Here is a 45,157-nt window from a genome sequence, read left to right as displayed (position 1 = left end):
CCGGCTCGCGCGCCCCGGCGACGACGGTGGGGACCCGGGCGGCGGCCTGGCGCAGTGCCTCGGAGGGCGGCAGGGTCCCCACCGCGATCAGCCCGTCGACCCGCAGGTCCGTGAAGGTGCGGGTCAGGTCCTCGCCGAGGCGCCGGTTGAGGTGGCCGTCGGCCAGCAGCATCCGCAGACCGGCGTCGTGCAGCCGGGAGTTCAGGCCGTCGAGCAGCTCCACGAACCAGGGGTTGCGCATGTCGTTGAGCAGGACGCCGACCGTGCGGGTGCGGCGCTCGCTCAGGCTGCGCGCGGCGGCGTTGGGCCGGTACCCCAGCTCCTCGACGGCGGCCAGCACCGCCCGCCGCTTCTCGGGGCGCACCTGGTCGGAACCGCGCAGCACCAGGGAGACCAGCGACTTCGACACTCCGGCCCGTTCGGCCACATCGCGGATCGTCGGCGGTCTCATGTCTGGACCGTTCCATACGGTGGACGCGCTTGTCAAAGGGATTGACAAGGAGGTGTATGCCCTCCAGTGTGGGCCGCGCACGTTCTGGAACGGTCCAAAGAGGGGCAGTCATGGTGAGTACGCTCGGCGTCGCCGTCGTCGGATTCGGCTGGATGGGGCGGGTGCACACCCAGGCGTATGTCCGCCTGCCGCACCACTTCCCGCAGCTGCGCCTGCGCCCCGAACTGGTCGCCGTCGCCGACGAGGTTCCAGGCCGGGCGGAGGAGGCCGCCGCTCGGTACGGCTTCGCGACCGCCGTCCGGGACTGGCGTGAGATCGCCGCCGATCCACGGGTGCGGGCGGTGAGCATCGCCGCCCCGAACTTCCTGCACCGCGAGATCGGCGTCGCCATGGCCGAGGCGGGCAAGCACATCTGGATCGAGAAGCCGGTCGGCCTGACCGCCGAGGACGCCCGCGCGGTGGCGGGCGCCGTCGCCAAGGCAGGTGTCCAGGGCACGGTCGGCTTCAATTACCGGGGCGCGCCCGCCGTCGCCACCGCCCGTGAACTGATCGCCGACGGTGAGATCGGCACCGTGACCCACGTCCGCATCCGCCTCTTCAGCGACTACGCCGCCCACCCCGAGGGCGCCCTGACCTGGCGCTACGAGCGGGAGCGCGGCGGCAGCGGAGTCCTCGGCGACCTCGCCTCGCACGGCGTGGACCTGGCCCGCTTCCTGCTCGGCGAGATCGAGTCGCTGGCCGCCGACACGGCCGTCTTCATCCCCGAACGCGCCCGTCCCACCGGCGCCACCGCCGGTCACACCCGAGCGACCGGCGGCGAGCCGGGCCCCGTGGAGAACGAGGACTACGTCAGCTGCCTGCTGCGCTTCGCCTCCGGCGCCCGCGGCGTGCTGGAGGCGAGCCGGGTCTCGGTCGGCGAACAGAACAACTACGGCTTCGAGGTCCACGGCACCAAGGGCGCCCTCTTCTGGGACTTCCGCCGCATGGGCGAACTCGGCGTCAGCCGCGGTACGGCCTACCAGGACCAGCCCGTCAGCACCCTCTACGTCGGCCCCGGGCACGGTGAGTACGGCGCCTTCCAGCCCGGCTCGGCCAACGGCATGGGCTACGACGACCTCAAGGTCATCGAGGCGTACCACTTCCTGCGCTCCGTCGCGGAGGGCACCGCCCACGGCCCGACCCTGGAGGACGCCGTGCGCAGCGCCGCAGCCCTGGACGCCATGAGCCGCTCGGCCGAGCGGCGCGGCTGGGTGGACCTGGCGTGAGCCCGGCCGGTCAGGGCCGCACCAGCAGCTGGAAGTCGAAGGAGTAGCGCGAGGCGCGGTAGATGTGGGTGCCGTACTCGACGGCGCGACCGGTGTCGTCGTACGCCGTGCGCTGCATGGTCAGCAGGGCCGCGCCCTCCGGCTCGCCGAGCCGCTCGGCCTCCTCGGCGGTGGCGCAGCGGGCGCCGACGGTCTGCCGGGCGCTGTGCAGGGTGACGCCGACGCTCCGCAGCATCCGGTACAGGCCCGTGGCCTGGAGCCGTTCGGTGTCGAGGTCCAGCAGTCCGGTCGGCACGTAGTTGGACAGGAACGCCATCGGCTCTCCGTGGGCGAGGCGCAGGCGCTCCAGGCGGTGCACCTCGCCGCCCTCGGCGATCCCGAGCGCGGCGGCGACCTCGGCGGAAGCCCGCACCACCTCGTTGCGCAGCACCTGGGTCGCCGGCTTCTGTCCCGCGGACTCCAGGTCGTCGTAGAGACTGCTCAGCTCCAGGGGGCGCTTGACCTGGCTGTGCACCACCTGCGTGCCCACGCCCCGGCGGCGGACCAGCAGGCCCTTGTCGACCAGCGACTGGATGGCCTGGCGCACCGTGGGCCGGGACAGGCCGAGCCGTCCGGCGAGCTCGATCTCGTTGCCCAGCAGGCTGCCCGGGCCCAGCGCCCCGTGCTCGATCGCCGCCTCCAGCTGTTGCGCCAGCTGGTAGTAGAGGGGGACCGGGCTGCTGCGGTCGAGGGCGAAGTCGAGGGCGTCGGGTGCGGAAGTGGTCACAGCGGGAGAATATGCCGCCGACCGGTTGACCGGAACACTTGTCATCATCTTGTCCTGACAATCGGGGAAAGTGCGGCCGGTGCGGGAGGCCACACGCCCGCTCCCGCACCGGCCGCCGCTCTCATCAGGAGTTGCTGGGGAACCCGAGGTTGATGCCGCCGTCGGCCGGGTCCGGCCAGCGCGTGGTGATCACCTTGCCCTGGGTGTAGAAGGCGACGCCGTCGTTGCCGTAGATGTGCAGGTCACCGAAGAGCGAGTCCTTCCAGCCACCGAAGGAGTGGTAGCCGACGGGCACCGGGATCGGCACGTTGACGCCGACCATGCCCGCCTGGACCTCCAGCTGGAAGCGACGGGCCGCGCCGCCGTCCCGGGTGAAGATCGCGGTGCCGTTGCCCCAGCGGGAGCTGTTGATCAGCTTGATGGCGTCGTCGTAGGTGTCGGCGCGCACCACGCACAGGACGGGGCCGAAGATCTCGTCCTTGTACGCGTCAGCCGTCACCGGCACCTTGTCCAGCAGCGACACGCCGATGAAGAAGCCGTCCTCATGACCGTCGACCGAGTAGCCCGTACCGTCGACCACGACCTCGGCGCCCTGCTCCGCCGCGCTCGCCACGTACGACGCCACCTTGTCGCGGTGCTCGCGCGTGATCAGCGGCCCCATCTCCGAGGCCGGGTCGTTGCCGGGGCCGATGCGGAGGTTCTTCGCGCGCTCGGCGATCTTCGCCACCAGCTCGTCACCGGTGTCGCCCACCGCCACGACCACGGACACGGCCATGCAGCGCTCGCCCGCCGAGCCGTAGGCCGCGTTGATCGCCTGGTCGGCGGCGAAGTCCAGGTCCGCGTCCGGCAGGACCAGCATGTGGTTCTTGGCGCCGCCGAGGGCCTGCACGCGCTTGTCGTGCTCGACCGCCTTGAGATGGATGTACTTGGCGATCGGCGTGGAGCCGACGAAGGAGACCGCCGCGACGTCCGGGTGCTCCAGGAGCCGGTCGACGGCCACCTTGTCGCCCTGGACGATGTTGAACACGCCGTCCGGCAGGCCCGCCTCGGCGAGCAGCTCGGCGAGGCGGAAGGAGGCCGAGGGGTCCTTCTCGCTGGGCTTGAGCACGAAGGTGTTGCCGGTCGCGATGGCGATCGGGAACATCCACATCGGGACCATCGCCGGGAAGTTGAACGGCGTGATGCCGGCGACGACGCCGAGCGGCTGGCGGATCGAGGCGACGTCGACCCGGGTGGAGACCTGGGTGGACAGCTCACCCTTGAGCTTCTCGGAGATGCCGCAGGCCAGCTCCACGATCTCCATGCCGCGCGCGACCTCGCCGAGCGCGTCGGAGTGGACCTTGCCGTGCTCCGCGGTGATCAACTCGGCGATCTCGTCGCGGTGCGCGTCCAGCAGCTCGCGGAACTTGAACAGGACCGCCGTGCGCTTGGCGAGCGAGCTCTGTCCCCAGCTCTCGAACGCGGCCTTGGCCGTGGCGACCGCGGCGTCGACCTCGTCGACCGTGGCCAACGCGATCTGCTTCTCCTGGGCGCCGGTGGCCGGGTTGTAGACCGGGCCGAAGCGGCCCGAGGTGCCCTCGACGGGCTTGCCGCCGATCCAGTGGTTGATGGTCTTCATGGTGCGGGAGGGGACCTTTCGTTCAGCGGGGCAAGTCAGAGGTGGCGTCGGCGGTCGGCGGCGTGCCGGTCGTAGCGCTCACGGGCGGACACGGCGGACTCGCGGGTGGCGACCTCGGCGACGGGCACGTCCCACCAGGCCTCGGCGGGCGGAGCGGTGGGCGTCGGGTCGGTCTCGACGTAGACGCAGGTCGGCCGGTCGGAGGCGCGGGCCGCGGCGAGCGCGTCGCGCAGTTCCCGTACGGTCTTGGCGCGCAGCACGTCCATGCCGAGGCTGGCGGCGTTGGCGGCGAGGTCCACCGGGAGCGGGGCCCCGGTGAAGGTGCCGTCGGCGGCCCGGTAGCGGTAGGCGGTGCCGAACCGCTCGCCGCCGGTCTCCTCCGACAGGCCGCCGATGGAGGCGTAGCCGTGGTTCTGGATCAGGACCAGGTTGACCGGCAGGCCCTCCTGGACCGCGGTGACGATCTCCGTCGGCATCATCAGGTAGGTGCCGTCGCCGACCAGCGACCACACCGCCGTGCCGGGAGCGGCCTGCTGGACGCCGATGCCGGCCGGGATCTCGTAGCCCATGCAGGAGTAGCCGTACTCCAGGTGGTACTGGCGCGGCGAGCGGGCCCGCCACAGCTTGTGCAGGTCGCCGGGGAGCGAGCCGGCCGCGTTGATCACCACGTCGTCGTCGCCCACGACCGCGTCCAGGGCGCCGAGGACCTGCGTCTGGGTCGGCACGGAGCTCTCGTCGTCCGCGCGGTAGGCGGACTGGACGACCTGCTCCCAGCGCTCCTTGCCCGCGCGGTACTCGGCCTCGTACGCCTCGCTCACCCGATGGCCGGCCAGGCCCTCGGCGAGTGCCGTGAGGCCCGCCCGGGCGTCCGCGACCAGCGTCAGCGCCGCGAGCTTGTGGGCGTCGAAGGCCGTGACGTTGAGGTTGACGAACCGCACGCCGGGGTTCTGGAACAGCGTGTTCGACGCGGTGGTGAAGTCGCTGTAGCGGGTGCCGACGCCGATGACCAGATCGGCGGTGCGGGCGATGTCGTCGCAGACCGCCGTGCCGGTGTGGCCGATTCCGCCGAGGTCGGCGGGGTGGTCGTGGCGCAGCGAGCCCTTGCCGGCCTGGGTGGAGGCGACCGGGATGCCGGTCGCGTCCACCAGCGCCTTGAGGGCTTCCTCGGCCTCGCTGTGGTGGACGCCGCCGCCCGCCACGATCAGCGGGCGCTCGGCTTCGCGGATCGCGCGCACCGCCTCCGCCAGCTCCAACGGGTCGGGGGCCGGACGGCGTACGTGCCACACGCGCTCGGCGAAGAACTCCTCCGGCCAGTCGTACGCCTCCGCCTGCACGTCCTGCGGCATGGCCAGGGTGACCGCGCCGGTCTCCGCCGGGTCGGCGAGGACCCGCATGGCGTTCAGTGCGGACGGGATGAGCATCTCGGGGCGGGTGATCCGGTCGAAGTAGCGGGAGACCGGGCGCAGCGTGTCGTTGACCGACACATCGGCCTCGACCGGGTGCTCCAGCTGCTGGAGCAGCGGGTCGGCGGCGCGGGTGGCGAAGTAGTCGCCGGGCAGCAGCAGCACCGGCAGGCGGTTGATCGTGGCCAGGGCCGCCCCGGTGACCAGGTTGGTGGCGCCCGGGCCGATGGAGGTGGTGACCGCCTGTGCCGAGAGCCGGTTGAGCTGGCGGGCGTAGCCGACGGCGGCGTGCACCATGGCCTGTTCGTTGCGGCCCTGGTGGAAGGGCATGGCGCTCTCGCCGGCCTCGAGCAGCGCCTGGCCGATGCCGGCGACGTTGCCGTGGCCGAAGATGCCCCAGGTGCCGGCGATCAGGCGGTGGCGTACGCCGTCGCGCTCGGTGTACTGCGCGGACAGGAACCGCACCAGCGCCTGGGCGACGGTCAGACGGCGGGTAGTGCTGCTCATCAGGGCTTCTCCGGTGCCGTGTAGAGGGGGAGACGGGGGTCGACCGGCTGGGCCGGCCAGGTGTCGCGGATCCACGCGTGGTCGGGGTGGTCGCAGATCAGCCAGGCGCGGTCGGGGTCGGGGCCCGCCATGACGTTGAGGTAGTACATGTCGTGGCCGGGCACGGCCATGGACGGTCCGTGCCAGCCGTCCGGGATGAGCACGACGTCACCGTCGCGCACCTCGGCCAGCACGTCCGTGCCGGTGCTGTGGCCGGACGGGGAGACCCGCTGGTAGCCGAGTCCGGGGGTGCCCTCGTGGGCGGCGAACTCGAAGTAGTAGATCTCCTCCAGCTCCGACTCCTCGCCGGGCCGGTGCTCGTCGTGCTTGTGCGGCGGGAAGGACGACCAGTTGCCGCCCGGGGTGATCACCTCCACGGCGATGAGCTTGTCGCACTCGAACACGCCCGCCGCGCCGAAGTTGTTGACCTGGCGGGAGCAGTTGCCGGTGCCGCGCAGCTCGACCGGGACGGACGAGGCGGGCGCGTAACGGGCGGGCAGCCTGCGCTCGCAGCGGGCGCCGGTGAGCGCGAAGCGGCCGCCGTCGCGGGACGCGATCGAGACCTGGGCGTCGCGCGGCACGTACGCGAAGTCGCTGACACCGCTGAACACGCTCTCGCGGCCGTGCAGCCGAAACGTGTCACCGCCGACGGCGACGGTGCATGAGCCCGACAGCGGGAGCACGATCCACTCGCTGTCGCCGGTGTCGAAGGAGTGCCAGCCGCCGGACGGCAGTTCGAGCACCTTCAGGCTGGAGTAGCCCCAGCCGGCCGACTCGGGGGTGACGTCGACCGAGTAGGCGCCGGTTGCGGCCTTGCCCGCGGGGAGGTGGTGCGCGGTGGTCATGATGCCCTTCTTCGTGGCGTTCGGGACGTTCATGGCGTCGGGACGCTCGTGGCGTCGTGGCGTCCGGGCGAGGACTCGGGGCGGTGTCACAGCAGCCCGACCGCGGTGTCCACCGCGGTCTCCACACTGCCCTCCGCGGGGTACAGCAGGGACCGTCCGACGACCATCCCCTGCACGGTGGGCAGACGCAGCGCCTTGCGCCACTTCTCGTAGGCGCCCTCCTGGTCCTTGCCGACCTCGCCGCCGAGGAGCACGGCGGGCAGCGTGGAGGCCTCCAGCGCCTCGGCCATGTCGTCGATGTCGTCGGTGACGGGCAGTTTCAGCCAGGTGTAGGCGGAGGTGCCGCCGAGACCGGAGGCGATGGCGATGGACCGGGTGACGGCCTCGCCGCTGAGGTCGTTGCGCACCCGGCCGTCGATACGGCGGGATATGAACGGTTCGACGAACAGCGGCAGCCGGCGCGCCGCCATGTCGTCCACCGCTCTGGCGGTGGACTCCAGGGTCGCCAGGGAGCCCGCGTCGTCGTAGTCGATGCGCAGCAGCAGCTTGCCCGCGTCGAAGCGGAGGCGCTCGATGTCCTCGGCGCGGTGTCCGGTGAAGCGGTCGTCCATCTCGAAGGACGCGCCGGCGAGACCGCCGCGGTTCATGGAGCCCATGACGACCTTGCCGTCCAGGACGCCGAGGAGCAGCAGGTCCTCCAGGATGTCCGCGGTGGCCAGCACCCCGTCCACGCCGGGCCGGGACAGCGCGATGCACAGGCGCTCCAGCAGGTCGGCGCGATTGGCCATGGCCAGGTGCTGGTCGCCGACGCCGAGGGCGCCGCGGGCCGGGTGGTCGGCGGCCACGATCATGAGGCGGCCGCTGTCGCCGATCAGCGGGCGGCGGACACGGCGGGCGGCGGCCTCGGCGATGGCCTCCGGGCGCTGGGCGCGCACCGTGGCGAGGTCGGGGATGCTGATGCTCAAGACTGGCTCCGTTCAGGGGTGGCGGCCTGGGGCCGCGTGCGAGAGGCCTCGAGGCGGCGGTCAGCCGCGGGCGACGAGGTCGGCGACCTCCGACTCGGTCGGCATCGCGGAGGAGCAGGCGAGGCGGGAGGCGACGAGCGCGCCGGCCGCGTTGGCGTACCGCATGGTCTTCTCCAGCGGCCAGCCGGCGAGCAGCCCGTGGCACAGGGAGCCGCCGAAGGCGTCACCCGCGCCGAGTCCGTTGACGACCTCCACCGGCACGGGCGGCACCTCGGCGGTCGTCCCGTCGCGGTGCACCGCGAGGACGCCCTTGGGGCCCTGCTTGACGACCGCGAGCTGGACACCGGCCTCCAGCAGCGCCTCGGCGCAGGCCCGCGGTTCGCGTACGCCGGTGGCGATCTCGCACTCGTCGAGGTTGCCGACGGCCACCGTGGCGTGGCTCAGCGCCTCGCGGTAGTAGGGGCGTGCGGTCTCGGGGTCCTGCCAGAACATGGGACGCCAGTCCAGGTCGAACACCGTGATGCCGGCCTTGTCGCGGGCCTTGAGGGCGGCGAGCGTGGCCGAGCGGCTGGGCTCCTCGCTCAGGCCGGTGCCGGTGATCCAGAAGATCCGGGTCGAGCGGATGGCGAAGAAGTCCAGCTCGTCGGTGTGGATCTCCAGGTCGGGGGCCTTGGGGCGCCGGTAGAAGTACAGGGGGAAGTCGTCCGGCGGGAAGATCTCGCAGAACGTGATCGGGGTCGGGTAGGCGTCCACCGGCGTGACGAACCGGTCGTCTACGCCGAACTCCTTCAGCTGCTGGTGCAGATAGGTGCCGAAGGGGTCGTTGCCGGTCCGGGTGATCACCGCCGTGTCGCGGCCGAGACGCGCCGCGGCCACCGCCACGTTGGCCGCCGAGCCGCCGAGGAACTTTCCGAAGGTCTCGACCTGGGGGAGCGGCACACCGGTCTGCAGCGGGTAGAGATCGACCCCGATGCGGCCCATGGTGATGAGATCGAAATGTTCGGCAGGCTCAGGCATGTGCGACGCTCCTCATGCGGGGGATGCGGGCGACCGGGCGCCGGGAAGGCGGGCATCCGGCCCCGGATGCATCACAGGTGTAGGCCGCGCGAGGAGCCTCTGTCAAGGCTTTGTACTTACATTCGGACCTGATCCTGAAATGATGTCTTAACAAAGTATTGACAGGTGGGTGCGACAGGGGTTTGTATCCCGTCCCAGCGAAACCGCCGGTTCAACCGGCGTACGACCCGGACGTCCGCCCGGGCCCCGAGCGGGGTACCGTCCGGCACCGAACCCCCCTTCCCCGGTCGCACAGTGAGGTGCAGGTAAAGATGGACCGCACGTTTCACCCTCGCCGCTCCCACAGAGTCGCCCCAGTCCTCGCGCTGGCCGCCGCCTCCGCACTGCTCGTCGCCGGCTGCTCCAGCAGCTCCGGCGGAAAGAAGGCGGAGGACGCGGGCAACAACGTCTCCGCCGGCAAGGCCAGCACTCCTCAGATGACGGTGGCGCTGGTCACACACCAGGCGCCGGGCGACACCTTCTGGGACATCGTCCGCAAGGGAGCCGAGGCGGCGGCGGCCAAGGACAACATCAAGCTCGTCTACTCCAGCGACCCCAACGCGGGCAACCAGGCCAACCTGGTCCAGAACGCGATCGACCAGAAGGTCGACGGCATCGCCGTCACCCTCGCCAAGCCGGACGCGATGAAGGACGTCATCAGCAAGGCCACCCAGGCGAAGATACCCGTGGTCGGCCTGAACTCCGGTCTGAGCGACTGGAAGAAGCTGGGCCTGATGGAGTTCTTCGGGCAGGACGAGACGGTGGCGGGCGAGGCGTTCGGCAAGCGGCTCAACGAGCTGGGCGCCAAGAACACCGTGTGCGTGATCCAGGAGCAGGGGAACGTCGGCCTCACCCAGCGCTGTGACGGACTGAAGAAGACGTTCACCGGCAAGACGCAGATCCTGTACGTCAACGGCACCGACATGCCGTCCGTGAAGTCGACGATCAGCGCCAAGCTCAAGCAGGACAGCTCCATCGACTACGTGGCCACGCTGGGCGCGCCGTACGCACTGACCGCGGTGCAGTCGGTCTCCGACGCCGGCAGCAAGGCGAAGGTCGCCACCTTCGACCTGAACAAGGACCTGACCAACGCCATCAAGAAGGGCGACATCCAGTTCGCCGTCGACCAGCAGCCCTACCTGCAGGGCTACCTGGCAATCGACTCCCTGTGGCTCTACAAGAACAACGGCAACTACAGCGGTGGCGGCGAGCAGCCGGTGCTGACCGGCCCGGCCTTCGTCGACAAGTCCAACGTCGACACCATCGCGACGTTCGCCGCCAAGGGCACGAGGTGATCCCATGACTCAGCAGGCTGTGCCGGCGGTGTCCTCACCGCCGGCCTCCGGCCCCAAGGAACGCGACGGCCGGACCGTTCAGCGCTCCCTCGTGGTGCGGCTGCTCGCCCGGCCGGAGGTCGGCGTCTTCCTCGGCGCCGTCGCCGTGTTCGTCTTCTTCTTCGCCATGGCCCCCACGTTCCGCTCGGGCAGCGCCATGGCCACCGTCCTCTACCAGTCGTCCACCATCGGGATCATGGCTCTGCCCGTGGCCCTGCTGATGATCGGCGGCGAGTTCGACCTGTCGGCCGGTGTCGCGGTGATCACCTCGGCGCTGACCGCGGCCATGGTCAGCTTCCAGCTCACGATGAACGTCTGGGTCGGCGTTGTCGTCGCCCTCGTGGTCTCGCTCGCGATCGGCGCGTTCAACGGCTGGATGATGGTGCGCACCGGACTGCCCAGCTTCCTGGTCACCCTCGGCACCTTCCTCGGCCTGCAGGGCATCAACCTGGCCGTCACCAAACTCGTCACCGGCAACGTGGCGACCGACGACATCAGCGACATGGACGGCTTCAACCAGGCCAAGGCGGTCTTCTCGTCGAGCTTCACCGTCGGCGGCGTCCAGTTCAAGATCACCGTCCTGTGGTGGCTGCTCTTCGCGGCCCTGGCGACCTGGGTGCTGCTGCGCACCAAGTACGGCAACTGGATCTTCGCGGTCGGCGGTAACAAGGACAGCGCACGGGCCGTCGGTGTTCCGGTGAAGTTCACCAAGATCTCGCTGTTCATGCTGGTCGGCTTCGGCGCCTGGTTCGTCGGCATGCACCAGCTGTTCGCCTTCAACACCGTCCAGTCCGGCGAGGGCGTCGGCCAGGAGCTGATCTACATCGCGGCGGCGGTCATCGGCGGCTGCCTGCTCACCGGCGGCTACGGTTCGGCGATCGGTCCCGTCTTCGGTGCCTTCATGTTCGGCATGGTCAGCCAGGGCATCGTCTACGCCGGCTGGAACCCGGACTGGTTCAAGGCCTTCCTCGGCGTGATGCTCCTCGGCGCCACGCTCATCAATCTGTGGGTCCAGAAGTCCGCGACCCGGAGGTGACCACCATGACGACCGCTGACCTCGACCAGAACAACGGCACGGCCACCCCGGCGGACCGGGCGCCCATCGTGGAACTGCGCGGCGCCGGCAAGGCTTACGGCAACATCCGGGCCCTGCACGGCGTCGACCTCGCCGTCCACCCCGGCAGGGTCACCTGCGTCCTCGGCGACAACGGCGCCGGCAAGTCCACCCTCATCAAGATCGTCTCCGGGCTGCACCAGCACACCGAGGGCGAGTTCCTCGTCGACGGCGAGCCGGTGAGGTTCACCACCCCGCGTGACGCCCTCGACAAGGGCATCGCCACCGTCTACCAGGACCTCGCGACCGTGCCGCTGATGCCGGTGTGGCGCAACTTCTTCCTCGGCTCCGAGATGACCAAGGGCCCCTGGCCCTTCCGCCGCCTCGACATCGCCCGTATGAAGAAGACCGCGGACGAGGAGCTGCGGAACATGGGCATCGTCCTGGACGACCTCGAGCAGCCCATCGGCACCCTGTCCGGTGGTCAGCGCCAGTGCGTCGCCATCGCCCGCGCCGTCTACTTCGGCGCCCGCGTCCTCATCCTGGACGAGCCCACCGCCGCACTCGGCGTCAAGCAGTCCGGTGTGGTGCTGAAGTACGTCGCAGCCGCCCGCGACCGCGGCCTGGGCGTCATCTTCATCACCCACAACCCGCACCACGCCTACATGGTCGGCGATCACTTCAGCGTGCTGCGCCTGGGCACCCTCGAACTCTCCGCCTCGCGCAGCGAGGTCAGCCTCGAGGAACTCACCAACCACATGGCCGGTGGCGCCGAACTGGCCGCGCTCAAGCACGAGCTGGCGCAGGTCAGCGGCGTCGATGTCGAGGGGCTCCCGGAAGCGGAGGACCTCCAGGCACCTGTGGCGGCATCACCCGAAGGGAACTCCTGACATGACCACTGTCCCCTCCCTGGACCGCATCCGGGTGGGCTCCGCCCCGGACTCCTGGGGCGTCTGGTTCCCCGACGACCCCCAGCAGGTGCCCTGGGAACGCTTCCTGGACGAGGTGGCCGAGGCCGGCTACTCCTGGATCGAACTCGGCCCCTACGGCTACCTGCCGACCGACCCGGCGCGGCTCACCGACGAGGTGAACAAGCGGAACCTGAAGGTGTCGGCCGGCACGGTCTTCACCTCCCTGCACCGCGGACCGTCCGTGTGGGAGTCCACCTGGGAGCACGTCAGCCAGGTCGCGGCCCTCACCCAGGCCATGGACGCGAAGCACCTGGTGGTCATCCCCTCCTTCTGGCGGGACGACAAGACCGCCGAGATCCTCGAGCCCTCGGAACTGACCTCCGAGCAGTGGGCGCACCTGACCAAGGGCATGGAGCGGCTCGGCCACGAGGTCAAGGAGACCTACGGCCTCGACATCGTCGTCCACCCCCACGCCGACACCCACATCGACACCGAGGAGCACGTCGAGCGCTTCCTCGACTCCACGGACTCCGACCTCGTCAACCTCTGCCTGGACACCGGGCACTACGCCTACTGCGGCGGCGACAGCGTGAAGCTGATCGAGACCTACGGCGAGCGCATCGGCTATCTGCACCTCAAGCAGGTCGACCCGGACATCCTCGCCGACGTCGTCAGCAACGGGGTACCGTTCGGGCCCGCCGTGCAGCGCGGCGTGATGTGCGAGCCGCCGGCCGGCGTGCCCGCGCTGGAGCCGGTCCTGGCCGCAGCGCAGGGCCTGGGCGTCGACCTGTTCGCCATCGTCGAGCAGGACATGTACCCCTGCGAGCCGGACAAGCCGCTGCCCATCGCCGTCCGCACCCGCAAGTTCCTCCGCTCCTGCGGCGCCTGACCCCCGAAGGGACCAGCAACACCATGACTCAGCGTGGAACGCTCGGAGTCGCCGTCATCGGGACCGGCAGAATGGGCGCCGACCATGTGCGCCGCATCAACGAGGTGATCAGCGGGGCGCGGATGGCCGCCGTCGTGGACGTCGACGCGGAGCGGGCCAAGTCCGTCGCCGCGGGCGTCGAGGGCTGCACCGCCTACACCGAACCGGCCGCCGCGATGGCCGCCGCCGACGTCGACGCCGTTCTGATCGCCTCGCCCGGCCCCGCCCACGAGGCCGCCCTGCTCACCGCCTTCGAGCACGACCTGCCGGTGCTGTGCGAGAAGCCCCTCACCCCGGATGCGGCCTCCGCGCTGCGGATCCTCGACGCCGAGCAGAAGCTGGGTCACCGGCGCGTCCAGGTCGGCTTCATGCGGCGTTACGACGCCGAGTACATCAAGCTCAAGGCGCTGCTGGACAGCGGTCAGCTGGGCCGGCCGCTGATGCTGCACAACCGGCACCGCAACGCGGGCAGCCCGCCCGGCTTCACCGAGGCGATGCTCATCAACGACTCCGTCGTGCACGAGATGGACGTGACCCGCTGGCTGCTCGACCAGGAGATCACGGCGGTGACGGTGCTGCGCCCGACACCGTCGGGCAACGCGCCCGACGGGCTGTCCGACCCGCAGTTCGTCGTCTTCGAGACCGACGGCGGCGCGCTGGTCGACGTCGAGATCTTCGTCAACTGCGGCTTCGGCTACCAGGTGCAGGCCGAGGTGGTCTGCGAGTCGGGCACCGCCCGGATCGGGGACGGGCACGCCATGGTCACCAACATGGCGGGCCGCTGGGGCGGCACCATCGCCCCGGACTTCGTGGAGCGCTTCGCCGAGGCCTACGACCGCGAGGTGCAGGCCTGGGTCGACGCCACCCGGCGCGGCGAGGTCACCGGTCCGAGCGTGTGGGACGGCTACGCGGCGGCGGCGGTCTGCGAGGCGGGCGTGCGCGCGCAGGCCGAGGGCCGGCGCACGGAGGTTGAGCTGATCGAGCGTCCGGCGCTCTACCGCTGAGCGGCCGGGCGTCGCGGGATCGTCAAGTCGGCGCGTGACCGGTCGGGGGACCGGTCACGCGCCGTTGACCCGATCGTCAGCCGGTCTTGGCGCAGATCGCGTAGACGGAGGCCGTGAGGTGCGGCTCGTAGCCGCCGTTCGTGAACCCGGCGGTCCAGCCGACGGGCGTGGTGCCCGAGAGGATCGGGTTGGAGTGCAGCGCCGGACCATACGATTGGGCAGCGCCGTTGGGCAGGTACCAGCCGCCCCCGGTGGCGATCTCCCCGTCCGGGCAGGTGGCGTCGACGTCGACCATGTCCAGGACTCCGACGTCCTTCCTCACGGTGACCACGTGCACCCCCGCCAGACCGGGGGATCCGGCGGGTCCCTGCGGCCCTGTGGGTCCGGCCGGCCCGGCCGGGCCCTGCGGCCCGGTGTCTCCCTGCTGACCGGCCGGTCCCGCCGGCCCCTGTGTTCCGGTGTCCCCCTTCGGTCCGGCGGGTCCCTGCTCGCCCTTCGGTCCGGCGGGGCCCTGCTCGCCCTTCTGCGCCCAGGTGACGGACCGCTCGTCGGGCCGGCAGGCGGAGCCCGCCTCGACGAGGCGCAGGTTGCCGCTCGAGTTCACGCATCCCTGAATCGTGCCGTCCGCAGCGATGTACGACTGCTGCTCGTCGGTGGCCAACGCGAAGCTCGCGGACGTCACGAGCACGGCGGCGGCAGCAGCGGCCGCTGTGACGGCACGGCGAATGAAAGTCACTGGTCCCCCCAGGATCGTCAGCCCGTCGGCCGGATCATCCGGCCGACGCTTCACAACTATCGCACCGGAAACACACATTGACGACATGTGGTGGTGAGAGCCGACCGATCGCTCCGATCAGGGGGAGGCCATGGTCCGACACGCCGAGCGGACAGAGGGCGGCCGTCCGCGCATGACGGCCGCCCTTCCCCGAGGTGCCGAACGGCGGAGTCGGCCGTCTCGCCTTCGTAGCCTGCTTCCTCCCCGACGCGTAACGTGACGGAGCATGAAGATCCTCATCAGCGCCGACATGGAGGGCGCCACCGGTGTGACCTGGCCGGCCGACGTGTTGCCCGGGACGCCGCAGTGGGAGCGGTGCCGTGCGATGTTCACCTCCGACGTGAACGCCGCCGTGCTCGGCTTCCTCGACGGCGGTGCGGACGAGGTGCTGATCAACGAAGCCCACTGGACCATGCGCAATCTGCTCCTCGAGCGGTTGGACGAGCGGGCGCAGATGCTCACCGGGCGGCACAAGTCGCTGTCCATGGTGGAGGGCGTGCAGCACGGCGACGTGGACGGTGTGGCGTTCGTCGGCTACCACGCGGGGGCCGGTATGGAGGGGGTGCTGGCGCACACCTACCTCGCCAACTCCGTCACGGGGGTCTGGCTCAATGACGTCCGCGCCAGCGAGGGCCTGCTGAACGCGCACGTCGTCGCCGAGTACGGCGTGCCCGTCGTCCTCGTCACCGGCGACGACGTGGCCTGTGAGGACGCGCTCGGGTACGCACCCGAGGCGCTGAAGGTGGCGGTGAAGGACCATGTGTCGCGGTACGCGGCCGTCTGCCGCACCCCGGCCAGGACCGCCGCCGACATCCGCGCGGCGGCCAAGGAAGCCGCCTTGCTGGCGGTGCGTCACGAGCCGGTGGCTGCGGGGCCGTTCACCGTCGCGTTGGAGTTCGACGCCGAGCATCTGGCGATGGCCGCCACCGTCGTGCCGGGGGTGCACCGCATCGGCGAGCGGAAGGTGGCGTACACGAGCGCGACCATGTACGAGGGGATCCGGACGTTCAAGGCGGTCACCACGATCGTCTCGGCCGCGGTGGAGGAACAGTATGGCTGACCGGCAGGCACTCGACGAGGTCGTGCGCTTCACGTCCGACCTCATCCGCATCGACACCACCAACCGCGGCGGCGGCGACTGCCGGGAGCGGCCCGCCGCCGAGTACGCGGCCGAGCGCCTGGCCGAGGCCGGCCTGGAGCCGGTGCTCCTGGAGCGCACGCCGGGCCGGACGAACGTCGTCGCGCGCCTCGAGGGCACCGACCCCTCCGCCGACGCCCTGCTCGTCCACGGCCATCTCGACGTGGTGCCCGCCGAGGCCGCGGACTGGAGCGTGCCCCCTTTCTCCGGCGAGGTGCGCGACGGCGTGGTGTGGGGCCGGGGCGCGGTCGACATGAAGAACATGGACGCGATGATCCTCGCCGTCGTACGGCACTGGGCGCGCTCGGGCACCAGGCCCCGGCGCGACCTCGTCATCGCCTTCACCGCCGACGAGGAGGCCAGCGCCGAGGACGGCTCCGGATTCCTCGCGGACCGGCACGCGGACCTCTTCGAGGGATGCACGGAAGGCGTCAGCGAGTCGGGGGCGTTCACCTTCCACGACGGCGACGGACGGCAGATCTACCCGATCGCGGCCGGTGAGCGCGGCACCGGATGGCTGAAGCTGACCGCGCGCGGCCGGGCGGGCCACGGCTCCAAGGTCAACCACAGCAACGCGGTGACCCGGCTCGCCGCCGCGGTGACCCGCATCGGCGCCCACGAATGGCCGCTCCGGCTCACCCCCACCGTGCGCGCCGCGCTCACCGAACTCGCCGCCCTGTACGGGCTCGAGGCCGACCTCGACGACGTGGACGGCCTGCTGAAGAAGCTCGGCCCGGCCGCCACGCTCGTCGAGGCGACCGTCCGCAACAGCACCAACCCGACCATGCTGAGCGCCGGTTACAAGATCAACGTGATCCCGGGCGAGGCCGTCGCCCACGTCGACGGACGCTACCTGCCCGGCACCGAGGACGAGTTCCGTGCGACGCTGGACGAACTCACCGGGCCGGACGTGGACTGGGAGTTCCACCACCGCACGGTCGCCCTCCAGGCGCCCGTGGACTCGCCGACGTTCGCGCGGATGCGGGCCGCCGTCGAGGAGTTCGCGCCCGAGGGACACGTGGTGCCGTACTGCATGTCGGGCGGCACGGACGCCAAGCAGTTCTCCCGCCTCGGCATCACCGGCTACGGGTTCACGCCGCTGAAGCTCCCCGAGGGCTACGACTACCAGGCGATGTTCCACGGCGTCGACGAACGCGTGCCCGTGGAGGCGCTGCACTTCGGCGTCCGCGTCCTCGACCGCTTTCTGCGCACGGCCTAGGAGGGATGGGGGAGATGGTGCGGACCCTGCCGTACGGGGCATGGCCCTCGCCCGTCGACGCGGCCCTCGCCGCCGCGCACGGCGGACAGCCGGAGGCGGTCGGCTTCGTGGGCGAGGAGGCGTGGTGGACCGAACCCCGCCCCGCCGAGGGCGGCCGGCGCACCCTGGTCAGGCGCACGGCGGACGGCCGGGAGGTGTCGGTCCTGCCCCCGCCGTGGAACGTGCGCAGCCGGGTCATGGAGTACGGCGGCCGGCCCTGGGCCGGAGTGATGCGCCCCGAGGGGCCGCTCGTGGTGTTCGTGCACTTCGCGGACCAGCGGCTGTACGCCTACGAGCCCGCGACGCCGGGCAGCCGACCGCGCCCGCTCACCCCGCTGTCGCCGGTGGGCGGCGGACTGCGCTGGGTCGACCCCCGGCTGCACCTGGAACGTGGTGAAGTGTGGTGTGTGCTGGAGGAGTTCACCGGCGACGCGCCCACGGACGTGCGGCGGGTGCCGGCCGCCGTACCGCTGGACGGCTCGGCGGCCGAGGACCGGGACGCCGTCCGCGAACTCACCGACGCGCGCCACCGGTTCGTCACCGGACCCCGTCTCTCGCCGGACGGGCGCCGCGCGGCCTGGCTCGCCTGGGACCATCCGCGCATGCCGTGGGACGGCACCGAGCTGCTCGTCGCCGAGGTCACCGGCGAGGGGACGCTCCCGGAGCCGCGTACGGTCGCCGGCGGCCCCGAGGAGTCCATCGCCCAGGCCGAATGGGCGCCCGACGGATCCCTGCTGTACGTGAGCGACCGCACCGGCTGGTGGAACCTCTACCGGGACGGCACGCCGCTGTGCCCCCGCGAGGAGGAGTTCGGCGGGCCCCTGTGGAAGGTCGGACTGCAGTGGTTCGCGCCTCTGGACGACGGCACCGTCGCAGTGGTGCACGGCAGGGGAGCGGGCCGGCTCGGGATCCTCGACCCGGTCGGCGGCGAGGTCGTCGACGTGCCCGGACCCTGGACCGAGTTCGCCGCCACGCTCGCGGTGCACGGCAGCCGCGTCGTCGCCGTCGGTGCAGGCCCGCGCAGCGCGTACGAGGTCGTCGAACTGGACTCCGCCACCGGCCACGCCCGCGTGATCGGCGCGGCGCACGAGGATCCCGTCGACCCCGCCTACTACCCCGAGCCCCTGGTCCGCACCTTCAGCGGGCCCGGAGGCCGCGAGATCCACGCGCACATCCATCCGCCGCGCCACCCCGAGTGCGTCGCGCTCGACGGCGCGCCGCCGCCGTACGTCGTCTGGGCGCACGGCGGCCCGACGAGCCGCGCCCCCCTCGTCCTCGATCTGGAGATCGCCTACTTCACCTCGCGCGGCATCGGCGTAGCCGAGGTGAACTACGGCGGCTCCACCGGCTACGGCCGCGCGTACCGCGACCGGCTGCGCGGACAGTGGGGCGTCGTCGACGTCGAGGACTGCGCGGCCGTCGCGCTCGCCCTCGCCGACGAGGGCACCGCCGACCGCAGCCGGCTCGCCGTGCGCGGCGGCAGCGCCGGCGGCTGGACGGCGGCCGCTTCCCTGACGTCGACGGACGTGTACGCCTGCGGCACCATCGTCTACCCGGTCCTGGACCTGGCGAGCTGGGGCTCCGGGGAGACCCACGACTTCGAGTCGCGGTACCTGGAGACGCTGGTCGGACCGTATGCCGAGGTGCCCGGCCGGTACGCCGAGCGGTCGCCCGTCGAGCACGCCGACCGGATCACCGTCCCCTTCCTGCTGCTGCAGGGGCTCGAGGACCCCATCTGCCCGCCCGCGCAGTGCGAGCGGTTCCTGGCCCGGCTCCAGGGGCGGCGGATCCCGCACGCCTACCTCGCCTTCGCGGGCGAGGGGCACGGCTTCCGGCGGGCTGAGACGATGGTGCGTGCCCTGGAGGCCGAACTGTCCCTGTACGCGCAGGTCTTCGGGCTGAACCCGCCCGGCATCCCCACCCTGGAGCTCACCGAGTGACCCACCTGATCAGGCCGCCAAGACTCGCCCCCGGCGCCCGCGTGGCCGTCGTCGCGCCCAGCGGGCCCGTGATCGAGGAGCGGCTCGCCGCCGGCCTCGACATCCTGCGCGGCTGGGACCTGGACCCGGTCGTGGCCCCTCACGTGCTCGACCGGCATCCCGACTTCCCCTACCTCGCGGGCACGGACGCCGACCGCGCCGCCGACTTCCAGGCCGCCTGGTGCGATCCGGAGGTGTCTGCGGTGCTGTGCGCCCGCGGCGGGTACGGGGTGCAGCGCATGATGGACCTGCTCGACTGGGAGGCGCTGCGCGCCGCCGGACCCAAGGTGCTGGTCGGCTACAGCGACGTCACCGCGCTGCACGAGGCGTTCGCGTCCCGCCTCGGCCTGGTCACGCTGCACGGGCCGATGGTGGCGGCCGCCGACTTCCTCAAGAACACGCGGACGCAGGACCACCTGCGGGCGACCCTCTTCGAGCCGGAGTCCGTGCGGACCATCACCTCCTCCGGCACCGCGCTCGTGCCCGGCCGCGCCCGGGGCGTCACCTCCGGCGGGTGCCTGGCCCTGATCGCGGCCGAGCTGGGCACGCCGTACGCCCGCTCCCGGGAAACGGGCGGGCTGCTGCTGCTCGAGGACATCGGCGAGGAGGCGTACCGCGTCGACCGGCTCCTCACCCAGCTCCTGCGGTCGGGCCGGCTCGAGAGGGTCACCGGGATCGCGCTCGGCTCCTGGGAGGGGTGCGGCCCGTACGAGCGGCTGCGCGACGTCTTCACCGACCGGCTCGGGGGGCTGGGGATACCGGTGGTGGAGCGGTTCGGGTTCGGCCACGGCGAGGGAGCCCCGACGATGCCGCTCGGAGTCGCCGCGGAACTGGACGCGGACAACGGGACGCTCACGCTGGAGGTCCCGGCGCTGGCGTGACGGAGGCCACCCGTGCGCCCCGGCCTCCCGTGCGCCGCGGCCAGCGGTCTCCCGTGCGCCCTTCCGCGGTCACCCGTCCGGACCACCCGCCGGGCGGCGCCGGGCAGTTCCGCCCATCCTGGGTCCATGAGCCCGAAGACCTCCCGCAGGGCCGCGACGAGCGGCGGGACGGACCAGGGGCGGCAGGGCCTCACGCCGCGCAGGGTCGCCGTCCTGGTGCTGGCCGCGCTCGTGCTGGTCTTCGTCTTCGAGAACACCCAGCGCACCCGGATCCGGCTGTTCGTGCCGCTGGTGACGATGCCGCTGTGGCTGGCGCTGCTCGGTACGGGGGTGATCGGGGCACTGTGCGGCGCGCTTTTCGTCAGCCGACGCCGGTGACGGCGGATCACGTACGGTATCGCCGTGTCCGACACCCGTGAATACCTCGCCGAGGGCCCCCGCGTGGGCATACGCCCCTTCACCCACGGCGACGCGGCCGAGTTCACCGCCCGGGCCCGGGAGAGCAGGGAGCTGCACCACCCCTGGCTGTTCCCGCCGACCACCCCCGAGGAGTACGCCGCCTACGCGGGGCGGCTGATCGAGGACCCGACGAGGGCGGGCTTCCTGGTGTGCGAGAAGGAGACCGGGGCCATCGCCGGGTACATCAACATCAACAACATCGTCCGGGGCGGCTTCCAGAGCGGGGCGCTCGGTTACGGTGCCTTCGCGCACGCCGCCGGGCGCGGGCTGATGACGGAGGCGCTGAACGTCGTGGTGCGGTACGCGTTCGGGCCGCTGGGGCTGCACCGGCTGGAGATCAACGCGCAGCCCCGCAACACCGCCTCGATCGCCCTGGCCCGGCGCTGTGGCTTCCGCCTGGAGGGCTTCTCACCGGACATGATCTTCGTCGACGGGGCCTGGCGGGACCACGAGCGCTGGGCCATCACCGCCGAGATGGTCCGCACATGAGCGGGACCTGAGCGGTGATGGCCCCCGTACGGCCGTCAGTCCGCCGACCGTACGGTGGGCGTCGCGAGGCTCACCGGCCCGCTGCGCCTGCCGCTCTTGCAGGCGTCGTGGCAGTCCTTCTCCAGGCTGCAGCACAGCGAGCAGACCGCGCCGGAGTGGAACGGGCACCCCGCCATGTCGGGGCGCTCGAAGGTGTCCGCGCACACCGAGCAGGTCAGCGTCGCCGCCGAGGGCAGCCCCCGCTCGTCGAGCAGCGGCTCGTCGAGGGCGTCGACGCGGGCGATGTAGTACCTGCCCTTGGTCGCCACCGCGAACAGCGGCGAGAGCACCATGGCCAGGAACAGGGCGATGAACGGCGAGTACGCCTTGCCGTAGGCACCGAACGCATCGAAGTAGGCGGCGATGGACACCGCCGAGGCGATCAGCATCGAGCCGAAGCCGACCGGGTTGAAGTTGTACAGGTGCGCGCGCTTGAACTCGATGTACGACGGGCTGAGCCCCAGCGGCTTGTTGATCACCAGGTCGGCCACGACCGCGCCGATCCACGCGATGGCGACGTTCGAGTAGAAGCCCAGCACCGTGTTGAGGAACCCGAAGACGCCGCCTTCCATCAGCGCGAGCGCGACACCGACGTTGAGGAAGATGTAGACGACGCGCCCCGGGTGACGGTGCGTCAGCCGCGAAAAGAAGTTCGACCAGGACAGCGAACCGGAGTACGCGTTCGTCGAGTTGATCTTGATTTGGGAGAGGATCACGAAGAACGTCGCCAGCCCCAGGGCGACCGGCGCCGCGAAGGTCCCGAACCCGTGCACGTACTGCTGGATGGGCTCGTTCGCCTTCGCGAGCCCCACACTGCCGGCGATGTAGAAGGCCAGGAACGCCCCGCCGATCTGCTTCGCCGCGCCCAGCACCACCCAGCCCGGACCGGCGGACAGCACCGCGCCCCACCACTGCCTGGCGTTCTCGGGCGTCTTGTCCGGCATGAAGCGCAGGTAGTCGACCTGCTCACCGATCTGCGCGATCAGCGACAGCGCCACGCCGGCGCCCGCGCCCACTCCCAGCATGCTGATGCTCGACCCGGTGGGCGAGTTGCCCGCGAAGTGGGTGAACTCCGAGAACTTCCCCGGCTCCTGGATCGCGATGGACACGAACGGCGCGACCATCAGCACCAGCCAGATCGGCTGGGTCCACACCTGCATCTTCGACAGTGCGGTCATGCCGTAGATCACCAGCGGCAGGATGATCAGGGAGCAGATGACGTAGCCGATCGCGAGCGGTATGTGCAGGCCGAGCTCCAGGGCCTGCGCCATGATCGAGCCTTCGAGCGCGAAGAAGATGAAGGTGAAGCTGGCGTAGATGACCGAGGTCAGGGTCGACCCCAGATAGCCGAAGCCGGCGCCCCGGGTCAGCAGGTCCATGTCGATGGAGTACTTCGCCGAGTAGTACGAGACAGGGATGCCGGTGAGGAAGATGACCACCGCCGCCGCCAGGATCGCCACCATGGCGCTGGAGAACCCGTTGGAGATCGCGATCGACCCCCCGATGGCGAAGTCCGCGAGGTAGGCGATGCCGCCCAGGGCCGTGGTGGCCACCACGTACGGCGTCCAGCGGCGGAAGGACTTCGGCGCGTAGCGCAGCGAGTAGTCCTCGAGCGTGTCGTTCCGCGTCCAGCCGTTGTACGTCCGGCTCGTGGTGTCCGGTGGCGTCTGCCTGTCGACGATGTCCGTCATGAACCTTCCCTCTTCCGCGAGCTCGCGTCACCTGCCCGAGGCCCGGGGCAGTGCGGTTGCACGGAAGAGTCCCGCCACAGTGTTTCCCTGCGATTTCGACGCCTTTACGAGGCTGGAGTGCGTCATTCCCCCTGACGCCGGTCCACGTACTCGTACACCGAACCGTCCGGATGCACGGCGATGAGGTTGCGGCCGACCGGGGTAGGCACCGGGCCGGCGACGATACGGGCGCCGAGGTCGCTCAGCACCCGGTGGGCCTCCTCCACGTCCTCCACCGCGATCGTCGCCGCCACCTTGCGCAGGATCTCCAGCTCGGACTCGGGCCCGCTCATCAGCAGGAAGAAGCCGACCGCGGCCACCGAGACACCGCCGCGCTCGAAACGGAGCGCGCGGGCGCCCGTCAGTCTCTCGTAGAAGGGGACCGAAGCCTCCAGGTCGTCGACGCAGATACGCAGCGTGGCTCCCAGAATCACCATGCCGACGAGCCTAGTTGCGACCTGGCCGGGAGAGAGATCGTTTCGCACCGATCCGGGCGCGCACCTGCCGTTACGCGTGCGCGGGCACGGGTACCCGGCGGACATGAACCGCTTGGATCACCTGGAACATCTGGACAAGCATCTGGTCGACGAGCTGGCGCAGGTGGCCCGGGAGGCCGTGCGCGAGGAGTTGCGCGAGCAGACCCGCAAGCAGCGCCGCACGGCCGCGCTCTACGCGGCCTCCGGCGCCACCGGACTGTACGCGGGCGCCGGGGTGGCGCTCGCCCTGGGTCTGGCGCTGGCGCTGGCACTGCCCGGCTGGGCCGCCGCGCTGATCACGGCGGCGGTGCTCGGCGTGGCCGCCTACCTGCTGCGCGGCGCCGCCCGCGCCGGCGGGCACGGAGCCGCGTCGCACCACGCCGCCTCCGGCCTGCGCGGAACGCCGCCCGCCGCCCCGCAGAGCGGGCTCGGGACGCCGTACCCGCCGATGCCGCACACCCCGCCCACGCCGGGCGTGACCGATCCGGCCGCGCCGGGTACCGCAGGTCCCGGAGCGGACCCCCAGGCACCGCAGCACCGGGCCCGGTGAGCCGCCATGGCCAAGGCATGGTCGGGAGCCCTGCCGAAGCGCCGCAGGGCAGTCGTGGTGACCGGGGCGAGCGGCGGTGTGGGCCGGGCCACGGCGGTGGCCTTCGCGTCCCGGGGCGACCGGGTCGCTCTGCTCGCCCGGGGACGCGAGGGCCTCGCCGCGGCCGCGGACGAGGTGCGGCGTGCCGGGGGTGAGGCGCTCGTCGTCCCCGTCGACGTGTCGGACGCGCGGGCGGTCGAGGACGCGGCGGAGCAGGTCGTCGAGGAGTTCGGGCGGATCGACGTCTGGGTCAACAACGCGTTCGCCGGTGTCTTCGCGCGGTTCACGGACGTCGCTCCGGACGAGTTCCGCCGGGTCACCGAAGTGACGTACCTGGGCTATGTGTTCGGCACCCGGGCCGCGCTGCGGCACATGCTGCCCGCGGACCACGGGACGATCGTTCAGGTAGGCTCCGCGCTGGCCTACCGGGGCATCCCGCTGCAGTCGGCGTACTGCGGCGCCAAGCACGCGATCCAGGGCTTCAACGAGTCGCTGCGCTGCGAACTGCTGCACGACGGCTCGAAGGTGCGCACGACGATGGTGCAGATGCCCGCGCTCAACACCCCGCAGTTCGACTGGGTGCTCAGCCGGATGCCGGGCCGGGCGCGGCCGGTGGCGCCGGTCTACCAGCCGGAGGTCGCCGCACGCGCCATCGTCCACGCGGCCGGGCACCCGCGGCGCCGGGAGTACTGGGTGGGCGGGTCGACGGCGGCCACGCTCATCGCCAACGCCGTGGCCCCGGGGCTGCTGGACCGCTACCTCGCCCGTACGGGGTTCGACGCTCAGCGCGACGAGGGTCAGCACGGCACCGCGGGCAACCTGTGGTCGCCGGCGGACGGACCGCACGGCCACGACTACGGGGCCCACGGCCGCTTCGACGCGGAGTCCCGTCCGGACAGCGTGGAGGAGTGGCTGTCCCGCAACCGGACGCGCATCGGGGCGGGGATCCTGGCCGGGGGCCTGGGTGCCGCGGTCACCGCGGCCGGCCTGCGGCGCCGTGGCTGAGCGCACGGACACGGGTGAACCCCGGGGGAGTACCCCGGGGTTCACCCGTGTCGACCGCGGTCACCGCGGCAGCTGCGGCAGCACCTTCGTCCGGTAGAAGTCGAAGAAGCCGCGCTGGTCCGGGCCGATCTGGTTGACGTAGACCACGTCGAAGCCCGCGTCCACGAACGCGGTGAGGGCGGACACGTGTTCGTCCACATCGTCGCCGCACACCCTGTTCTCCCGCACCATGTCCTCCGAGACCAGCGGCATCAGCTGCTCGAAGTGCCTCGGCGTCGGCAGCACCTGCCCCATCTCGCCGGGCAGCAGCTCGTTGGACCACAGCTCGCGGACCGTCCGCACGCACTCCTCGCGGTCCGTGCCGTAGCAGACCTTCGCGCCCCCGCTCACCGGCTTGGTGCCGCCGCCGCCCTTGCGGAACTGCGTCACCATCGACTCCTCGGGCATCATCGTGATGTAGCCGTCGCCGACGCGCGCCGCCAGTGCCGTCGCCTCGGGCCCGAAACCGGAGATGTCGATCGGGACCGGCTCGTCGGGAACCGTGTAGAGGCGGGCGTTCTCCACCTTGTAGTGGGTGCCGTGGTGGGTGACCTGCTCTCCGCTGAACAGCCGGCGCATGATCTGGATCGCCTCTTCCAGCATCTCCAGGCGCACGGTCGTGGGCGGCCAGGGATCGCCGAGGATGTGCTCGTTCAGCGCCTCACCCGAGCCCACGCCCAGCCGGAACCGGCCGCCGGTCATCACCGCGCTCGTCGCGGCGGCCTGCGCGACCACCGCCGGGTGCATCCGTACGGTCGGACAGGTCACCGCGGTCTCGACGGGCAACGACACGGCCTCCGAGAGGGCACCGATCACCGACCACACGAACGGGCTCTGGCCCTGTGCGTCGTTCCACGGGTGGTAGTGGTCCGAGATCCACAGCCGCTGGAAACCGGCCTGCTCGGCCATCCTCGCCTGTTCGATCAGATCCGCGGGGCCGAACTCCTCGCACGAGAGGAAGTAGCCGTACTCGGTCATGGGTGAACCTCCGGGGAGGGGGTACCGCGTCGGTCACCGGCCGGGTAACCGTGCGGGACCTGGACGAAACGCACGCCCGGCGGCGTTTGGGCGCCCTGACCCGGGGGACGCGGAAGGTCTCGCACGGGTGGCGCATCCGTGCGTCCGCCAGGCAGACGACGTACGCGCGAGAACGCCGGAGGCGCATCGTGAGTCGACCCCGCATCCTGATCGTCGGTGCCGGATTCGCCGGGTACCAGACGGCCCGCACCCTGTCCCGGCTGACCCGGCACCGGGCCGACATCACTCTGCTCAACCCGACGGACTACTTTCTGTATCTGCCCCTGCTGCCGCAGGTGGCCACCGGAATCCTGGAACCGCGACGGGTCGCCGTCTCGCTCTCCGGCACCCTGCGCAACGTCCGCCTGGTGCTCGGCGAGGCCGACGGCGTGGACCTCGACGCGCGCACCGTGCACTACACCGACCCGGAGGGCAACGGCGGCACCCTCGGCTACGACCGGCTCGTCCTCGCCGTCGGCAGCGTCAACAAGCTGCTGCCGATCCCCGGCGTCTCCGAGCACGCCCACGGCTTCCGGGGCATGCCCGAGGCGCTGTACCTGCGCGACCACGTGACCCGCCAGATCGAACTGGCCGCCACGTCCGACGACCCCAAGACCTGCGCCGCACGCTGCACCTTCGTGGTGGTCGGCGCCGGCTACACCGGGACCGAGGTCGCCGCCCAGGGCAAGCGGTACACCGACGCGCTCGTGCGCAAGCAGCCGCTGCGCCAGGGCATCAAGCCGCGATGGATGCTGCTGGACATCGCCCCGCGCGTGCTGCCGGAGATGGACGAGCGGCTCTCCCGCACCGCCGACCGCGTCCTGCGCAAGCGCGGCGTCGACGTGCGGATGGGAACCTCCGTGAAGGAGGCGACCCATGACGGAGTCCTCCTGACCGACGGGGAGTTCGTCGACACCCGCACGCTGGTGTGGTGCGTCGGCGTACGCCCCGACCCGTTCGTGGAGGGGCTCGGCAAGCCCCTGGAGCGCGGCCGGCTGCTCGTCGACCCCTACCTGCAGGTGCCGGGCCACCCCGAGGTGTTCGCCTGCGGCGACGCGGCCGCCGTACCCGACCTGGAGAACCCGGGCCAGTACACACCGATGACGGCGCAGCACGCGTGGCGGCACGGCAAGGTCTGCGCGCGCAACGTCGCCGCCTCCCTCGGCATCGGCTCCCGGCGCGCCTACCGCCACCGCGACCTGGGCTTCGTCGTGGACCTCGGTGGCCCGCAGGCCGCCGCCGCCCCGCTCGGCGTGCCGCTGTCGGGGCCGCTCGCCTCGGCCGTCACGCACGGCTACCACCTCGCCGCGATGCCCGGCAACCGCATCCGGGTCGCCGCCGACTGGCTGCTGGACGCCCTCCTGCCGCGCCAGGCCGTCCAGCTGGGGCTGGTGCGCTCCTGGTCGGTCCCGCTGGAGTCGTCCTCGCCCGAACTGGCTCGCGTGCCGGGAGGCAACGGCAACGGCAACCCGGGCAAGGAGGAACAGACATGAACACCCGTCAGCTCACCGAACTCGCCCAGCAGCTGCGCGTCGACAGCGTCCGCGCCTCCGCGGCGGCCGGCTCCGGGCACCCCACCTCCTCGATGTCCGCCGCGGACCTGATGGCCGTCCTGCTGGCCCACCACCTGCGCTACGACTTCGAACGGCCCGCCCACCCCGCGAACGACCGGTTCGTCCTCTCCAAGGGACACGCCTCACCCCTCCTGTACGCCGCGTACAAGGCCGCGGGCGCGATCAACGAGACCGAGCTGCTCACCTTCCGCAAACTGGGCAGCCGTCTGGAGGGGCACCCCACGCCGCGCCGGCTGCCCTGGGTCGAGACCGCCACCGGCTCCCTCGGCCAGGGACTGCCCGTGGGCGTGGGCATCGCGCTCGCCGGGCAGCGACTCGACCGCACCGGCTACCGCGTGTGGGTGCTGTGCGGCGACAGCGAGCTCGCCGAGGGCTCCGTGTGGGAGGCCGCCGAGCACGCCGGCTACGAGCACCTCGACAACCTGATCGCCGTCGTCGACGTCAACCGGCTCGGCCAGCGCGGACCCACCCGCCACGGCCACGATCTGGACGCCTACGCACGCCGCTTCAAGGCCTTCGACTGGCACACCGTCGAGGTCGACGGCCACGACGTCGAGGCCGTCGACCGGGCCTTCGCCGAAGCCGAGTCCACGGTGGGACAGCCCACCGTCATCCTCGCCCGCACCCTCAAGGGCAAGGGCGTCACCGCCGTCCAGGACCGCGAGGGCCAGCACGGCAAGCCGCTGCCGGACGCAGAGGAGGCGATCGCGGAGCTCGGCGGCGTACGCGACCTGCACGTCGAGGTGCAGGGGCCGCCCGCCGCGCGCATGCTGCACGCCGTGCAGGGCGGCCACCTGGAGCTGCCGCGCTACGACTTGGGGGACGAGGTTCCCACCCGCGACGCCTACGGCCAGGCGCTCGCCGCGCTCGGCAACGCGCGGGGCGACGTCGTCGCCCTGGACGGCGAGGTCGGCGACTCCACCCGCTCCGAGTACTTCGGCAAGGAGCACCCCGAGCGCTACTTCGAGTGCTACATCGCCGAACAGCAGATGGTCGCCGCCGCCGTCGGCATGGCCGCGCGCGGCTGGCTGCCGTACGCTTCCACGTTCGCCGCGTTCCTCACCCGCGCCCACGACTTCGTGCGCATGGCCTCGATCAGCGGCTCGGGCATCAACCTGGTCGGCTCGCACGCCGGTTGCGCCATCGGCCAGGACGGTCCCTCGCAGATGGGTCTCGAGGACCTGGCGATGTTCCGCTCGGTGTACGACTCGACCGTGCTGTACCCGTGCGACGCCAACCAGACCGCCCGGCTCGTCGCCTCGATGGCCGGCCGTGAGGGCATCCGCTACCTGCGCACCTCGCGCGGGAAGACACCGGTCATCTACGGGCCCACCGAGGAGTTCCCGATCGGCGGCAGCAAGGTGCTGCGCGCCTCCCATGAGGACCGGCTCACCATCGTCGCCGCCGGGGTCACCGTCCATGAGGCGCTGAAGGCCGCCGACGCCCTCGCCGGACAGGGCATCCGCGTACGGGTCATCGACCTGTACTCGGTCAAGCCCGTCGACCGCGAGACCCTGCGCGAGGCCGCCGACCGCACCGGCTGCCTGCTCACCGTGGAGGACCACCGCGAGGAGGGCGGCCTCGGCGACGCGGTGCTCGACGCGTTCCTCGACGGGCGGCCCGTACCGCGTCTGGTGCGCCTCGCCGTCCGTACGATGCCGGGCTCGGCGACCCCCGAGGAGCAGCTGCACGCCGCCGGCATCGACGCCGAGTCGATCGCAGCCTCGGCCCGGCTGCTGGTGGAGCACGCCGTGGTGCCGTGAACGAGGGGAGCCACATGAGCAGCACGCGGACCGTGCGGGCCGGCCGCCGCACGGTCGAGGTGCACCGGCCGGACAAGGTGCTCTTCCCCGGGAAGGGGAACGGGAAGGAGTACACCAAGGCCGACCTCGTGGCGTACTACCGCTCCGTCGCCCCGTTCATGCTGCCGCAGCTGCGGGGCCGGCCCCTGATGCTGGAGCGGCACCCGGACGGTGTGGACGGGCCCCGCTTCATGCAGAAGAACACGCCGGAGCACTACCCGGAGTGGATCCGGCGCGTCGAACTCCCCAAGGAGGGCGGCACCGTCTGCCACACCGTCTGCGACGACACCGCCACTCTCCTCTACCTCGCCGACCAGGCCTGTCTCACCCTGCACCGCTGGCTCTCCCGCGCCGACCGGCTCCAGCGGCCCGACCGTATCGTCCTCGACCTCGACCCGGCGGACGGCGACTTCGGCCAGGTACGCGCAGCCGCCCGGCTGGTGGGGGAGCTGCTGGACCAACTGAGGCTTCCGTCCGGCCTGATGACCACCGGATCACGCGGCCTGCATGTCGTCGTCCCGATCAGCGGCGACCACGACTTCGACGAGGCACGCGGGTTCGCGAGGGACATCGCCGACGTCCTGGCCTGTGCCCACCCCGACCTGCTCACCACCGCCGCCCGCAAGAAGGACCGCGGCGACCGCCTCTACCTCGACGTCCAGCGCAACGCGTACGCGCAGACCGCGGTCGCCCCCTTCAGCGTACGGGCGCTGCCGGGCGCACCGGTCGCGACGCCGCTGTCCTGGGGCCAGTTGGACGACCCGGATCTGAACGCCCGCCGCTGGACCATCGCCGACGCGGTGGACCAGGCCCGCACCGACCCCTGGGCGGACATGCCGCCCCGGGGGCGCTCCCTCGCACGTGCCCGGCGGCGGCTCGACGACCTGCGCGGTTGAAGCCCGGTTGCCGCCCTCGGGAATCCGAAGGTTTGGCCAACGCCCTTGTGGCCACCCGGTGGTGGAGGTGGCCATGTCGAACACATCACGTACACATTCACGCAACTCTCCCGAGAACAGCGACCGGGCGGACGGCCGGCCGAGCCCCATGGAGGTGCTGCGCCATGCGCGCGCCCAGTTCACGGAGCTCACCGGACTGGCCGCCGAGTCCGTGTCGTCCTTCGAACCCACCGAGGACGGCTGGACGCTCGAGATCGAGGTCCTGGAACTCGCCCGGGTCCCCGACACCATGAGTCTGCTCGCGAGCTACCAGGTGGACGTCTCCACCGACGGCGAGCTCACCGGGTACCGGCGCGTTCGCCGTTACGAACGCGGGAGGGCCGACCCACGCAGGGGCGGCGGCAGTTAGCCGCCGCACGCACTGACACACAGACAAGGAGGGCCGGTCGGCATGACCGTTGTCCCGGCACAGCAAACTTCTTCAGGCGGCTCCAGCGGCCTGTACGACGTCCTGGAACTCGTCCTCGACCGAGGGCTCGTCATCGACGCGTTCGTGCGCGTCTCCCTCGTCGGCATCGAGATCCTGAAGATCGACGTACGGGTCGTCGTCGCCAGCGTCGACACGTATCTGCGCTTCGCCGAGGCGTGCAACCGGCTCGACCTGGAGGCGGGCCCGCGCAAGAACCCCGGACTGCCCGACCTGGTCGGGGAGATGACGGAGTCCGGCGCGCGCGGCAAGTCCAAGGGCGCGCTGTCCGGCGCCGCCGAGACCATCTCCGACGCCTTCCGGCAGGCCCGCGAGGAGGCTCAGACCGAGCCGAGCCGGCGCACCCGTAAGTCGACGGCGTCGCGCGGGAAGGAGGAACAGGAGTGAGCACGTACGTCTACGGCATCGCCGCGGCCGACCACCCCTCGCTCCCGGACGGCATGGGCGGCGTCGGCGACCCGGCCCGGACGGTGCGCGTCCTGAAGCGGGGCGAGCTGGCGGCGATCGTCAGTGACGCCCCCGAAGGGCTGCGTCCCAAGCGCCGTGACCTGCTCGCCCACCAGAACGTACTGAGCGAGGCGGCCGCCGGCGGCCCGATCCTGCCCATGCGGTTCGGCAGCCTCGCACCGGACGACGACGCCGTCACCGGCGTCCTCGAAGAGCGCGCCGACCACTACCGGGAGCGGCTCGGCACCCTCGACGGCAAGGTCGAGTACAACATCAAGGCCAGCCACGACGAGGAGGCCGTCCTGCACCGAGTGATGGCCGAGAACCCCGAGGTGCGCTCCCTGGCGGAGGCCAACCGCAAGTCGGGCGGCGGAAGTTACGAGGAGAAGCTCAAGCTCGGCGAGATGGTGGCGGCGGCGGTGCAGAGCCACGAGGCCGAGGACGCCAGGGAGCTCCAGCGCGCCCTGGAGCCGGCCGCCGAGGCCGTCAGCGTGGGCCCCGAGTCCACCGGCTGGCTCGCCAACGTCTCCTTCCTGGTGGCGCGTGACACGGCCGACACGTTCCTGGCCGCCGTCGAACAGCTCCGCAAGGCACACCCCCACCTCGACGTGCGCGTCAACGGGCCGCTGCCGCCGTACAGCTTCGTCGAGCCGGGGCCGTCCGAGCCCGCGGGCAGCCAGACGGCCGCCGCCCAGGGGTGAGCGCATGGGCCTGATCGGTGAGGTGCTGATGCTGCCGTTCGCCCCGGTGCGCGGCAGCCTCTGGGCGGTGAGACAGGTGCTCGCCGAGGCCGAGCGGCAGTACTACGACCCCGCGGCCGTACGCGCCGAACTCGCACGGCTGGAGGAGAGGCTGGACGCGGGGGAGATCGACGAGGAGGAGTTCGACCGGCTGGAGGACGCGCTCCTGGACCGGCTGGAGACCGGTCTGGGCCGCGGCCCTGGAACAGCCGACGGGACGACACGATGAACCGACTGGAACTCGGCCTCGCCCTGGGGATCGCCTACGCCCTGGGGCGCAGGGGCAGGACGAAGACCCTGGAGACGACCCGGGCGACGACGGCCGGCCGCGACCCGGCCGTCGAGCGCCTCGAGCAGGAGGTGCGGGCCTATCTGCTCACGCGCGCCCAGCCCCTGCTCGCCGCCCTCGGGCGCCGGCTCGGCGCGCTCAGCGTCAGGCTCAACGACATCGCCGAGGGCGACAGTCCCGCGCTCAGGCGGGTCGCGCTCGCCCTGGGCCGCCATGTCACCCGGAACCGGGCCCGGTCGCTCGCCGCGGCCGGGCCCGAGCCCCGGGAACTCGAGGAGGGGAGCGGCCCATGACCACTCCAGGACGACTGCCCGACCCCTACGGGCAGGGCGGCGGAGCCAATCTCGCCGACATCCTCGAACGCGTCCTCGACAAGGGCGTGGTGATCGCCGGCGACATCCGGATCAACCTGCTCGACATCGAACTGCTCACCATCAAGCTCCGCCTCGTCGTCGCCTCCGTCGACCGGGCGAAGGAGATGGGGATCGACTGGTGGGAGACGGACCCGGCGCTCTCGTCCCGCGCCCGCAACAACGAACTGGCCCGGGAGAACGCCGAACTGCGCGACCGGCTGGCCGAACTGGAAGGCGCGCGCGGCGAGAAGGAGGCACCGTGAACGGACTGCGGTATGTGTACGCCGTCTGCCGCCCCTTTCACGCGGCGCTCGAGGACGGCCCGGCGGGCGTCGCGGGCGTGCCGCCCAGGCAGCTGGCACACGACGGCCTGGTCGCCGTCGTCAGCACGGTCCCGGAGCGGGACTTCGCCGAGGAGGCGCTGCGCGCCCATCTGGAGGACCTGGACTGGCTGGCCGCCACCGCCCGCGCCCACCAGGGCGTCGTGGACGCGCTCACCGCCGTCACCACGCCCCTGCCGCTGCGGCTCGCCACCGTGTTCCGGGACGACAGCGGCGTACGCGCGATGCTCCAGGAGCGCGCGGACGACTTCCACCGCGCCCTCGACCGTCTGGACGGCCGTGTCGAATGGGGCGTCAAGGTGTACGCAGAGACGGAACAGACGCAAGGACAGACGCGGAGTCGGACGCAAGGAACGGAAAGTCCGGGAGGGGCGGAAGGGGAAGGCCAAGGGTCCCAGTCGCCGCGGAAACCGGTCTCCGGCCGCGACTACCTGCGTCAGCGCCGTGTGCGCCGGCAGGCCCACGAGGAAATGCGGGAGAACACCGAGAGGTTCGCGCGCCGACTGCACGAGAATCTTTCCGATTGCGCCGAGGAATTCCGGCTGCACGCCCCGCAGAATCCCGCACTCTCGGGTTCTTCCGGTCGCAATGTACTCAACGCGGCCTATCTTGTGCCGCGTTCCGCGTCCGAGGCGTTCGTGACAAGAGTGGAGCAGGAGAAAAGCGGAATTGCCGGGGTGCGGGTCGAACTGACCGGCCCCTGGGCGGCGTACTCGTTCAGCGGCGTCGAAGGGCGGGAGGGGCAGTGACCGCCGGCGGACTTCAGCACCGTCAGGTCGCCCTGGTGGACCTGCTCGACCGGCTGCTGGCCGGGGGTGTGGTCATCACCGGTGACCTCACCCTGCGCATCGCGGACGTCGACCTCGTCCGTATCGACCTCAACGCGCTGATCAGCTCGGTCGGCGCCCAGGTGCCGGCCCCCTGGCCGGAGGAGCGGTGACATGGGCGACGGACGCAACCGACTCGACCTGGAACCCGACACCGTGGAGCGTGACCTGGTCAAGCTCGTGCTGACCGTGGTCGAGCTGCTGCGCCAGCTCATGGAGCGACAGGCGCTGCGCAGGTTCGACACCGGCGAGCTCACCGAGGACCAGGAGGAGCGCATCGGGCTCACCCTGATGCTGCTCGAGGACCGGATGGCCCAGCTGCGGGAGCGCTACGGACTGCGGCCCGAGGACCTCAATCTGGACCTCGGGCCGCTTGGATCGTTGCTTCCCCGGGAGTGATCGCCGAAGGATCACGGGAATCAGGTGCCCGGGCGGATCACCGCCCGGGCACCGCGATTCACCAGCGATACCAACGGCCCCGTCCGCCGGCCGCTGTAGTGCCGCGGGCCAGGAAGCCCACGAGCCAGACGACCAGTACTGCCAGGGCGATCCACCACAGTGCCTTCACGGCGAATCCGGCGCCGAAGAGAATCACGGCCAGAAGAAGAACGAGCAGGATCGGAACCATAGTCACACCTCCTGCCATTCAAGTTTCCCGAACAGTGGGAATCAGGCCTCTTTTCGGCAGAGAATTTCTCCGTGCAGCACCGAGAACCATCCGTCCTCATGCCGGCCCCATTCCCGCCAGGCCGCCGAAACGGCCCTCAGGTCTTCCGCGGTCGCATGGCCGCCTTCGGTCGCCCGGTCGGCGTAAGCGGAGGCGAGCGTGCGGTCCGCCCACAGCCCGCTCCACCAGGCCCGCTCCTCGGCGGTGGCGAAGGTCCAGGTGCCGGAGGTGGCGGTGACGTCCTTGATGCCCGCCCGCAGCGCCCAGGACTTCAGGCGCCGCCCCGCGTCGGGCTCGCCCCCGTTGGCGCGGGCGACCCGCTCGTACAGGTCCAGCCAGCCGTCCAGGCCCTGGGACGCCGGATACCACGTCATGGCCCCGAAGTCGGCGTCGCGCGCGGCGATGATGCCGCCCGGCCGGGTGACCCGGTGCATCTCGCGCAGCGCCTGCACCGGGTCGCCCACGTGCTGCAGCACCTGATGGGCGTGGACCACGCAGAACGTGTCGTCCGGGTAGTCCAGCGCGTGCACGTCCGCGACCGCGAAGTCCACATTGGTGACACCGCGGACGTCGGCCGCCGCTCTGGCCTGGTCCAGGATCTCCGGGGCGCGGTCGACGCCGGTGACATGACCGTCGGGAACCAGGGCCGCCAGGTCCGCGGTGATGGTGCCCGGCCCGCAGCCGATGTCCAGGATCCTCATGTGCGGCTTCAGCGATCCGAGGAGGTACGCCGCGGAGTTGGCGGCGGTCCGCCAGGTGTGCGAGCGCAGCACGGACTCGTGGTGGCCGTGCGTGTAGACGGCCGTCTCCTTCGGCATGACGATCCTCTTCCCCTCGTACGGACCGCGGGCGTCGCCGCGGGCGGTACGCATCACGGTAGGCGATCGAACCGAATTACGAGACGGCCATCTCATGATATGGACAAAGGTGGTCGCGACGCGCCGCGGCAGGTGCCGGGAGGCCACTGAACACCGGCGGCGCAGACGTCAGTCGGAGGGCAGCGGCCGGTAGACGGTCAGCGCCTCGGGAAGGGCCTCGAGCGTCACTTCGCCCTGGACGGCGGTGACCTCTCCGTCGTAGGCGAGAAGGGTGCCGGGGGCGACTCCGTCCAGGTGCAGTCGCCGGACCCGTAGGGCAGCGTGGAACGGTGAGCGCGACAGCGGACCCGCGAACGCGGCCGCCAGCAGTCGAGCGGCGGGCCGGCGCCCGCCGTGCACTACCCGCACGTCGAGCAGCCCGTCGGCCAGGTCGTAGCGACGGCCGGGCACCAGGCCCATGCGGTGGTAGGTGCCGTTGCCCGCGAACAGCAGCCACAGCGGGTGAGTGCGCTCGCCGACACGTACGGCCAGGGGGTGGCGATCGGCGCGCAGGACCCGCCAGGCGGCGAGCACACCGGCCGGCCAGCCACCGATCCGCGGGGACCAGCGTTCCCGCTCGCGCACCAGCTCCGGGTACACGCCGAGGCTGCAGGTGTTGAGGAAGCAGCCCTGGGTCTCACCCGAGGTGAACCGGCCCACGTCGACCCGGACGGCGTCGCCCCGTGTGAGGGCGCCCACCAGGTCACGCGGGTCCTCCACGCCGAGGTCCAGCGCGAAGTGGTTGAGGGTGCCGCCGGGGAGCACGGCGAGCGGGAGGCCGTGGCGCAGGGCGACGCCGGCCGCCGTGTTCACCGTGCCGTCGCCGCCGCACACACCGAGGACCCGGGCGCGGGCGGCCGCCTTCTCCAACTCGGTCAGGACCTCGGGCGGTTCGCACTCCACGGTCTCCGCGCCGGGGAGCGCGTCCCTGAGCGCCTGTACTCGGTCCCAGGTCGCCGCACCCTTGTTCACGACGACCACCAGCCCGGTGCCGTCGCCGAGCGCGGGCGCGAGGGGCTGCGGCGAGGCGGCGGCCTCGAGGGAGGGCCGGCGGTCGGACGGCGGCCGCAGATCGCGGGTCGGGACGAGGCCCCGTACGGCGTAGGCGGCGCCCACACCGAGGGCCGCGCCCGCGAGGACGTCGCTCGGGAAGTGGACGCCGGTGTAGACGCGGGAGACGGCGACGGCGGCGGCGAGCGGCGCGACGGCGGCACCCACGCCACGCGACTCCAGGGCGACACCGGTGGCGAAGGCGGCGGCCGAGGCGGAGTGGCCGGAGGGGAAGGACGTGGTGATCGGCTGCCGCTTGAGCCGGCGCACGGCGGGGACCGGATCGAGGACGGGACGGGTACGGCGGACCGAGCGCTTGCCGAGGGTGTTGATGGTGGCGGAGGCGAGCGCGAGGGAGGCGACACCGCGGGCGGCCGCGCGGCGGGCCCGGGGGCTGCGGGTGGCGGCGAGGGCGGCCGCGGTGGCGAACCACAGCACACCGTGGTTGGCGGCCCGGCTCAGACGGGGGAGCAGGGGGTCGGCGCCGGGCCAGTGGCGGGCGGCCACGGACTCGAACAATCGGCAGTCGAGGCCGAGGAGGCGGTCGCGGAGGGGGTGGTGGCCGGGGGGGCTGGGTGGTGAGGTCGACATCAGCGCTCATGGCCCTGCGGGTACCCCGACGAAGGCTTTTCGCCCCCGCCGCCCTTACCCGTCCCACCCCCAGGGGCTACGCCCCTTCAACCGAGACAGGGGCTCCGCCCCCGGCACCCGGCGGGGACTGCGTCCCCTGCACCCCTGTGGGGCTTCGCCCCCTGCACCCCTTGGGCTACGCCCCTTCAACCGCGACAGGGGCTCCGCCCCTGCACTCCTCGCGGGGACTGCGTCTCCTGTACCCCTCTGGGGCTTCGCCCCAGACCCTCTTGGGGGCCAGTCCCCCGACCCCCGCTCCTCAAACGCGAGGGGCTGATCCTTCCAACCTCGGCCGGCATCAGTCAGCCCGTCCGGCGTTTGAGGACGGGGCCGTAGGCCGGCAGCGGGGGTCTGGGGGCGCAGCCCCCAGGGACGGGACGGGTAGGGCGGCGGGGGCGAAAACCCTTTGCCCGGATCCGGCGGGGCCGCTGACAATGCGCCCCATGGGACACCTTGAAGCCGCGCACCTCGAGTACCACCTCCCCGACGGGAGGACCCTGCTCGGCGACGTGTCCTTCCGTGTCGGCGACGGCACCGTCGTCGCCCTCGTCGGCCCCAACGGCGCAGGCAAGACCACCCTGTTGCGCCTGCTCTCCGGCGAGCTGAAGCCCCACGCCGGCACCGTCACCGTCACCGGCGGCCTCGGCGTCATGCGGCAGTTCGTCGGGTCCGTCCGCGACGAGACGACCGTGCGCGACCTCCTCGTCTCGGTCGCCCCGCCCCGCATCCGTGAAGCGGCCCGCGCCGTCGACGCCGCCGAGCACGGCATCATGACCGTCGACGACGAGGCCGCCCAGCTCCGCTACGCACAGGCGCTCGCCGACTGGGGCGAGGCCGGCGGCTACGACGCCGAGACCCTGTGGGACATCTGCACCACCGCCGCACTCGGCGTCCCCTACGACAGGGCCCAGTGGCGTCAGGTCCGCACCCTCTCCGGCGGCGAGCAGAAACGGCTCGTCCTGGAGGCCCTGCTGCGCGGCGGCGACGAGGTCCTGCTCCTGGACGAGCCGGACAACTACCTCGACGTACCAGGAAAGCGGTGGCTCGAGGAACGGCTGGCCGAGACCCGCAAGACGGTCCTGTTCGTCTCCCACGACCGCGAACTCCTCGCCCGCGCCGCCGAGAAGATCGTCACCGTGGAGCCGGGGCCGGCCGGCGCCGACGCCTGGGTGCACGGCGGCAGCTTCGCCACGTACCACGATGCCCGCCGCGAGCGGTTCGCCCGCTTCGAGGAGCTGCGCCGCCGCTGGGACGAGAAGCACGCCCAGCTGAAGAAGCTGGTGCTGAACCTCCGCCAGGCGGCGACCGTCAGCCACGAGATGTCGTCCCGTTATCAGGCCGCCCAGACCCGGCTGAGGAAGTTCGAGGAGGTCGGCCCGCCGCCGGAGCCGCCGCGCGAGCAGAACATCACCATGCGGCTCAAGGGCGGCCGTACCGGCGTACGGGCCGTGACCTGTCAGGGTCTCGAACTCACCGGGCTGATGAAACCGTTCGACCTCGAGGTCTTCTACGGCGAACGGGTCGCCGTCCTCGGCTCCAACGGCTCCGGCAAGTCGCACTTCCTGCGCCTCCTCGCCGGTGACGACATCGCCCACACCGGGCAGTGGAAGCTCGGCGCGCGGGTCGTACCGGGCCACTTCGCCCAGACCCATGCCCATCCGGAGCTCCAGGGCCGCACGCTCCTCGACATCCTCTGGAAGGAGCACGCCCAGGACCGCGGCGCCGCCATGTCCCGGCTGCGGCGCTACGAGCTGACGGGCCAGGCCGAGCAGGACTTCGACCGGCTCTCCGGCGGCCAGCAGGCCCGGTTCCAGATCCTGCTGCTGGAACTCGAGGGAGCGACCGCGCTGCTGCTCGACGAGCCGACCGACAACCTCGACCTGGAGTCCGCCGAGGCTCTCCAGGAGGGGCTCGACAGCTTCGAGGGCACGGTCCTCGCCGTCACCCACGACCGCTGGTTCGCCCGCTCCTTCGACCGCTACCTGGTCTTCGGCGCGGACGGCCGGGTCCGGGAGACCTCGGAGCCGGTGTGGGACGAACGCAGAGTGGAGCGCGCACGCTAGGCGCACGCCCGGGGCACGGGGCCTGAGCCAGGCGTGCCGTCTACGCCCAGCGCAGCAGCGCGCCCACTCCGCCCACCGGGCCTTCCTGGCTCCCGGCGGCCGTCACCGAGACGGCCGCCGCGCCCGTCTCCACCGCGGAACGCAGCAGCGCGTCGTCCGCGCGGGCCGGCCAGGCGTGCCGCTCGCCCACCGCCTTGAGGTCCGTGCGGCGCACCGCGACCTGGTCCGGGTCCTCGCCGATCCACACCTCACGGCGGGTGTCCGGGCCGCCCGGATCGATCAGGAGCTCGTCGATACGGTGTTCGCGCACCGCCTCGATCACCGCCGGCACGCCCTCGACCGCGCCCGCACGACCCTCCTCGTCCGGCGTCCGGGCGGCCAGGAAGCGCTCCAGCTCCTGCTCGGCGCGGTGCTGCACATGCTCGGTGCGGATCCGCTCCACCTCCTCGTCCAGCAGCCGGCTGCCCGCACCGTGCCTCGTCTCGGCCACCTGGTCCTGCAGCCGGCGCGGCAGCCGCTCGTGCACCGAGCGCCGTTCGCGCTCCTCGCCGACCAGGACCACCAGGTCGGCGCCGGTCTCCTCCTGGCAGACGGCGAGCGCGTCCGCGATCTCCGCCGCGTTGTGCTCCCAGGTGTTCTCCACACGCAGCTGGAAGTGGCGCACCGACCAGTCGGCGCTGCTCGTACGGTGCAGCGGATGCTGCTTCCCGGTCACCGACCCGGCCTGCCGGCTGCCCAGGGCCCCGCGCAGCTCGAACTCGGCGCCCTTGCGGTCGATGTACGCCACCACGCACACCGGCTCCTCGTTCGCGAGCTCGAGCAGCGGCGCCGTGTGCGGCAGCGTGGCCCACTGCGCGGAGGAGCCCCGCGGCGGCGCGGCCAGCGGCGGATCGAGGACGACCTCACCCGCACGGGCGAACAGGGCCCTGCCGTGCGGCTCGGGGGAGTGGGCCAGGTCCTCGACCGCGGACTGCACGGCCCGGCACGTCGGCTCGTCCGCGCCCTGCTCGGCGAGCTCCCGGTACAGGGACTGAGCGGTCAGGGAGCGTTCGTGAGGCGTGGACTCCGTATGACGGGAGGTGTCGACGTATACGGAGGCCCAGGGGCCGGGATGTTCGTACAGTGGATGGAGAAAGGCGAGATCCATGGCTCCCTCCCGGATGCCGCTCGGGGTATTGCTTTTCCGGGCGGGTACCCGGACCGCACCGACGAACACGACGAGCGGGGTACCACCAATGACCGGAGTCGACCCGGGCCGGCTGACCGACCAGCAGCTCATGAAGGAGCTGGAGACGATCCACCGCACGCGCCACGACACGCTGCTCTACGGCTCGAACGACGCGCTGCGCGCGCACAACGACCGGATGGCGCAACTGGAGGGCGAATATCTCCGCCGCCATCCGCGCCGCCCGACCGCGGCCGGCCGCACCCGCGACGGCGCCCGGGAGCGCGGCACCTGTGAAGAAGCCCAGGAAGCCGAACCGACCCGCTGACCGCCTGCGCGAGGACCCGCCCCGCAGCCCCCGTCGGGGCCGCGGGGCGGGTCCTTTCCGCGTGTTCCGCCGGTCGGGCGATGCTCATGGGTTGTTCCAGCGGTTCAGGTGTTCAAGCGTTCAGGTGTTCCGGCCGGTGAACTCCGTCAGGATCGCCTCGTCGAACGCCTTCAGATCGTCCGGCTTCCGGCTGGTGATCAGCAGGTTGCCGTCGCGGTCGATGTGCACCTGCTCGTCGACCCAGGTGCCGCCCGCGTTGCGGACGTCCGTCCTCAGGCTCGGCCACGAGGTCAGGGTGCGGCCCCGTACGACGTCGGCCTCGATCAGCGTCCACGGGCCGTGGCAGATCGCCGCGACCGGCCGTCCCTGCTCGAAGAACGCGCGGACGAACCCGACCGCCTTCTCGTCCATCCGCAGGAAGTCGGGGTTCGCCACCCCGCCCGGCAGCACCAGCCCGTCGAAGGACTCGGCCTGCACCTCACCGACCACCGCATCCACCGGGAAGGTGTCCGCCTTGTCCAGGTGATGGAACGCCTGCACCTGTCCCGGCTTCGTCGACACCAGGACCGGCTGGTGGCCGGCGTCCTTCACCGCCTGCCAGGGCTCGGTGAGTTCCACCTGCTCCACGCCCTCGGGCGCGGTCAGGAACGCGATACGCATGATGTTCACAGTCCTTTCTCTGCCTGTGCGTGCCGTACGGCCGCATGCCACACGGCCTCGTCGCCCGCCTCCTCCCGCGCCTTCTCGTCGCGTGCCCGGCGCCGGGCGGCCCGGACACAGCGCAGCAACTCCTCGCCGTAGGGCAGGGCCACGCACGCACCGATCGCCGCCACGATGCCCAGGACATAGCCCCGTGGCAGCGGACGGCGCCGCCGCACCAGCCGCCACGCGCGCGGGTCGCCCCGGCCGCCGCGCAGCAGCGACCGCACCTGGTCGGCGTGCAGACATCCGAGCGCGGCGAGCGCCGCGAACGGCAGCGACTCCAGGAAGCTGTGGATGTGCTGCTCCACCGGCTTGACCTCGCGGTCGCTGTCCTCGGCGGTGCGCACGTCCCACAGCGCGGTCGCCTCGTGCACCGCGGTCCCGGCCAACTGCGCGCACAGCAGCAACGGATTGACCTCGTAGCGCAGGGTGAGCGCGATGGGCACGCCCACCTCGGTCATCATCAGCGCGTGGATCAACGACTCCTTCGTGCCGGAGGTGTCCTCGATCCCGGTGCGCCGGTGCATCACCCAGTCGGCGAGGCCCGGCGCGAACCAGAACGGCAACAGCCCGTACAGCAGGTAGCGGGTCGTCGCGTCGCCGACGTCCACGGTGGCGCCGTACGCACTGACGCGGTCGGCCCGGCCCCGGCGGCGGCTCACGCGGGCGCCCCGCCGCGCCCGCCTCCGGGCTCGGCCTGGCTGATGTCGGCGAGCACCGACGTCGGGTCCTGCGCGACGGCCAGGTCGCCCAGGCTCACCATGCCCACCGGCCGGCCGTCCTCGACGACCGGCAGCCGGCGGACGGCGTGCCCGCGCATGAGGTCCACGGCCGTGGACACCGGATCGCCGGGGCCGACCACCACAGGCTCGGGAGTGCACACCGCACGGGCGCTCACGGTCAGCGGGTCGGCGCCGTCAGCGACGGCCCGCAGCGCGATGTCACGGTCCGTGAGCACACCGACGACGCGACCGCCCTCGGCGACCAGGACGTCCCCGATGTCCTCGGCGCGCATCAGCTGCGCCGCCTCCACCAGTGAGGCGTCCGGGAGGACCGCCACGACGCCCGGCGTCATGACCTCCCTGACGAAATCAGCCATGCCCTGCTGTCCTTTCCTGCTTCCCCCGGCCGGCAGGGGGTGGGTGTGTCGACGGGACGACGCCCGCAGTACCCGCGCCTCGGACGCCTATGCGCTCCGGCCCGCCCCTTCGCCGCCCACGATCGCCTCGGCGAGCTCCTGTGCGTTGGCGTAGCGCGACGAGCGCGGCAGCCGCTCCAGGGGAGCGACCAGCGCGTCGGGGGCGTGGTGGCGGCGCAGGGCGTCGATCAGCTCGGGCGGGCGGCCCGGGAACGCCGTACGCCCCAGGATCCGCGCCAGCTCGAAGCGCACATCGGCCACGGACCGCGCGCCGCCCGGAATCACCGGACCGGCCCACACCGCCGGGTCGTCGTCGGCGGTCGGCTCGGGGTCGTGCCACTCCTCGGTGCGCGTCGGGTGGCCCGAGCGCAGCAGCCCCTGGAGTTCGTGCTTCATCTCGTCGTCGCGGTGGACGTTCAGGCGGTCGCTGCCTCGCTGCATGAGTCCCTCCATATGTCGCGTGGCCCCGCGTGTACCCGAGGGGCGGCGGTCGACACGGCCGCCCCACAGGTGATGGTCCGCTTTCGGCCGTGTCGGACCCTCGATACGGCTCCTCACGACTCCTTGTCGCCGCGTCCGGGCAGGAACTCCTGCACCTTCGCCTTGAACCCCTGGCGGATCATCCCGGCGCGGTCCGCGTCGCCCTTCAGGATCGAGGCCGCCGTGGCCTGCATCTGCTCCCAGCTGGCGTGCGGCGGGATCGGCGGCACCGCCGGGTCGGTCAGGAACTCGACGACCGCCGGGCCGTCCGCCTCCAGGCCCGCGCGCCAGCCCGCCTCGACGTCCTCCGGCTTCTCCACCCGGATGCCGGTAAGGCCCAGGGAGCGGGCGAAAGCGGCGTACTGCACGTCGGGGATCTCCTGCGACGGCAGGAACGACGGGGCGCCCTCCATCGCGCGCATCTCCCACGTCACCTGGTTGAGGTCGTGGTTGTTCCACACGCCCACCACCAGCCGCGGATCCTCCCAGCGGTCCTTGTACTTCGCCGCCGTGATCATCTCCGCGAGGCCGTTCATCTGCATCGCGCCGTCACCGACCAGCGCGATCACCGGCCGGTCCGGGTGGGCGAACTTCGCGCCGATCGCATACGGGACCCCGCTGCCCATCGTCGCGAGCGTCCCGGACAGCGACCCGCGCATACCCGGCCGCATCGTCAGGTGCCGCGCGTACCAGTTCGCCACCGAACCCGAGTCGGAGGTGACGATCGCGTTCTGCGGGAGCATCGGGTCCAGGGCGCGGGCCACGTACTCCGGGTTGATCGGGTCGGCGGACAGCTCCGCCCGCTTCTGCATGACCTCGTGCCAGCGGGACACGTTCGCGCACACGGTCTCGAACCACTCGCGGCCACGGTCCTTGTCCAGCAGCGGGATCAGGCGCTGCAGGGTCGCCCTGGCGTCGCCGACGAGGTTCACCTCGTACGGGTAGCGCATGCCGATCATGTGCGGGTCGATGTCGATCTGGACGGCCCGGGCCTTGCCGAATTCCGGCATGAACTGCGTGTACGGGAACGAGGAGCCGATGGTGAGCAGGGTGTCGCAGTCGCGCATCAGCTCGTACGACGGGCGGGTGCCCAGCAGACCGATCGAACCGGTGACGTACGGCAGCTCGTCGCTGAGCACGTCCTTGCCGAGCAGCGCCTTCGCCACCCCCGCGCCCAGCAGCTCGGCGATCTGCTGCACCTCGGTCACCGCGCCGGCCGCGCCCTGGCCGATCAGGACGGCCACCTTGTCGCCGGCGTTGAGGACCTCCGCGGCCTTCTCCAGGGACTCCTGCGAGGGGACCGCCGTCCAGGCGCTGCGGCCGAGGCTGGAGGGCACCATCTTGAACTCGTGCGTCGGCGGCGAGTAGTCCAGCTCCTGCACGTCTCCGGGGATGATCAGGGCCGTGGGGGCGCGGCGCGCGTAGGCGGTGCGGATCGCGCGGTCGAGGACGTTCGGCAGCTGCTCGGGGACCATCACGGTCTCCACGAAGTCCGATGCCACGTCCTTGAAGAGGGTGTGCAGGTCGACTTCCTGCTGGTAGGAGCCACCCATCGCCGTGCGGTGCGTCTGGCCGACCAGCGCGAGCACGGGCACGTGGTCGAGCTTGGCGTCGTACAGGCCGTTCAGCAGGTGGATCGCGCCGGGTCCCGAGGTGGCCGCGCACACACCGAGACGGCCGCTGAACTTGGCGTAGCCGACCGCCTCGAACGCGGCCATCTCCTCGTGCCGCGCCTGCAGGAACCGGGGCCGGTCCTCGGCGCGGCCCCAGGCGGCGAGCAGTCCGTTGATGCCGTCGCCGGGGTAGCCGAAGACGTGCTCCACGCCCCACTCGCGCAAGCGCGCCAGGACGTGGTCGGCGACCTTGGTGGCCATCGGGAACCTCCCGTGGGAAGAGGGGGCGTAGGGATCGCACCTGTCGAGTCACCCGGCCGGTGCGGGGAAAACCTGCCGCCCGACGGTGAGCCCGCGGGCACGGCGAGACCGTGAGGTGTCGGGGCGTGGGGGGCCGGGCACGCCTGCGAGCCGAACGGGGCGCCGGTCTGCGAGCCGCCCGGGGGCGCCGGGGAGGCGGCAGGCTCCCGCGCGATGCGTCGTCCGCGGCGCGCCGAGACCGGGCCGAAGACTTTCCGAAGACCGGTGTTTGCGGCGAATGCGCCCGGGCAGGCGCGACTCAGTGCTTCGGACAGGAGGCACGTCCGTGGGAGCGGTGAATCACGCCACGGTGTGCCCTGTCGCACCCGCCCGCCCCCTCCCACGGTGACCGTCCACCCAAGGCACCCAGCAAGGCACACAGGGGATA

At 71.8% G+C, this 45,157-nt stretch carries 46 protein-coding genes and 2 pseudogenes; 28 read left to right on the top strand and 20 right to left on the bottom strand.

Features of this window, described 5'->3' with window-relative positions:
* Positions 1 to 451, bottom strand: a 451-nt coding sequence (locus C3488_RS26160; protein ID WP_146067922.1) for a LacI family DNA-binding transcriptional regulator, incomplete at its 3' end; no start/stop codon positions are given.
* Positions 452 to 561: 110 nt separating this feature from the next.
* Here C3488_RS26160 and C3488_RS26155 point away from each other — a divergent pair.
* Entirely contained in the window at positions 562 to 1,716 is a 1,155-nt protein-coding gene (locus tag C3488_RS26155) for a Gfo/Idh/MocA family protein (protein WP_103843363.1), read from the top strand.
* A 10-nt stretch (positions 1,717 to 1,726) separates the two neighbouring features.
* On the opposite strand, the gene C3488_RS26150 is transcribed toward C3488_RS26155, so the two are convergent.
* The 6 genes from C3488_RS26150 to iolC all read right to left on the bottom strand — a co-directional run bounded on the left by C3488_RS26150 (position 1,727) and on the right by iolC (position 8,876).
* On the bottom strand, positions 1,727 to 2,527 hold the full coding sequence (locus tag C3488_RS26150; RefSeq protein ID WP_103843362.1) for a GntR family transcriptional regulator: 801 nt from the start codon (positions 2,525 to 2,527) through the stop codon (positions 1,727 to 1,729).
* A gap of 79 nt (positions 2,528 to 2,606) precedes the next feature.
* Positions 2,607 to 4,100: a CoA-acylating methylmalonate-semialdehyde dehydrogenase gene (locus C3488_RS26145; protein ID WP_103843361.1), complete on the bottom strand. Its 1,494-nt coding sequence runs from the start codon at positions 4,098 to 4,100 to the stop codon at positions 2,607 to 2,609.
* Positions 4,101 to 4,135: 35 nt separating this feature from the next.
* Complete coding sequence (gene iolD / locus C3488_RS26140; RefSeq protein WP_103843360.1) at positions 4,136 to 6,010, bottom strand: 3D-(3,5/4)-trihydroxycyclohexane-1,2-dione acylhydrolase (decyclizing); 1,875 nt, start codon at positions 6,008 to 6,010, stop codon at positions 4,136 to 4,138.
* Positions 6,010 to 6,894, bottom strand: a complete 885-nt coding sequence (iolB, locus tag C3488_RS26135; RefSeq protein WP_103843370.1) for a 5-deoxy-glucuronate isomerase — start codon at positions 6,892 to 6,894, stop codon at positions 6,010 to 6,012. The genes iolD and iolB overlap by 1 nt, the downstream gene beginning before the upstream one ends.
* 86 nt (positions 6,895 to 6,980) lie before the next feature.
* A complete protein-coding gene (locus C3488_RS26130) occupies positions 6,981 to 7,859 on the bottom strand; it encodes a deoxyribose-phosphate aldolase (protein WP_103843359.1) in 879 nt (292 codons plus the stop codon).
* 60 nt (positions 7,860 to 7,919) lie between these two features.
* Positions 7,920 to 8,876: a 5-dehydro-2-deoxygluconokinase gene (gene iolC / locus C3488_RS26125; protein ID WP_103843358.1), complete on the bottom strand. Its 957-nt coding sequence runs from the start codon at positions 8,874 to 8,876 to the stop codon at positions 7,920 to 7,922.
* 311 nt (positions 8,877 to 9,187) lie between these two features.
* Between iolC and C3488_RS26120 the strand changes: the two genes are divergently transcribed.
* The 5 genes from C3488_RS26120 to C3488_RS26100 are packed head-to-tail and all read left to right on the top strand — an operon-like array spanning position 9,188 to position 14,146.
* Positions 9,188 to 10,210 carry a sugar ABC transporter substrate-binding protein gene (locus C3488_RS26120; protein ID WP_103843357.1) on the top strand — a complete coding sequence of 341 codons (1,023 nt, stop codon included), beginning with the start codon at positions 9,188 to 9,190 and terminating at the stop codon, positions 10,208 to 10,210.
* 4 nt (positions 10,211 to 10,214) lie between these two features.
* Entirely contained in the window at positions 10,215 to 11,285 is a 1,071-nt protein-coding gene (locus tag C3488_RS26115) for an ABC transporter permease (protein ID WP_103843356.1), read from the top strand.
* Positions 11,286 to 11,290: 5 nt separating this feature from the next.
* Positions 11,291 to 12,193: an ATP-binding cassette domain-containing protein gene (locus C3488_RS26110; protein WP_103843369.1), complete on the top strand. Its 903-nt coding sequence runs from the start codon at positions 11,291 to 11,293 to the stop codon at positions 12,191 to 12,193.
* 1 nt (position 12,194) lies between these two features.
* Positions 12,195 to 13,103: a sugar phosphate isomerase/epimerase gene (locus tag C3488_RS26105; RefSeq protein WP_103843355.1), complete on the top strand. Its 909-nt coding sequence runs from the start codon at positions 12,195 to 12,197 to the stop codon at positions 13,101 to 13,103.
* 23 nt (positions 13,104 to 13,126) lie between these two features.
* Positions 13,127 to 14,146, top strand: coding sequence for a Gfo/Idh/MocA family protein (locus C3488_RS26100; protein WP_103843354.1), 1,020 nt, complete (start codon positions 13,127 to 13,129; stop codon positions 14,144 to 14,146).
* A 76-nt stretch (positions 14,147 to 14,222) separates the two neighbouring features.
* Here C3488_RS26100 and C3488_RS42410 read toward each other — a convergent pair whose 3' ends face one another.
* Positions 14,223 to 14,882 (bottom strand): hypothetical protein, encoded by a 660-nt coding sequence (locus tag C3488_RS42410; protein WP_308460691.1) that lies wholly within the window; start codon positions 14,880 to 14,882, stop codon positions 14,223 to 14,225.
* A 265-nt stretch (positions 14,883 to 15,147) separates the two neighbouring features.
* Between C3488_RS42410 and C3488_RS26090 the strand changes: the two genes are divergently transcribed.
* From C3488_RS26090 to C3488_RS26065, 6 genes are all read left to right on the top strand, one after another.
* Positions 15,148 to 15,981 (top strand): M55 family metallopeptidase, encoded by an 834-nt coding sequence (locus tag C3488_RS26090; RefSeq protein WP_103843352.1) that lies wholly within the window; start codon positions 15,148 to 15,150, stop codon positions 15,979 to 15,981.
* The gene (locus C3488_RS26085; RefSeq protein ID WP_103843351.1) at positions 15,974 to 17,278 is read left to right on the top strand and encodes a M20/M25/M40 family metallo-hydrolase; all 1,305 of its coding nucleotides are present in this window, start codon (positions 15,974 to 15,976) and stop codon (positions 17,276 to 17,278) included. The genes C3488_RS26090 and C3488_RS26085 overlap by 8 nt, the downstream gene beginning before the upstream one ends.
* Positions 17,279 to 17,283: 5 nt before the next feature.
* Positions 17,284 to 19,257 carry a prolyl oligopeptidase family serine peptidase gene (locus tag C3488_RS26080; RefSeq protein WP_103843350.1) on the top strand — a complete coding sequence of 658 codons (1,974 nt, stop codon included), beginning with the start codon at positions 17,284 to 17,286 and terminating at the stop codon, positions 19,255 to 19,257.
* Complete coding sequence (locus C3488_RS26075; protein WP_103843349.1) at positions 19,254 to 20,177, top strand: LD-carboxypeptidase; 924 nt, start codon at positions 19,254 to 19,256, stop codon at positions 20,175 to 20,177. Before C3488_RS26080 ends, C3488_RS26075 begins: the two co-directional genes overlap by 4 nt.
* A 126-nt stretch (positions 20,178 to 20,303) precedes the next feature.
* Positions 20,304 to 20,555 (top strand): LapA family protein, encoded by a 252-nt coding sequence (locus C3488_RS26070; protein ID WP_103843348.1) that lies wholly within the window; start codon positions 20,304 to 20,306, stop codon positions 20,553 to 20,555.
* Between the two features lie 24 nt (positions 20,556 to 20,579).
* Positions 20,580 to 21,125, top strand: coding sequence for a GNAT family N-acetyltransferase (locus C3488_RS26065; protein ID WP_103843347.1), 546 nt, complete (start codon positions 20,580 to 20,582; stop codon positions 21,123 to 21,125).
* A 35-nt stretch (positions 21,126 to 21,160) separates the two neighbouring features.
* On the opposite strand, the gene C3488_RS26060 is transcribed toward C3488_RS26065, so the two are convergent.
* Complete coding sequence (locus C3488_RS26060; protein ID WP_103843346.1) at positions 21,161 to 22,855, bottom strand: cytosine permease; 1,695 nt, start codon at positions 22,853 to 22,855, stop codon at positions 21,161 to 21,163.
* 122 nt (positions 22,856 to 22,977) lie between these two features.
* Positions 22,978 to 23,331 (bottom strand): VOC family protein, encoded by a 354-nt coding sequence (locus C3488_RS26055; RefSeq protein ID WP_103843345.1) that lies wholly within the window; start codon positions 23,329 to 23,331, stop codon positions 22,978 to 22,980.
* Between the two features lie 103 nt (positions 23,332 to 23,434).
* Here C3488_RS26055 and C3488_RS26050 point away from each other — a divergent pair, with 103 nt between their 5' ends.
* Together C3488_RS26050 and C3488_RS26045 are read left to right on the top strand one after the other, a co-directional pair.
* Complete coding sequence (locus C3488_RS26050) at positions 23,435 to 23,920, top strand: phage holin family protein (RefSeq protein WP_181139199.1); 486 nt, start codon at positions 23,435 to 23,437, stop codon at positions 23,918 to 23,920.
* 6 nt (positions 23,921 to 23,926) lie between these two features.
* Positions 23,927 to 24,964: an SDR family oxidoreductase gene (locus C3488_RS26045; protein WP_103843344.1), complete on the top strand. Its 1,038-nt coding sequence runs from the start codon at positions 23,927 to 23,929 to the stop codon at positions 24,962 to 24,964.
* A gap of 60 nt (positions 24,965 to 25,024) precedes the next feature.
* On the opposite strand, the gene C3488_RS26040 is transcribed toward C3488_RS26045, so the two are convergent.
* Entirely contained in the window at positions 25,025 to 25,981 is a 957-nt protein-coding gene (locus C3488_RS26040) for an LLM class F420-dependent oxidoreductase (RefSeq protein ID WP_103843343.1), read from the bottom strand.
* A gap of 188 nt (positions 25,982 to 26,169) precedes the next feature.
* On the opposite strand from C3488_RS26040, the gene C3488_RS26035 reads away from it, so the two are divergent.
* The 12 genes from C3488_RS26035 to C3488_RS25980 all read left to right on the top strand — a co-directional run bounded on the left by C3488_RS26035 (position 26,170) and on the right by C3488_RS25980 (position 34,175).
* Positions 26,170 to 27,513, top strand: coding sequence for an NAD(P)/FAD-dependent oxidoreductase (locus C3488_RS26035; protein WP_103843367.1), 1,344 nt, complete (start codon positions 26,170 to 26,172; stop codon positions 27,511 to 27,513).
* A complete protein-coding gene (locus C3488_RS26030) occupies positions 27,510 to 29,357 on the top strand; it encodes a transketolase (protein WP_103843342.1) in 1,848 nt (615 codons plus the stop codon). The genes C3488_RS26035 and C3488_RS26030 overlap by 4 nt, the downstream gene beginning before the upstream one ends.
* 14 nt (positions 29,358 to 29,371) lie before the next feature.
* A complete protein-coding gene (gene ligD, locus C3488_RS26025) occupies positions 29,372 to 30,292 on the top strand; it encodes a non-homologous end-joining DNA ligase (RefSeq protein ID WP_103843341.1) in 921 nt (306 codons plus the stop codon).
* Positions 30,293 to 30,365: 73 nt separating this feature from the next.
* The gene (locus C3488_RS26020) at positions 30,366 to 30,701 is read left to right on the top strand and encodes a gas vesicle protein (protein WP_103843340.1); all 336 of its coding nucleotides are present in this window, start codon (positions 30,366 to 30,368) and stop codon (positions 30,699 to 30,701) included.
* A gap of 42 nt (positions 30,702 to 30,743) precedes the next feature.
* Positions 30,744 to 31,166, top strand: coding sequence for a gas vesicle structural protein GvpA (locus C3488_RS26015; protein WP_103843339.1), 423 nt, complete (start codon positions 30,744 to 30,746; stop codon positions 31,164 to 31,166).
* On the top strand, positions 31,163 to 31,927 hold the full coding sequence (locus tag C3488_RS26010) for a GvpL/GvpF family gas vesicle protein (RefSeq protein ID WP_103843338.1): 765 nt from the start codon (positions 31,163 to 31,165) through the stop codon (positions 31,925 to 31,927). Before C3488_RS26015 ends, C3488_RS26010 begins: the two co-directional genes overlap by 4 nt.
* Positions 31,928 to 31,931: 4 nt before the next feature.
* Positions 31,932 to 32,195, top strand: a complete 264-nt coding sequence (locus tag C3488_RS26005; protein WP_103843337.1) for a gas vesicle protein GvpG — start codon at positions 31,932 to 31,934, stop codon at positions 32,193 to 32,195.
* Positions 32,192 to 32,548, top strand: coding sequence for a hypothetical protein (locus C3488_RS26000; protein WP_103843336.1), 357 nt, complete (start codon positions 32,192 to 32,194; stop codon positions 32,546 to 32,548). The genes C3488_RS26005 and C3488_RS26000 overlap by 4 nt, the downstream gene beginning before the upstream one ends.
* A complete protein-coding gene (locus tag C3488_RS25995) occupies positions 32,545 to 32,871 on the top strand; it encodes a gas vesicle protein (RefSeq protein WP_103843335.1) in 327 nt (108 codons plus the stop codon). The genes C3488_RS26000 and C3488_RS25995 overlap by 4 nt, the downstream gene beginning before the upstream one ends.
* Positions 32,868 to 33,698, top strand: coding sequence for a GvpL/GvpF family gas vesicle protein (locus C3488_RS25990; protein ID WP_103843334.1), 831 nt, complete (start codon positions 32,868 to 32,870; stop codon positions 33,696 to 33,698). Before C3488_RS25995 ends, C3488_RS25990 begins: the two co-directional genes overlap by 4 nt.
* Positions 33,695 to 33,889 (top strand): gas vesicle protein, encoded by a 195-nt coding sequence (locus C3488_RS25985; protein ID WP_103843333.1) that lies wholly within the window; start codon positions 33,695 to 33,697, stop codon positions 33,887 to 33,889. The genes C3488_RS25990 and C3488_RS25985 overlap by 4 nt, the downstream gene beginning before the upstream one ends.
* A gap of 1 nt (position 33,890) precedes the next feature.
* On the top strand, positions 33,891 to 34,175 hold the full coding sequence (locus C3488_RS25980) for a gas vesicle protein K (protein WP_103843332.1): 285 nt from the start codon (positions 33,891 to 33,893) through the stop codon (positions 34,173 to 34,175).
* Between the two features lie 58 nt (positions 34,176 to 34,233).
* On the opposite strand, the gene C3488_RS25975 is transcribed toward C3488_RS25980, so the two are convergent.
* From C3488_RS25975 to C3488_RS25965, 3 genes and pseudogenes are all read right to left on the bottom strand, one after another.
* Positions 34,234 to 34,404 (bottom strand): hydrophobic protein, encoded by a 171-nt coding sequence (locus C3488_RS25975; protein WP_103843331.1) that lies wholly within the window; start codon positions 34,402 to 34,404, stop codon positions 34,234 to 34,236.
* A 41-nt stretch (positions 34,405 to 34,445) separates the two neighbouring features.
* Entirely contained in the window at positions 34,446 to 35,261 is an 816-nt protein-coding gene (locus tag C3488_RS25970) for a class I SAM-dependent methyltransferase (RefSeq protein WP_103843366.1), read from the bottom strand.
* A 168-nt stretch (positions 35,262 to 35,429) separates the two neighbouring features.
* Positions 35,430 to 36,951 (bottom strand): annotated as a pseudogene (locus tag C3488_RS25965) (bifunctional phosphatase PAP2/diacylglycerol kinase family protein).
* Between the two features lie 472 nt (positions 36,952 to 37,423).
* On the opposite strand from C3488_RS25965, the gene C3488_RS25955 reads away from it, so the two are divergent.
* Entirely contained in the window at positions 37,424 to 39,043 is a 1,620-nt protein-coding gene (locus tag C3488_RS25955) for an ABC-F family ATP-binding cassette domain-containing protein (RefSeq protein WP_103843328.1), read from the top strand.
* Between the two features lie 40 nt (positions 39,044 to 39,083).
* Here the strand turns inward: C3488_RS25955 and C3488_RS25950 are convergent, their stop codons facing one another.
* Positions 39,084 to 40,190 (bottom strand): Vms1/Ankzf1 family peptidyl-tRNA hydrolase, encoded by a 1,107-nt coding sequence (locus tag C3488_RS25950; RefSeq protein WP_103843327.1) that lies wholly within the window; start codon positions 40,188 to 40,190, stop codon positions 39,084 to 39,086.
* Between C3488_RS25950 and C3488_RS25945 the strand changes: the two are divergent.
* Positions 40,170 to 40,536, top strand: a pseudogene (locus C3488_RS25945) (DUF6158 family protein). The gene C3488_RS25950 and the pseudogene C3488_RS25945 sit on opposite strands and share 21 nt — an antisense overlap.
* Positions 40,537 to 40,656: 120 nt before the next feature.
* Here C3488_RS25945 and C3488_RS25940 read toward each other — a convergent pair.
* From C3488_RS25940 to C3488_RS25920, 5 genes are all read right to left on the bottom strand, one after another.
* A complete protein-coding gene (locus C3488_RS25940) occupies positions 40,657 to 41,196 on the bottom strand; it encodes a type 1 glutamine amidotransferase domain-containing protein (RefSeq protein ID WP_103843365.1) in 540 nt (179 codons plus the stop codon).
* A gap of 5 nt (positions 41,197 to 41,201) precedes the next feature.
* Positions 41,202 to 41,900, bottom strand: a complete 699-nt coding sequence (locus C3488_RS25935) for a diguanylate cyclase (protein ID WP_258053643.1) — start codon at positions 41,898 to 41,900, stop codon at positions 41,202 to 41,204.
* Positions 41,897 to 42,337: a CBS domain-containing protein gene (locus C3488_RS25930; protein ID WP_103843325.1), complete on the bottom strand. Its 441-nt coding sequence runs from the start codon at positions 42,335 to 42,337 to the stop codon at positions 41,897 to 41,899. Before C3488_RS25930 ends, C3488_RS25935 begins: the two co-directional genes overlap by 4 nt.
* Before the next feature lie 87 nt (positions 42,338 to 42,424).
* A complete protein-coding gene (locus tag C3488_RS25925; protein WP_103843324.1) occupies positions 42,425 to 42,817 on the bottom strand; it encodes a DUF2795 domain-containing protein in 393 nt (130 codons plus the stop codon).
* A gap of 113 nt (positions 42,818 to 42,930) precedes the next feature.
* Complete coding sequence (locus tag C3488_RS25920; RefSeq protein ID WP_103843323.1) at positions 42,931 to 44,730, bottom strand: thiamine pyrophosphate-requiring protein; 1,800 nt, start codon at positions 44,728 to 44,730, stop codon at positions 42,931 to 42,933.
* Positions 44,731 to 45,157: the final 427 nt, after the last annotated feature.

Source organism: Streptomyces sp. Ru72 (assembly GCF_002920635.1).
Classification (GTDB): domain Bacteria; phylum Actinomycetota; class Actinomycetes; order Streptomycetales; family Streptomycetaceae; genus Streptomyces.
Note: the sequence above shows the minus strand (reverse complement) of the source record. Positions and strands in the feature narration are given on the sequence as shown.

Bases quoted from the DNA above. Each gene is read 5' to 3' on its own strand.
- C3488_RS25940 (WP_103843365.1), bottom strand. From the start codon at position 41,196: ATGCGTATCGCGTTCCTGACCGCGCCCGAGGGCGTGGAGCAGGTGGAA.
- C3488_RS26080 (WP_103843350.1), top strand. From the start codon at position 17,284: ATGGGGGAGATGGTGCGGACCCTGCCGTACGGGGCATGGCCCTCGCCC.
- C3488_RS26005 (WP_103843337.1), top strand. From the start codon at position 31,932: ATGGGCCTGATCGGTGAGGTGCTGATGCTGCCGTTCGCCCCGGTGCGC.
- C3488_RS26090 (WP_103843352.1), top strand. From the start codon at position 15,148: ATGAAGATCCTCATCAGCGCCGACATGGAGGGCGCCACCGGTGTGACC.
- C3488_RS26155 (WP_103843363.1), top strand. From the start codon at position 562: ATGGTGAGTACGCTCGGCGTCGCCGTCGTCGGATTCGGCTGGATGGGG.
- C3488_RS26030 (WP_103843342.1), top strand. From the start codon at position 27,510: ATGAACACCCGTCAGCTCACCGAACTCGCCCAGCAGCTGCGCGTCGAC.
- C3488_RS25920 (WP_103843323.1), bottom strand. From the start codon at position 44,730: ATGGCCACCAAGGTCGCCGACCACGTCCTGGCGCGCTTGCGCGAGTGG.
- ligD (WP_103843341.1), top strand. From the start codon at position 29,372: ATGAGCAGCACGCGGACCGTGCGGGCCGGCCGCCGCACGGTCGAGGTG.
- C3488_RS25950 (WP_103843327.1), bottom strand. From the start codon at position 40,190: ATGGATCTCGCCTTTCTCCATCCACTGTACGAACATCCCGGCCCCTGG.
- C3488_RS26000 (WP_103843336.1), top strand. From the start codon at position 32,192: ATGAACCGACTGGAACTCGGCCTCGCCCTGGGGATCGCCTACGCCCTG.
- C3488_RS26110 (WP_103843369.1), top strand. From the start codon at position 11,291: ATGACGACCGCTGACCTCGACCAGAACAACGGCACGGCCACCCCGGCG.
- C3488_RS26070 (WP_103843348.1), top strand. From the start codon at position 20,304: ATGAGCCCGAAGACCTCCCGCAGGGCCGCGACGAGCGGCGGGACGGAC.
- C3488_RS25975 (WP_103843331.1), bottom strand. From the start codon at position 34,404: ATGGTTCCGATCCTGCTCGTTCTTCTTCTGGCCGTGATTCTCTTCGGC.
- C3488_RS25995 (WP_103843335.1), top strand. From the start codon at position 32,545: ATGACCACTCCAGGACGACTGCCCGACCCCTACGGGCAGGGCGGCGGA.
- C3488_RS25955 (WP_103843328.1), top strand. From the start codon at position 37,424: ATGGGACACCTTGAAGCCGCGCACCTCGAGTACCACCTCCCCGACGGG.
- C3488_RS26100 (WP_103843354.1), top strand. From the start codon at position 13,127: ATGACTCAGCGTGGAACGCTCGGAGTCGCCGTCATCGGGACCGGCAGA.
- C3488_RS25925 (WP_103843324.1), bottom strand. From the start codon at position 42,817: ATGCAGCGAGGCAGCGACCGCCTGAACGTCCACCGCGACGACGAGATG.
- C3488_RS26060 (WP_103843346.1), bottom strand. From the start codon at position 22,855: ATGACGGACATCGTCGACAGGCAGACGCCACCGGACACCACGAGCCGG.
- iolC (WP_103843358.1), bottom strand. From the start codon at position 8,876: ATGCCTGAGCCTGCCGAACATTTCGATCTCATCACCATGGGCCGCATC.
- C3488_RS26020 (WP_103843340.1), top strand. From the start codon at position 30,366: ATGTCGAACACATCACGTACACATTCACGCAACTCTCCCGAGAACAGC.
- C3488_RS26085 (WP_103843351.1), top strand. From the start codon at position 15,974: ATGGCTGACCGGCAGGCACTCGACGAGGTCGTGCGCTTCACGTCCGAC.
- C3488_RS25980 (WP_103843332.1), top strand. From the start codon at position 33,891: ATGGGCGACGGACGCAACCGACTCGACCTGGAACCCGACACCGTGGAG.
- C3488_RS26105 (WP_103843355.1), top strand. From the start codon at position 12,195: ATGACCACTGTCCCCTCCCTGGACCGCATCCGGGTGGGCTCCGCCCCG.
- C3488_RS26040 (WP_103843343.1), bottom strand. From the start codon at position 25,981: ATGACCGAGTACGGCTACTTCCTCTCGTGCGAGGAGTTCGGCCCCGCG.
- C3488_RS26015 (WP_103843339.1), top strand. From the start codon at position 30,744: ATGACCGTTGTCCCGGCACAGCAAACTTCTTCAGGCGGCTCCAGCGGC.
- C3488_RS26115 (WP_103843356.1), top strand. From the start codon at position 10,215: ATGACTCAGCAGGCTGTGCCGGCGGTGTCCTCACCGCCGGCCTCCGGC.
- C3488_RS25970 (WP_103843366.1), bottom strand. From the start codon at position 35,261: ATGCCGAAGGAGACGGCCGTCTACACGCACGGCCACCACGAGTCCGTG.
- C3488_RS26150 (WP_103843362.1), bottom strand. From the start codon at position 2,527: ATGACAAGTGTTCCGGTCAACCGGTCGGCGGCATATTCTCCCGCTGTG.
- C3488_RS26120 (WP_103843357.1), top strand. From the start codon at position 9,188: ATGGACCGCACGTTTCACCCTCGCCGCTCCCACAGAGTCGCCCCAGTC.
- C3488_RS26050 (WP_181139199.1), top strand. From the start codon at position 23,435: ATGAACCGCTTGGATCACCTGGAACATCTGGACAAGCATCTGGTCGAC.
- C3488_RS25930 (WP_103843325.1), bottom strand. From the start codon at position 42,337: ATGGCTGATTTCGTCAGGGAGGTCATGACGCCGGGCGTCGTGGCGGTC.
- C3488_RS26055 (WP_103843345.1), bottom strand. From the start codon at position 23,331: ATGGTGATTCTGGGAGCCACGCTGCGTATCTGCGTCGACGACCTGGAG.
- C3488_RS26045 (WP_103843344.1), top strand. From the start codon at position 23,927: ATGGCCAAGGCATGGTCGGGAGCCCTGCCGAAGCGCCGCAGGGCAGTC.
- iolD (WP_103843360.1), bottom strand. From the start codon at position 6,010: ATGAGCAGCACTACCCGCCGTCTGACCGTCGCCCAGGCGCTGGTGCGG.
- C3488_RS26145 (WP_103843361.1), bottom strand. From the start codon at position 4,100: ATGAAGACCATCAACCACTGGATCGGCGGCAAGCCCGTCGAGGGCACC.
- iolB (WP_103843370.1), bottom strand. From the start codon at position 6,894: ATGACCACCGCGCACCACCTCCCCGCGGGCAAGGCCGCAACCGGCGCC.